General features: G+C 72.0%; 53 protein-coding genes and 1 pseudogene (1 of these 54 cut by a window edge). 28 read left to right on the top strand and 26 right to left on the bottom strand.

Annotation, left to right across the window (positions count from 1 at the left end; all coding sequences use genetic code 11):
• The 3 genes from OGL89_RS05105 to OGL89_RS05095 form a co-directional block, all read left to right on the top strand.
• Positions 1 to 1329: the 3' portion of a ubiquinol-cytochrome c reductase cytochrome b subunit gene (locus OGL89_RS05105; RefSeq protein WP_263118815.1), read on the top strand. 387 nt of this gene lie to the left of the window's left edge; the window shows 1329 of its 1716 coding nt (coding positions 388-1716); its start codon lies off the left edge, out of view; its stop codon occupies positions 1327 to 1329.
• A 194-nt stretch (positions 1330 to 1523) separates the two neighbouring features.
• Complete coding sequence (locus OGL89_RS05100) at positions 1524 to 2153, top strand: superoxide dismutase (protein WP_263118814.1); 630 nt, start codon at positions 1524 to 1526, stop codon at positions 2151 to 2153.
• A 208-nt stretch (positions 2154 to 2361) separates the two neighbouring features.
• Positions 2362 to 3012: a hypothetical protein gene (locus tag OGL89_RS05095; protein WP_263118813.1), complete on the top strand. Its 651-nt coding sequence runs from the start codon at positions 2362 to 2364 to the stop codon at positions 3010 to 3012.
• A 26-nt stretch (positions 3013 to 3038) separates the two neighbouring features.
• Here OGL89_RS05095 and OGL89_RS05090 read toward each other — a convergent pair whose 3' ends face one another.
• The 3 genes from OGL89_RS05090 to coxB all read right to left on the bottom strand — a co-directional run bounded on the left by OGL89_RS05090 (position 3039) and on the right by coxB (position 6195).
• Entirely contained in the window at positions 3039 to 3437 is a 399-nt protein-coding gene (locus OGL89_RS05090) for a cytochrome c oxidase subunit 4 (protein ID WP_263118842.1), read from the bottom strand.
• 65 nt (positions 3438 to 3502) lie between these two features.
• A complete protein-coding gene (ctaD, locus tag OGL89_RS05085) occupies positions 3503 to 5320 on the bottom strand; it encodes a cytochrome c oxidase subunit I (protein WP_263118812.1) in 1818 nt (605 codons plus the stop codon).
• A complete protein-coding gene (coxB, locus tag OGL89_RS05080) occupies positions 5320 to 6195 on the bottom strand; it encodes a cytochrome c oxidase subunit II (RefSeq protein WP_263118810.1) in 876 nt (291 codons plus the stop codon). The genes ctaD and coxB overlap by 1 nt, the downstream gene beginning before the upstream one ends.
• Positions 6196 to 6471: 276 nt before the next feature.
• Here coxB and OGL89_RS05075 point away from each other — a divergent pair, with 276 nt between their 5' ends.
• Positions 6472 to 7596 (top strand): aminotransferase class V-fold PLP-dependent enzyme, encoded by a 1125-nt coding sequence (locus OGL89_RS05075; protein WP_263118809.1) that lies wholly within the window; start codon positions 6472 to 6474, stop codon positions 7594 to 7596.
• A 54-nt stretch (positions 7597 to 7650) separates the two neighbouring features.
• On the opposite strand, the gene erpA is transcribed toward OGL89_RS05075, so the two are convergent.
• Entirely contained in the window at positions 7651 to 8001 is a 351-nt protein-coding gene (gene erpA / locus OGL89_RS05070) for an iron-sulfur cluster insertion protein ErpA (protein ID WP_263118808.1), read from the bottom strand.
• Positions 8002 to 8174: 173 nt separating this feature from the next.
• The gene (locus tag OGL89_RS05065; protein WP_263118807.1) at positions 8175 to 9470 is read right to left on the bottom strand and encodes a glycerate kinase; all 1296 of its coding nucleotides are present in this window, start codon (positions 9468 to 9470) and stop codon (positions 8175 to 8177) included.
• 75 nt (positions 9471 to 9545) lie between these two features.
• On the opposite strand from OGL89_RS05065, the gene nadA reads away from it, so the two are divergent.
• Together nadA and OGL89_RS05055 are read left to right on the top strand one after the other, a co-directional pair.
• On the top strand, positions 9546 to 10748 hold the full coding sequence (gene nadA, locus OGL89_RS05060; RefSeq protein ID WP_263118806.1) for a quinolinate synthase NadA: 1203 nt from the start codon (positions 9546 to 9548) through the stop codon (positions 10746 to 10748).
• 16 nt (positions 10749 to 10764) lie between these two features.
• Positions 10765 to 11364 (top strand): DJ-1/PfpI family protein, encoded by a 600-nt coding sequence (locus OGL89_RS05055; RefSeq protein WP_263118805.1) that lies wholly within the window; start codon positions 10765 to 10767, stop codon positions 11362 to 11364.
• 202 nt (positions 11365 to 11566) lie between these two features.
• Here OGL89_RS05055 and OGL89_RS05050 read toward each other — a convergent pair whose 3' ends face one another.
• Positions 11567 to 12946, bottom strand: a complete 1380-nt coding sequence (locus tag OGL89_RS05050) for a dipeptidase (RefSeq protein WP_263118804.1) — start codon at positions 12944 to 12946, stop codon at positions 11567 to 11569.
• Positions 12947 to 12978: 32 nt separating this feature from the next.
• On the opposite strand from OGL89_RS05050, the gene OGL89_RS05045 reads away from it, so the two are divergent.
• Both OGL89_RS05045 and OGL89_RS05040 read left to right on the top strand, forming a co-directional pair.
• Positions 12979 to 13575 (top strand): DUF3043 domain-containing protein, encoded by a 597-nt coding sequence (locus OGL89_RS05045; protein WP_263118803.1) that lies wholly within the window; start codon positions 12979 to 12981, stop codon positions 13573 to 13575.
• Between the two features lie 39 nt (positions 13576 to 13614).
• A pseudogene (locus OGL89_RS05040) lies at positions 13615 to 13782 on the top strand (aldo/keto reductase); the annotation flags it as partial.
• 126 nt (positions 13783 to 13908) lie between these two features.
• Here OGL89_RS05040 and OGL89_RS05035 read toward each other — a convergent pair.
• Complete coding sequence (locus OGL89_RS05035; RefSeq protein ID WP_263118802.1) at positions 13909 to 14031, bottom strand: hypothetical protein; 123 nt, start codon at positions 14029 to 14031, stop codon at positions 13909 to 13911.
• A gap of 2 nt (positions 14032 to 14033) precedes the next feature.
• Positions 14034 to 14771 carry a hypothetical protein gene (locus tag OGL89_RS05030; protein ID WP_263118801.1) on the bottom strand — a complete coding sequence of 246 codons (738 nt, stop codon included), beginning with the start codon at positions 14769 to 14771 and terminating at the stop codon, positions 14034 to 14036.
• A 263-nt stretch (positions 14772 to 15034) separates the two neighbouring features.
• Between OGL89_RS05030 and OGL89_RS05025 the strand changes: the two genes are divergently transcribed.
• The 4 genes from OGL89_RS05025 to OGL89_RS05010 all read left to right on the top strand — a co-directional run bounded on the left by OGL89_RS05025 (position 15035) and on the right by OGL89_RS05010 (position 20657).
• Positions 15035 to 16042 (top strand): aldo/keto reductase family protein, encoded by a 1008-nt coding sequence (locus OGL89_RS05025; RefSeq protein ID WP_263118799.1) that lies wholly within the window; start codon positions 15035 to 15037, stop codon positions 16040 to 16042.
• Positions 16043 to 16453: 411 nt separating this feature from the next.
• Positions 16454 to 17716, top strand: a complete 1263-nt coding sequence (locus OGL89_RS05020) for a procyclic acidic repetitive family protein (RefSeq protein WP_263118798.1) — start codon at positions 16454 to 16456, stop codon at positions 17714 to 17716.
• Positions 17713 to 18390 (top strand): prepilin-type N-terminal cleavage/methylation domain-containing protein, encoded by a 678-nt coding sequence (locus OGL89_RS05015; protein WP_263118797.1) that lies wholly within the window; start codon positions 17713 to 17715, stop codon positions 18388 to 18390. The genes OGL89_RS05020 and OGL89_RS05015 overlap by 4 nt, the downstream gene beginning before the upstream one ends.
• A gap of 14 nt (positions 18391 to 18404) precedes the next feature.
• Positions 18405 to 20657 carry a pilus assembly PilX N-terminal domain-containing protein gene (locus OGL89_RS05010; protein ID WP_263118795.1) on the top strand — a complete coding sequence of 751 codons (2253 nt, stop codon included), beginning with the start codon at positions 18405 to 18407 and terminating at the stop codon, positions 20655 to 20657.
• Positions 20658 to 20680: 23 nt separating this feature from the next.
• Here OGL89_RS05010 and OGL89_RS05005 read toward each other — a convergent pair whose 3' ends face one another.
• Entirely contained in the window at positions 20681 to 21370 is a 690-nt protein-coding gene (locus OGL89_RS05005) for a hypothetical protein (RefSeq protein WP_263118793.1), read from the bottom strand.
• A gap of 62 nt (positions 21371 to 21432) precedes the next feature.
• On the opposite strand from OGL89_RS05005, the gene OGL89_RS05000 reads away from it, so the two are divergent.
• The gene (locus OGL89_RS05000) at positions 21433 to 22875 is read left to right on the top strand and encodes a PLP-dependent aminotransferase family protein (RefSeq protein WP_263118791.1); all 1443 of its coding nucleotides are present in this window, start codon (positions 21433 to 21435) and stop codon (positions 22873 to 22875) included.
• 74 nt (positions 22876 to 22949) lie between these two features.
• Here the strand turns inward: OGL89_RS05000 and OGL89_RS04995 are convergent, their stop codons facing one another.
• The 4 genes from OGL89_RS04995 to OGL89_RS04980 are packed head-to-tail and all read right to left on the bottom strand — an operon-like array spanning position 22950 to position 24995.
• Positions 22950 to 23192 carry a hypothetical protein gene (locus OGL89_RS04995; RefSeq protein ID WP_263118789.1) on the bottom strand — a complete coding sequence of 81 codons (243 nt, stop codon included), beginning with the start codon at positions 23190 to 23192 and terminating at the stop codon, positions 22950 to 22952.
• Positions 23189 to 24211 (bottom strand): quinone-dependent dihydroorotate dehydrogenase, encoded by a 1023-nt coding sequence (locus OGL89_RS04990; RefSeq protein ID WP_263118787.1) that lies wholly within the window; start codon positions 24209 to 24211, stop codon positions 23189 to 23191. The genes OGL89_RS04995 and OGL89_RS04990 overlap by 4 nt, the downstream gene beginning before the upstream one ends.
• 20 nt (positions 24212 to 24231) lie before the next feature.
• Entirely contained in the window at positions 24232 to 24639 is a 408-nt protein-coding gene (locus OGL89_RS04985; protein ID WP_263118785.1) for a hypothetical protein, read from the bottom strand.
• Entirely contained in the window at positions 24639 to 24995 is a 357-nt protein-coding gene (locus tag OGL89_RS04980; RefSeq protein ID WP_263118784.1) for a hypothetical protein, read from the bottom strand. Before OGL89_RS04980 ends, OGL89_RS04985 begins: the two co-directional genes overlap by 1 nt.
• Before the next feature lie 40 nt (positions 24996 to 25035).
• Between OGL89_RS04980 and OGL89_RS04975 the strand changes: the two genes are divergently transcribed.
• Entirely contained in the window at positions 25036 to 26532 is a 1497-nt protein-coding gene (locus tag OGL89_RS04975) for a leucyl aminopeptidase (RefSeq protein WP_263118783.1), read from the top strand.
• A gap of 108 nt (positions 26533 to 26640) precedes the next feature.
• Here OGL89_RS04975 and OGL89_RS04970 read toward each other — a convergent pair whose 3' ends face one another.
• Positions 26641 to 27024, bottom strand: coding sequence for an oxidoreductase (locus OGL89_RS04970; protein ID WP_263118781.1), 384 nt, complete (start codon positions 27022 to 27024; stop codon positions 26641 to 26643).
• Between the two features lie 188 nt (positions 27025 to 27212).
• On the opposite strand from OGL89_RS04970, the gene lpdA reads away from it, so the two are divergent.
• The 3 genes from lpdA (at position 27213) to OGL89_RS04955 (ending at position 31725) form a co-directional block, all read left to right on the top strand.
• Positions 27213 to 28598, top strand: coding sequence for a dihydrolipoyl dehydrogenase (gene lpdA, locus OGL89_RS04965; RefSeq protein ID WP_263118780.1), 1386 nt, complete (start codon positions 27213 to 27215; stop codon positions 28596 to 28598).
• A 25-nt stretch (positions 28599 to 28623) separates the two neighbouring features.
• On the top strand, positions 28624 to 30381 hold the full coding sequence (sucB, locus tag OGL89_RS04960) for a 2-oxoglutarate dehydrogenase, E2 component, dihydrolipoamide succinyltransferase (RefSeq protein ID WP_263118779.1): 1758 nt from the start codon (positions 28624 to 28626) through the stop codon (positions 30379 to 30381).
• A 456-nt stretch (positions 30382 to 30837) separates the two neighbouring features.
• A complete protein-coding gene (locus OGL89_RS04955; protein ID WP_263118777.1) occupies positions 30838 to 31725 on the top strand; it encodes a TIGR01777 family oxidoreductase in 888 nt (295 codons plus the stop codon).
• Positions 31726 to 31789: 64 nt separating this feature from the next.
• Here OGL89_RS04955 and OGL89_RS04950 read toward each other — a convergent pair whose 3' ends face one another.
• Both OGL89_RS04950 and OGL89_RS04945 read right to left on the bottom strand, forming a co-directional pair.
• Entirely contained in the window at positions 31790 to 32794 is a 1005-nt protein-coding gene (locus tag OGL89_RS04950) for a Gfo/Idh/MocA family oxidoreductase (protein ID WP_263118775.1), read from the bottom strand.
• Between the two features lie 9 nt (positions 32795 to 32803).
• A complete protein-coding gene (locus OGL89_RS04945) occupies positions 32804 to 34975 on the bottom strand; it encodes an MMPL family transporter (protein WP_263118774.1) in 2172 nt (723 codons plus the stop codon).
• Positions 34976 to 35072: 97 nt separating this feature from the next.
• Here OGL89_RS04945 and OGL89_RS04940 point away from each other — a divergent pair, with 97 nt between their 5' ends.
• Positions 35073 to 35540 (top strand): MarR family winged helix-turn-helix transcriptional regulator, encoded by a 468-nt coding sequence (locus OGL89_RS04940; protein ID WP_263118773.1) that lies wholly within the window; start codon positions 35073 to 35075, stop codon positions 35538 to 35540.
• On the opposite strand, the gene OGL89_RS04935 is transcribed toward OGL89_RS04940, so the two are convergent.
• Complete coding sequence (locus OGL89_RS04935) at positions 35500 to 36024, bottom strand: flavodoxin domain-containing protein (RefSeq protein WP_263118772.1); 525 nt, start codon at positions 36022 to 36024, stop codon at positions 35500 to 35502. The two genes, OGL89_RS04940 and OGL89_RS04935, sit on opposite strands and share 41 nt — an antisense overlap.
• Positions 36025 to 36144: 120 nt before the next feature.
• On the opposite strand from OGL89_RS04935, the gene OGL89_RS04930 reads away from it, so the two are divergent.
• From OGL89_RS04930 to OGL89_RS04920, 3 genes are all read left to right on the top strand, one after another.
• A complete protein-coding gene (locus OGL89_RS04930) occupies positions 36145 to 36846 on the top strand; it encodes a DUF4191 domain-containing protein (RefSeq protein WP_263118771.1) in 702 nt (233 codons plus the stop codon).
• A 97-nt stretch (positions 36847 to 36943) separates the two neighbouring features.
• A complete protein-coding gene (locus OGL89_RS04925) occupies positions 36944 to 37279 on the top strand; it encodes a metalloregulator ArsR/SmtB family transcription factor (RefSeq protein ID WP_263118769.1) in 336 nt (111 codons plus the stop codon).
• The gene (locus tag OGL89_RS04920) at positions 37276 to 37929 is read left to right on the top strand and encodes a cation transporter (protein ID WP_263118767.1); all 654 of its coding nucleotides are present in this window, start codon (positions 37276 to 37278) and stop codon (positions 37927 to 37929) included. The genes OGL89_RS04925 and OGL89_RS04920 overlap by 4 nt, the downstream gene beginning before the upstream one ends.
• On the opposite strand, the gene OGL89_RS04915 is transcribed toward OGL89_RS04920, so the two are convergent.
• Positions 37926 to 38414: an RDD family protein gene (locus OGL89_RS04915; protein WP_263118765.1), complete on the bottom strand. Its 489-nt coding sequence runs from the start codon at positions 38412 to 38414 to the stop codon at positions 37926 to 37928. The two genes, OGL89_RS04920 and OGL89_RS04915, sit on opposite strands and share 4 nt — an antisense overlap.
• 218 nt (positions 38415 to 38632) lie before the next feature.
• Here OGL89_RS04915 and glnA point away from each other — a divergent pair, with 218 nt between their 5' ends.
• Both glnA and OGL89_RS04905 read left to right on the top strand, forming a co-directional pair.
• The gene (gene glnA, locus OGL89_RS04910) at positions 38633 to 40057 is read left to right on the top strand and encodes a type I glutamate--ammonia ligase (protein WP_263118764.1); all 1425 of its coding nucleotides are present in this window, start codon (positions 38633 to 38635) and stop codon (positions 40055 to 40057) included.
• A 223-nt stretch (positions 40058 to 40280) separates the two neighbouring features.
• Entirely contained in the window at positions 40281 to 41861 is a 1581-nt protein-coding gene (locus tag OGL89_RS04905; RefSeq protein ID WP_263118763.1) for an exonuclease domain-containing protein, read from the top strand.
• A 219-nt stretch (positions 41862 to 42080) separates the two neighbouring features.
• Here OGL89_RS04905 and OGL89_RS04900 read toward each other — a convergent pair whose 3' ends face one another.
• The 4 genes from OGL89_RS04900 to OGL89_RS04885 form a co-directional block, all read right to left on the bottom strand.
• A complete protein-coding gene (locus OGL89_RS04900) occupies positions 42081 to 43382 on the bottom strand; it encodes an oligosaccharide MFS transporter (protein WP_263118762.1) in 1302 nt (433 codons plus the stop codon).
• Positions 43379 to 44398, bottom strand: a complete 1020-nt coding sequence (locus OGL89_RS04895) for a family 43 glycosylhydrolase (RefSeq protein ID WP_263118761.1) — start codon at positions 44396 to 44398, stop codon at positions 43379 to 43381. Before OGL89_RS04895 ends, OGL89_RS04900 begins: the two co-directional genes overlap by 4 nt.
• 233 nt (positions 44399 to 44631) lie before the next feature.
• Positions 44632 to 45480, bottom strand: a complete 849-nt coding sequence (locus OGL89_RS17120) for a PRD domain-containing protein (protein ID WP_263118760.1) — start codon at positions 45478 to 45480, stop codon at positions 44632 to 44634.
• Between the two features lie 51 nt (positions 45481 to 45531).
• Complete coding sequence (locus OGL89_RS04885; RefSeq protein WP_263118759.1) at positions 45532 to 46410, bottom strand: PHB depolymerase family esterase; 879 nt, start codon at positions 46408 to 46410, stop codon at positions 45532 to 45534.
• Positions 46411 to 46511: 101 nt separating this feature from the next.
• Here OGL89_RS04885 and OGL89_RS04880 point away from each other — a divergent pair, with 101 nt between their 5' ends.
• On the top strand, positions 46512 to 46922 hold the full coding sequence (locus tag OGL89_RS04880) for a MerR family transcriptional regulator (protein ID WP_263118758.1): 411 nt from the start codon (positions 46512 to 46514) through the stop codon (positions 46920 to 46922).
• A gap of 90 nt (positions 46923 to 47012) precedes the next feature.
• On the opposite strand, the gene OGL89_RS04875 is transcribed toward OGL89_RS04880, so the two are convergent.
• The 3 genes from OGL89_RS04875 to OGL89_RS04865 are packed head-to-tail and all read right to left on the bottom strand — an operon-like array spanning position 47013 to position 49574.
• Positions 47013 to 47858, bottom strand: coding sequence for a MetQ/NlpA family ABC transporter substrate-binding protein (locus OGL89_RS04875; protein WP_263118757.1), 846 nt, complete (start codon positions 47856 to 47858; stop codon positions 47013 to 47015).
• A gap of 49 nt (positions 47859 to 47907) precedes the next feature.
• Positions 47908 to 48585 carry a methionine ABC transporter permease gene (locus OGL89_RS04870; RefSeq protein ID WP_263118756.1) on the bottom strand — a complete coding sequence of 226 codons (678 nt, stop codon included), beginning with the start codon at positions 48583 to 48585 and terminating at the stop codon, positions 47908 to 47910.
• Complete coding sequence (locus OGL89_RS04865; protein WP_263118755.1) at positions 48582 to 49574, bottom strand: ATP-binding cassette domain-containing protein; 993 nt, start codon at positions 49572 to 49574, stop codon at positions 48582 to 48584. The genes OGL89_RS04870 and OGL89_RS04865 overlap by 4 nt, the downstream gene beginning before the upstream one ends.
• Before the next feature lie 465 nt (positions 49575 to 50039).
• Between OGL89_RS04865 and OGL89_RS04860 the strand changes: the two genes are divergently transcribed.
• The 4 genes from OGL89_RS04860 to OGL89_RS04845 all read left to right on the top strand — a co-directional run bounded on the left by OGL89_RS04860 (position 50040) and on the right by OGL89_RS04845 (position 53684).
• Positions 50040 to 51407, top strand: a complete 1368-nt coding sequence (locus OGL89_RS04860; protein ID WP_263118754.1) for a GNAT family N-acetyltransferase — start codon at positions 50040 to 50042, stop codon at positions 51405 to 51407.
• A gap of 105 nt (positions 51408 to 51512) precedes the next feature.
• Positions 51513 to 52124 carry a hypothetical protein gene (locus OGL89_RS04855; protein ID WP_263118753.1) on the top strand — a complete coding sequence of 204 codons (612 nt, stop codon included), beginning with the start codon at positions 51513 to 51515 and terminating at the stop codon, positions 52122 to 52124.
• Entirely contained in the window at positions 52124 to 52378 is a 255-nt protein-coding gene (locus OGL89_RS04850; protein WP_263118752.1) for a helix-turn-helix transcriptional regulator, read from the top strand. The genes OGL89_RS04855 and OGL89_RS04850 overlap by 1 nt, the downstream gene beginning before the upstream one ends.
• A 118-nt stretch (positions 52379 to 52496) precedes the next feature.
• Positions 52497 to 53684, top strand: coding sequence for an AI-2E family transporter (locus OGL89_RS04845; RefSeq protein WP_263118751.1), 1188 nt, complete (start codon positions 52497 to 52499; stop codon positions 53682 to 53684).
• Positions 53685 to 53706: 22 nt separating this feature from the next.
• On the opposite strand, the gene OGL89_RS04840 is transcribed toward OGL89_RS04845, so the two are convergent.
• The gene (locus OGL89_RS04840; RefSeq protein ID WP_263118750.1) at positions 53707 to 56748 is read right to left on the bottom strand and encodes a bifunctional [glutamine synthetase] adenylyltransferase/[glutamine synthetase]-adenylyl-L-tyrosine phosphorylase; all 3042 of its coding nucleotides are present in this window, start codon (positions 56746 to 56748) and stop codon (positions 53707 to 53709) included.
• Between the last annotated feature and the right edge of the window lie 55 nt (positions 56749 to 56803).

The following is a 56803-nucleotide window of genomic DNA, read 5'->3' as shown; positions in this document are numbered from 1 at the left end:
CGGGTGTTCTTCACCGGCGCGTTCCGCAAGCCCCGTGAGATCAACTGGGTGGTCGGCTTCACGCTGATGATCCTGGGCCTGCTGGCCGGGTTCTCCGGTTACTCGCTCCCCGACGACGTGCTCTCCGGCAACGGCCTGCGCATCGCGGACGGCGTGGCCCGCTCGATCCCGATCCTGGGCTCGTACATCTCGTTCTTCCTGTTCGGCGGGGAGTTCCCGGGCACCGCCCTGATCCCCCGGCTGTTCACGGTGCACATCCTGCTCATCCCGGGTCTGATCCTGGCGATGATCGGTCTGCACCTGCTGTTCGTGGTGCTGCACAAGCACACCCAGTACCCGGGTTCGGGCCGGTCGGACAAGAACGTGGTCGGCTACCCGCTGTTCCCGGTGTACGTGGCCAAGGCCGGCGGCTTCTTCTTCGTGGTGTTCGCCGTGATCGCGCTGCTGGCCGGCACGATGACGATCAACCCGGTGTGGAACTACGGTCCCTTCGACCCGTCCATCGTGTCCGCGGGCGCCCAACCGGACTGGTACATGCTGTTCCTGGAAGGCGGGCTACGCCTGATGCCAGGACAGACCGAGGTGGTCCTGGGTCAGTACACCCTGTCGCTGAACGTGCTGGTCCCGGCGGTCGTGGTCCCCGGTCTGCTGTTCACCGCACTGGCGCTCTGGCCGTTCATCGAGGCGTTCGCCACCGGCGACACCCGTGAGCACCACGTGCTGGACCGCCCGCGCAACGCGCCGTTCCGGACCGCCTTCGGCGTGGCCCTGCTGACCGCGTTCTTCATCCTGATCCTGGCCGGGTCCAACGACCTGATCGCGACCCACTTCCACCTGTCGATCAACGACATCACCTGGACCTTCCGGGCGCTGATCTTCCTCGGCCCGTGGTTCGCGTTCTGGATCACCAAGCGGATCTGCCTGTCGTTGCAGCGCAAGGACCGCGAGCTGGTCCTGCACGGCCACGAGACCGGCCGGATCGTGCGGTTCGCCTCCGGTGAGTACATCGAGGTGCACAAGCCGCTGGACGAGCACGAGCGCTGGCTGCGGGTCGGCCACGAGCCGCGCCGCCCGATCGAGATCGAGCCCGCCGAGGACTCCCGCGGCGTGCGCCGGCCGGGCTACCGAAAGGACAGGCTCCGCCAGCGGGTGTCCCGGATGTTCTACGAGGACCGGATCGAGCCGGTCACCCCGGCCGAGCTGGCGGCTGCCCAGTCGCACGGTGGGCACGACGCCCTCCCCGCGGCGGACGAGCACGCCCAGCTCACCGGTTCCACGGCCGGCGGCGGCACGCACCTGGTCGACGACGAGGACACCACACGCCCCTGACGTGCGGAATCATTCATCCATGTGGGACGTTGGACCCACTGGATGGCATACGACCCGACGTCCGCGTCGGTCCCGGTCAGCCGCCGGGATCGCCGCGGGCGTCGGTCGTTCCACCCTGGTGCGGGCGACCGCCGACCGTGATACGACAGAGGGACCCCAGTTGGGGCCCACCCCCGATGCACCGAGAGGTACTGATGGCCGAGTACACCCTGCCGGACCTGCCCTACGACTACGCGGCGCTGGAGCCGCACATCTCCGGCCGCATCATGGAGCTCCACCACGACAAGCACCACGCCACCTACGTGGCCGGTGCCAACACCGCGTTGGAGAAGCTCGCCGCCGCCCGCGAGTCCGGTGACTTCGGCGCCGTCGCGGGCCTGGAGAAGAACCTCGCCTTCAACCTGGGTGGTCACGTCAACCACTCGGTGTTCTGGGCCAACCTCTCCCCGGACGGCGGCGACAAGCCGACCGGTGAGCTCGCCGCGGCCGTCGACGAGTTCTTCGGCTCCTTCGACAAGTTCCAGGCGCACTTCACCGCCAACGCCACCGCGATCCAGGGCTCCGGCTGGTCCATCCTGGCCTGGGACTCCATCGGCGAGAAGCTCGTCATCGTGCAGCTCTACGACCAGCAGGGCAACCTCGCCCTCGGCCTGGTGCCGATCGTCGTCCTGGACATGTGGGAGCACGCCTTCTACCTGGACTACGTGAACGTGAAGGCCGACTACGTCAAGGCGTGGTGGAACATCATCAACTGGGCCGACGCCGGTGCGCGCTTCGAGCGTGCCCGCACCCAGACCGCCGGGCTGATCGTCCCGTCGCTCTGACGCGCTGACCCACGGCCGAGGGCCGGGCACTCCCCCACGGGGTGCCCGGCCCTCGGCATGTCCGGGCGACCGCGCCGGGGTCGGCAGTCCGTGCCGGGGTCGGCAGTTCGCGCCCAGGTCGGCAGTTCGCGCCGGGGTCGGCAGTTCGCCGCCCCGGCGGAGGTGTGGACTGCCGATCTCGGCATCAGGGTCATGGCAGGGTGGCGCGATGGGACGACAGTGGCGCAGGTGGTTCTGGGGCCGTCCGAGCGGCGGCGGTGTGGGGGGCGCGTGGGGTGAACTGGCCGAGGCGCTGCAACCGACCAGGGCGGTGACCGTGGCCGAGCAGGAGTCGTGCCGCGCCGGCGTCCACGGCGATCACCGCCAGCTCAGCGGTGCTCCCCCGGAGGGCCGACTGCTGGACGCCACGGACGATCCCGCGTGGCTCCCGCCGGGCTCCCGCGCGGAGGTCTGGTCGGACGCACGCGCCCCGCGACCGGCGGGTCTGGTCCGGCTCCTGCTCCGGCGCCGTGGCGAGGTCTCCTGCGTGCCGTGCGCGGACGGCCGCGTCGACCTGGACCTGCCCACCAGGACGGTGCCGTCCGGCGACCCGGACGGCGCGAGCACGATCCTCGGGCTCGCGCAGGAAGTACTCGGCACCTCACGACCCGACCCGCGCCCGGTCGGCCACGTCCGCAACGTGGTCCCGCATCCCGCGCCGGACCATCCCTGGCCGGCCCCGCTCGCGCACTTCTCGGTGTGGGCGGTGGACGGCGTCCCGGTCATCGACGGTGCGTGGCTGCCCACCGGACCCGGCTCACCGCTGCGCGACCGCCGCTGGTACCCCCTGCGGCACGACCGAGGGGCGCCCCCACCGTAGCGGAGACGCCCCTCAGGAACGCGGGCTCAGTGCGCGTGCTGGCCGCGGGAGAACTCGAACACCCAGCCGACCAGGCCGATGACGCCCAGCGCGACACCGATGTACGCGATCCACCAGCCGATGGCCATCCCGGTGAACACCAGGGCGCCGGCCGCGGCAATCGTGATCGGCCACCAGGACCACGGGCTGAACACGCCCTGATCACCGGCGCCCTCGGCGATCAGTGCCTCGGGGTCGTCCTCGGGACGGGCGTCGATCCGACGGGAGACCAGCAGCAGATAACCGCCGATCATGCCGACCAGACCGCCGACCAGCGGGATGCCCACGGTGCCGACCGGCTCTCCGCCGGACCACCAGGCGTAGACCAGGCCGATCGGGATGAAGAATAGCACGCCGCCCAGGAACAGCCAGGGCTCGACCTTCATCGAGTGCGGCTTCTGGGTGGATGCGCCGTGCTCGGACGGCCGGCCGCCGGGCTCGCGCAGGGAGCTCATCGCTGGCCCTCCTCGTTGTCGGTGCGCGGACGGTCGTCGACGATGGTGGCGCTGGACTGCTCCGGCTCACCGCCGCCGGACTCGACCCGGTCGCGGGCCACGCCCTGCTCGCCGGTGCGCTCGGACTCCCAGTCCAGGATCCCGGGCGACGGCTCGACGTGGTCCATCGCGGCGACCTCGGGGTGGTGCAGGTCGAAGGCCGGACGCTCGGACCGGATCCGCGGCAGGGTGATGAAGTTGTGCCGCGGCGGCGGGCAGGACGTCGCCCACTCGAGCGAGGCGCCGTAGCCCCACGGGTCGTCGACGGTGACCCTGGGGGCGCTGCGCCAGGTCTTGTAGACGTTCCAGAAGAACGGCAGCGTGGAGATCGCCAGGATCATCGATCCCACGGTCGACACCTGGTTCATCCAGGTGAAGCCGTCCTCCGGCGAGTAGTCCGCGTACCGACGGGGCATCCCGATGACGCCGAGCCAGTGCTGGATCAGGAACGTCATGTGGAAGCCGATGAACAGCAGCCAGAAGTGCAGCTTGCCCAGGCGCTCGTCCAGCATCTTGCCGGTGAACTTCGGCCACCAGAAGTACATGCCGCCGAACATCATGAACACCACGGTGCCGAACACCACGTAGTGGAAGTGCGCCACCACGAAGTACGTGTCGGAGACCTGGAAGTCCAGGGCGGGGCTGGACAGGATCACGCCGGTCAGACCACCGAAGAGGAAGGTGGTGAGGAAGCCGATCGTCCAGAGCATCGGCGTCTCGAAGGTGAGTTTCCCTCGCCACATCGTGCCGATCCAGTTGAAGAACTTCACCCCGGTCGGCACCGCGATCAGCATGGTCATGAGTGCGAAGAACGGCAGCAGCACCGCACCGGTGACGTACATGTGGTGCGCCCACACGGTCACGGACAGAGCGGCGATCGCGATGGTCGCGTAGACGATGCCCTTGTAGCCGAAGATCGGCTTGCGGCTGAAGACCGGCAGGATCTCGCTCGCGATGCCGAAGAACGGCAGCGCGATGATGTACACCTCGGGGTGACCGAAGAACCAGAACAGGTGCTGCCAGAGGATGGCACCGCCGTTCTCCGGGTTGAAGACCTGGGCACCCAGTCGCCGATCGGCGCCCAGCGCGAACAGCGCGGCGGCCAGCGGCGGGAACGCCATCAGCACCAGCAGGCTGGTGATCAGGGTGTTCCAGGTGAAGATCGGCATCCGGAACATGGTCATGCCCGGCGCGCGCATCGTCACGATGGTGGTGATGAAGTTGACTGCACCCAGGATCGTGCCGAAGCCGGTCAACGCCAGACCGAACACCCACAGGTCACCGCCGGCGCCCGGTGAGTAGACGCTGTTGGACAGCGGCGCGTAGGCGAACCATCCGAAGGACGCGGCGCCCTGCGGGGTGAGGAATCCTGCCGCGGCGATCAGGCCGCCGAACAGGTACAGCCAGAAGCTGAACGCGTTCAGCCGGGGGAAGGCGACGTCCGGAGCGCCGATCTGCAGCGGCATGATGATGTTCGCGAACGCGCTGAACAGCGGTGTCGCGAACAGCAGCAGCATGATCGTGCCGTGCATCGTGAAGAGCTGGTTGTACTGCTCCTTGCTCTGCACGATCTGGATGCCGGGTTCGAACAGCTCGGCGCGGATCAGCAGCGCCATGATCCCGCCGAGGCAGAACCAGATGAACGCCGTGATCAGGTACATGTACCCGATCGTCTTGTGGTCGGTGGAGGTGATCCACTTGACCACGGTCCGACCCCAGGTCTGCTTGCGCGGGGCGAGACCCGGAATGGTCTCGATGTGCTCGGCGGTGGCCATCAGTTCTCTCCCTCACCGGCGACGCGGGCGTCCTGGAGCCGGCTGTACTCCAGGCCGATCTGCCCGTCCTGACCGGCGTCACGCAGGTCCTCGACGTGCTGCTCGTACTCCTCGACGGAGACGACCTTCACGTTGAACAGCATCGACGAGTGCTCCTCGCCGCAGAGCTCGGCGCACTTGCCGACGTACTCGCCTTCGACCTGCGGCACCACCTGGAACGTGTTGGTGCGGCCCGGGATCATGTCCTGCTTGTACAGGAACGCGGGCACCCAGAACGAGTGGATGACGTCGCGGGAGTCGAGTACGAACTCGACCCGCTGGCCCACCGGCAGGTACAGCGTCGGCTGGTCGGCCAGGACCCCGGTCTCGCCCACGTTCTGGGCGTGCTCGCCGGTGTCGTACACGTCGTCGTCGACGTAGTTGAAGTCCCAGCTCCACTGCTTGCCGATCACCTGGACGGTGAGGTCGGGCTCCGCGGTGGTGTCCTGGATCTCGGTCATGTCGCGGGCGGTGTAGTAGAAGAGCACCCCCACCATGATGATCGGCAGGATCACGTACATGATCTCCAGCGGCACGTGGTACCGGAGCTGCACGGGGAGCTGGTCGTCCTCCTTGCGCTTCCGGTAGACGGCGACGCACCAGATGATCAGGCCCCAGACGAGGACGCCGACGATCAGCGCCGCCACCCAGGAGCCGACCCACAGGTTCATGATCCGGCCGGTCTGGTTGGTGACCTCGTTCTCGGAGTCGCCGGGCAGCCAGCCGCGGCTGACCTCCGGCGAGCATCCGGCGAGGGCGAGCACGACGGCCGCCGCGGCTCCCGCGACGGCCAGTCGGTTCCACCTGCTGCGGCGGCGGGGGGTCTGCGAGCGCACCGGGGGCCTTCCACTCTCGGATCCCCACCCGGCGGTGCGCATCGCCGCGCCAGACGTCGGTCAGGGATCTTCCTAGGACCTTTGTCCTCTCGATCCCGTGCAGCGTAGCGCGGGAAACGGCTCGTCGTGACCCGATGCGAGCGTTTCGAGCCGAGGAACTGACGAAGTGTCATCTGAATCACGCGCGCACTCCCCCGACACGCCATGTGCACGACACGCATACGGCGACCAGCGCCGGGACCCGGTCCGTCCGGGACGGCGACTAGCGTTCGGACCGTGCCCACCACCCCGACCCGCGTCCTGCTCGACACCGCCGGGCACGCCCCGGTGCCACCCGCGGTCCGCGACGCCTATCTGGCCGCCTTGGACGAGGGCTGGGCGGACCCCCGACGGCTGCACACCGAGGGTCGTCGTGCCCGCGCTCTGCTGGACGGCGCGCGGGAGGCGATCGCCGCGCTGGTCGGTGCGCGCACCGAGGAGGTCGCCCTGGCTCCGTCGCACACCGCCGCCCTGCACGCCGCCGTCCGCACCGTCGCCCAGGGCCGACGACGGGTCGGCGCCGGGATCGTCACGTCTGCGGTGGAGCGGATGGCCGTGCTGGAGGCCGCGGACTTCGCCGGGGAACGCCGGACCGCGCCGGTCGACCGGGAGGGCCGACTGGACGTGGACGCCTTCGACACCCTGGTCACCGCCGGGGACGTCGCGCTGGCGGCCGTGCAGCACGCCAACGGCGAGGTCGGCACCCGGCAGCCGGTCGTCGACGCCTGGGCGTCCGCCCGCTCGGCCGGCGTCCCGCTCCTGGTCGACGCCGGCAGTTCCTTCGGGCACGTGCCCGTCGGCCCCGAATGGGACCTGCTGACCCTCGACCCGGCGGACGTCGGCGCGGTGCCCGGCGTGGCGGTGCTGGTCACCCGCACCGGGGTCCGCCGCTCCCCTGTCGGCCCCACCGAGGACACCGAGCGCTGGTTCCCCGGCGGCGTCGCGGTCCCGGCCGCGCTGGCCGCCGCAGTCGCGCTCCAGCTCGCCAGCCGTCGTACCCCCGACCCGGCCCCGGTCGCCCGGCTGCGCGACCGGGTGGCCGCCGAGGTGCCGATGACCATGGTCTCCGGTCCCGGCGAACCGGACGCCCGGTTGCCGCACGTGCTGACGTTCTCCTGCCTCTACGTCGACGGCGAGGCCGTGGTGACCGCACTGGACCGCGCCGGATTCGCCGTCGCCTCCGGGTCGGCCTGCACCTCGGCCACCGAGCAGCCCAGCCACGTGCTGGCGGCGATGGGGTCGCTCACCCAGGGCAACGTCCGGCTCAGCCTGCCGCCGGACGTCGATCCGGCCCAGATCGAGCGGTTCTGCGACGAACTGCCCGGCATCGTCGCGGACCTCCGCCGGGACGCGGGCCTCTAGACGGCACGAAGCCCCGGGCCGCGCAGGGGACGGTCCGGGGCTCCGAGAGGTCGATCAGCTGAACGAGCCGCCGCAGGCGCAGGACGAGCCCGCGTTCGGGTTGTCGATCGTGAAGCCCTGCTTCTCGATCGTGTCGGCGAAGTCGATGGTCGCGCCCTCCAGGTAGGGCACGCTCATCCGGTCCACGACGACCTCGACCCCGTCGAAGTCCCGCAGCGCGTCGCCGTCGAGCACCCGCTCGTCGAAGTACAGCTGGTAGATCAGGCCGGAGCAGCCACCCGGCTGCACCGCGATGCGCAGCCGCAGGTCGTCGCGGCCCTCCTGCTCCAGCAGGCTGCGCACCTTCCCCGCGGCGACATCGGTCAGCTGAACGCCGTGCGTCGCGGTCTCGGTGGTCTCGCTCATCGTCTCTCCCGTGTCTGGTCCGGTCAGCGGTCCCCGGGGCGCAGATCGACCCGGTGCCGTCACGGTCACACCGGGTCAACAGGGCACCCGCGTGATCTGTTCCCCACTGTACGACCGAGTTCGGCCCGGCTCACCGGGACCCGCGGCGAGGACCCGGCCCGGACACCGGACGGTCAGCGCGACCAGGTGCGGGCGATCCGCGGTATCCGGGCCCGCAACGCCGCCGCCGGGCCTGCTTGCCAGTCCGCGAGCTGGCCGGGCTGCTCGATCACCCCGAACGCTCCGGCGACCCCCGCCGCCCCCCAGTCCCGGCGCCCGGTCCGCACCTGCGCCGCCAGGGCGATCAGCGGGACGCCCAGCGGCAGTGCCGCCCCGCTGACCGCCGGGACGACGCCCTCCTCCAGCGCTGCGGCGTCCAGCACCCCGGCGCCGGTGACGACCAGGTCGGCCGACTCGACCCGGTCGGCCAACCGCACCGCGTCCGCGACCCACGCGGCGCCGTCGACCCGCCGGGCGCCGAGCAGGCCGAGCACGAACGCCGCCCCGCCCCCCGCCCCGGAGCCGGGTGCCACCGCGGGCCGGGTGGTGGTCCTCGACGCGGCGGCGGCCGGGCGACCGAGGGCGGCCCCCGCTCCGACCTGCGCGACGCTGTCCGGCCGGTGGGCGTGCCCGTCGTCGCGGCCGTGACCGTGGGCGTGCGTGGTCGCCAACAGGTCGACCCGGCCCGCCCCGGCCGCCGCGGTCAGGGTCGCGACCAGGTCCGCCATCCGGCGCTCCACCGCCTGGGACTCCTCCGCGGTCGCCCGCCCGGCGTCGACCAGGGCGGCGCTCGCACCGTTCAGGCCCAGCAACGCGAGGTCGTGTGTGCCCAGCAGCACCAGGTCCCGGCCGCGCAGTTCCTCCTGCAAGGCCGCGATCCGGTCGGCCATCGACGGCAGCGGCGCACCCAGACCCCGCTCCGGCAGGTCCCCCGCCCCGATCAGCGCGCGCAGCAGACCCCAGCCGCCGTCGTGCGCGGTCACCCGGCGCGGACCGGTCCCGACCACCACCCGCTCCGCCCCGGTGTCCACCGCGGCGCGGACCAGCTCGCCCAGACCGGCAGACGACGAGCGGTCCACCGGCGCGGAACCGCTCAACGCCACCGATCCGTCGACGTACGCCGTGCGTGACCCGGAGTCCTCGGTCAGCACCAGCACGGCGCTCGGCACCGGCACACCGCCCGCGTCCGGCACCGTGACCGCTGCCAGCTCCCCGCCCCGCGCGGCGCGCAGCACGTCGATCAGCCCCGGTCCGCCGTCGTTCAGCGGCAGCAGCTCCACCCGGTCGGCGGGACGGGCGTCGCGCCAGCCGTCGGCGATCGCCCGCGCCACCTCGGGTGCGCCGAGCGCGGCCCAGCCGGAGTCGGCCGACGCACCGGGCGCGGGGGTCGTCGGGCGGTCGAATCGGCCGGGGCTCACCAGGACATGCACCCGCTGATCGTGGCACGTGTCACCCGGGACCCCTGGCCGGATCGCCCGACCCGGGCGCTGTGCGATGATCGGGCGGTGACCCTGCTCACCCAGCCACCGACCTTCACCGAGCCGCGTTCCTCCGCGCTGCTCCTGCTCGGCCAGGGCACCGACCTGGCCTCCGAGCGGGGCGTGGAGTGCTCCGGCGCCCTGCCCGCCGCCAGCGACCCGGACCTGGTCGAACGCGCCCGCGCGGCGCGCGCCGCCCTCGGGGAACGCGCGTTCGTGCTGGGACACCACTACCAGCGCGACGAGGTCATCGACTTCGCTGACGTCACCGGCGACTCCTTCAAGCTCGCCCGCGAGGCCGCCGCCCGGCCGGAGGCCGAGTTCATCCTGTTCTGCGGCGTGCACTTCATGGCCGAGTCCGCGGACATCCTGACCTCCGATGCGCAGCAGGTCGTGCTGCCGGACCTGGCCGCCGGGTGCTCGATGGCCGACATGGCCGCGATCGACCAGGTCGAGGACGCCTGGGACGTGCTGGTCGAGGCCGGGATCGCCGAGGACACCGTCCCGGTCACCTACATGAACTCCACCGCCGCGATCAAGGCCTTCACCGGTCGGCACGGCGGCACCGTCTGCACCTCGTCCAACGCCCAGGTCGCGCTGCGCTGGGCCTTCGACCGGGTGGGCGGCGTCGACGGCACCGGCAAGGTCCTGTTCATGCCGGACCAGCACCTGGGCCGGAACACCGCGGTGCTGCAGCTCGGCATCCCGCTCGACCAGTGCGTCGTCTTCGACCCGCGCAAGCCGCACGGCGGCCTGACCGTCCAGCAGCTGCGCGACGCCCGGATGATCCTGTGGCGCGGGCACTGCTCGGTGCACGGCCGGTTCTCCGCGCAGAACCTGGTCGACGCGCGCGCCGCCGTTCCCGACGTCACGGTCCTCGTGCACCCGGAGTGCAAGCACGAGGTCGTCACCGGCGCGGACATGGTCGGCTCCACCGAGTTCATCATCAAGGCCCTGGACGCCGCCGAGCCGGGCTCCGCGTGGGCGATCGGCACCGAGCTGAACCTGGTCCGCCGGCTGGCCGCCGCCCACCCGGACAAGCGGATCAGCTACCTGGACGACACGGTGTGCTTCTGCTCGACCATGAACCGGATCGACCTGCCGCACCTGGTCTGGGCGATGGAGTCCCTGGCCGACGGCCGCACGGTCAACCGGATCGTGGTCGACGCCGACGACGCGCACTGGGCCCGGGTGGCCCTGGACCAGATGCTGGCACTACCGGGACTCTGATCGACTGGGAGCACACATGGGCACGGGACATCCGTTGCGGATCGGCATCCTCGCCTTCGACGATGTCGAGGAACTGGATCTGGTCGGTCCCTACGACGTGCTCACCGCCTGGGCGGCCCGCTCCCCGCTGCGCCCCGAGGTCTGCATCTTCTCCCCGGACGGCGCTGGGATCCGCGCTGCCAAGGGCCTGCGCCTGCTCCCCGACACCTCCGCGGCCGAGGTCGGTGAACTGCACGTCCTGATCCACCCCGGCGGCCAGGGGACCCGGCGACTCGCGCAGGACCACGACCACCTGGCCTGGCTGCGCGGCCTGCGAGCCACCACCCCGCTGCTGGCCTCGGTCTGCACCGGCGCGCTGGTCTACGCCGCCGCGGGTCTGCTCGCCGGGCGTCCCGCCACCACGCACTGGCAAGCCGTGGACGAGCTCACCGCCCTCGACCCGAGCGTGCTGATCGACACCGAGGCCCGATTCGTCGACGACGGCGACATCCTCACCTCCGCGGGCGTCTCCGCGGGGATCGACATGGCCCTGCACCTGGTCGCCCGGCTCGAGTCCGCCACCGCCGCCCGCGAGGTCCGTCGCGCGATCCAGTACGACCCCGCGCCGCCGGTCTGACCCCCGCGCCCGTCCGACCCGCACCCTGCGCGCCCGCACCCCTGCGCCCCACACCGCCGTGCGCCCGCCGAGTGCGGAGTTCTTGTCGCCCAAACCGCCCTCTGAGCGACAACTTCTTCGCACTCGGCTCCGAGCCGGCGGCGACACTGCACGCGCGGACGGCCCGGCCCCCGCACGGGGGCCGGGCCGTCCGGGGCGGCGGTCAGCGACCGAGGCGAGCCAGCAGCAGCGCCTCGGCGAGCACGACCTTCTCCAGCTCCGCCAGGTGCACCGACTCGTTGGCGCCGTGTGCGCGGGAGTCGGGGTCCTCGACACCGGTGACCAGGATGGCCGCGTCCGGGTAGACCTCGAGCAGGTCGGCGATGAACGGGATGGACCCACCGATGCCGATGTCGACCGGCTCGGTGCCCCAGGCGTCGGCGAACGCCTGGCGGGCGGCACGCATGGCCTCGGAGTCGGCGGGGGCCTGGAACGCCTTGCCCAGCTCGCCGTCGTCGATCGTGACCCGGGCGCCGAACGGGGCATTCGCGAGCAGATGCGACCGCAGGGCCTCCAGGGCGGCGGCGGGGTCCTGGCCGGGGGCGATCCGCAGCGACAGCTTCGCGGTGGCCTTCGGGGTGATCGTGTTCGACGCGGTCGCGACCCGCGGGGCGTCCAGGCCGATCACCGCGATGGTCGGCTTGGTCCACAGCCGGGAGCTGATCGGCCCGGAACCGGCCAGCTGCACGCCGTCCAGCACGCCCGCATCGGCCCGGAACGCGGCCTCGTCGTAGTCGACGGTGGGGTCGTCGGCGTGGTGCAGACCGGCGACGGCGACATCGCCCTGGTCGTCGTGCAGGGTCGCGATCAGGCGGGACATCAGGGTCACCGCGTCGATCACCGGACCGCCGAACATCCCGGAGTGGATGGCGTGGTCCAGGACGGCGACCTCGACGTCCAGGTCGACCAGTCCGCGCAGCGAGGTGGTCAGGCCGGGGACTCCGACCCGCCAGTTCGAGGAGTCCGCGACCACGATCACGTCGGCGGCGAGCAGGTCGCGGTAGGTGTGGAGGAAGGTGGTGAAGGACGGCGAACCGACCTCCTCCTCCCCCTCGACGAACACGGTGACCCCGACGCTCAGGTCGTCGGCCAGGGTGCGGAGCGCACCGAGGTGGGCGACCACGCCGGCCTTGTCGTCCGCCGCGCCGCGACCGAACAGGCGACCGTCCTTCTCGGTCGGCACGAACGGCGGGGTGTCCCAGTCGCTGTCCGCGCCCGGAGGCTGCACGTCGTGGTGCGCGTAGAGCAGCACGGTCGGCGCACCGGCCGGGGCGGGGCGCCGGGCGACGACCGCCGGGGCGCCGGGGGTGCCGTCGGGGCGGTCGACGTGCAGGATCTGGACCTCGGGCATGCCGGCACCGCGCAGCAGGTCGGCGACCGCCTGGGCGCTGGCGGCGACGTGCGCCTGGTCGAAGTCGCTGTTCGAGACGCTGGGGATCCGGACCAGGTCCTCCAGGTCGGAGCGGACACCGGGCCAGATGGCCTGCACGCGGTTCCGCAGCTCGGCGACGTCGGGGACGGGGGTGGAGTCGGAGGCTGTCACGGGTCGCCACGCTACTCGACTACTCTGGCGGGGTGTTCGGACGCAGCAAGGACAACGACGCCAGCCAGCCGCAGGTCGAGACCCCGGCGGTGATCGAGGTGCCGACCGGCAAGGGCCGTCCCACCCCGACCCGCAAGCAGGCCGAGGCCGCCAACCGCCGGCCGCTGGTGCCCGCCGACCGCAAGGCCGCCGCCAAGGACGCGCGCGCCGCCCAGCGGGTCGAGCGGGAGAAGCAGTACCAGGCGATGCAGTCCGGCGACGAGCGCTACCTGCCCGCCAAGGACAAGGGCCCGGTCCGCCGCTACACCCGGCTGTTCGTGGACGCCCGCTGGAACCTCGGGGAGCTGTTCCTGCCGATCGCGATCGTGGTGCTGCTGGCGAACATCGGCCTGTCCGCGATCAGCACGTCCGCGGCGTTCGTCGCCCTGATCGCGCTGTACGTCTTCATCCTGCTGATGGTCGTCGACGCGGTCGTCATGTGGCGGCGCCTGAAGAAGCAGCTGACCGCGAAGTTCGGCGCCGATGCCATCGTGCGCGGCACGATGATGTACGCGATCACCCGGGTGTTCCAGATCCGCCGCGCCCGGCTGCCGAAGCCGCAGAACAAGCACGGCGAGTGGCCCGCCTGACCAGCAGGTGTGGGTGCGGGGACCTCGTCTGACGACATGCTGACCCACGGGTCCCAGGTCGAGAACGACGCGGCGACCGCCTGTGTGCGGGCCGCGCTCGACGCCGGCATCACCTCCTTCGACACCGCGGACGTGTACGCGAACACCGTCGCAGAGTCCGTGCTGGGCGAGGCGCTGAAGGGCGAGCGCCGCCAGTCGCTGGAGATCTCGCCACGGTCTTACGATCGGCCTGCTGCGCCAACAGACTTGGGCTTCCATGCAGAACGCCCCTGATACTCGTCCGTGAGACGGAATCGGGGGCGTTCTGATTCGAGACGACGGCAGGTGCGTCGACTACCGGCGCGCGGCCAGGCGCGCCCTCGCCGACCACAGTCGCCAGAGCCGTCGCCCGACGACGAACAACCCGACCAGCGAGGCGGGATACAGCACCGACCACACGACGTCGTAGGCTCGCATGGTCACAGGTTAGTGCTGGCCGAGTAGCTTGTGCCCTTGACGAAGAAGTCCAGGTTCACGGTCCGAGACCACGCGGAGACGTACGCCGTCGACATCGTGAACGACATGCGGGCCTGCGCCGCAGTCGTCCCCGACTGCGTGGAACGCGGGATGCCGGCCCTCACGTCACTGATCCCATTCCCGATCGCACGATGGACCGTCGGATTGATTGCCTTGGTGATCTTCGCGTTGTAGCCGGACCGGGTCTCGAAGTCGACGTAGAACGAGTACGAGAACGAGATTCCGTCGTAGACCACGCGGCAGTTGGTGTAGACCTTCCAGCTGGCAGAGGTCTTGATCGAGCCGCACGTGTTGATGGTCGTATCGCGCAGCATCGGGTTCGGCACCGGGGTGAACTCCTCGGGCATGGACGCCAGCGACACCGACCCGTCGGCGTAGACGTTGCGGATCACCTGCTCACCGTCCACGAAGTCCGAGCCGGACGACACGGGCTCGGCGCTCGGGTCGTCGGCCAGCAGCAGCTCCCCACGTCGGACCTTCGCCACAAGCGAGTCCCATACGCCCGGCTCGACGCCGTGATGGGCGAAGACAGCTTCGAGCTCCGCTCGCACCTGCGCATCAACCTCGACAGCTTGCTGACCGTCCGGTCCAGCGGTTCCGGCGAACGCCGGAGCACCTCCCAGCCCGAGCGCGGCCACCACCGCAACAGCAACCAGTGACCTACGGAGACTACGGTTCACGTGAACCCCTCCTGTGATCGCTCAGCTAGTCGGCTTTGACTGTCTGACCAGCGAGGTTTGTGCAGCACGGCTCGTGCCTGCAAGGCGATCAGCGAGAGATGAGTACTTCTCCTGGACCGGTTGAGTGGTTGTGCTACTCGATCCGAGCCGCTCGTGACGCGCCCAAGTGGAAACCCCCACCCCCTTGAGAGCGCGAGCCCTCAGTGTCCCGACAGGTGAAGCCGGCTCATGCATGCCCGCGTGTGGGTCCTAGGCTGACCGGCATGGAATTCCGTCACCTCGGCCGCTCCGGCCTCAAGATCTCCGAGATCACCTACGGCAACTGGCTGACCCACGGGTCCCAGGTCGAGAACGACGCGGCGACCGCCTGTGTGCGGGCCGCGCTCGACGCCGGCATCACCTCCTTCGACACCGCGGACGTGTACGCGAACACCGTCGCAGAGTCCGTGCTGGGCGAGGCTCTGAAGGGCGAGCGCCGCCAGTCGCTGGAGATCTTCACCAAGGTCTACTGGCCCACCGGCCCCAAGGGCCCGAACGACACCGGCCTGTCCCGCAAGCACATCATGGAGTCCATCGACGGCTCGCTCTCCCGGCTGCAGACCGACTACGTCGACCTGTACCAGGCGCACCGCTACGACCACGCGACGCCGCTGGAGGAGACCATGCAGGCCTTCGCGGACGTGGTCCGCCAGGGCAAGGCGCTCTACATCGGCGTCAGCGAGTGGACCGCCGACCAGATCCGGGCCGGCGCCGCGCTGGCCAAGGAGCTGGGCTTCCAGTTGGTGTCCAACCAGCCGCAGTACTCCGCGCTGTGGCGGGTCATCGAGGGCGAGGTCGTCCCGGCGTCCGAGGAGCTCGGCCTGTCCCAGATCGTCTGGTCCCCGGTGGCCCAGGGTGTGCTCACCGGCAAGTATCTGCCCGGCCAGCCGCTGCCCGAGGGCTCGCGCGCCACGGACGAGAAGGGCGGCGCCCGCACCATCAAGACGTTCCTGGACCGCCCGAACATCCTGGAGCGGGTGCAGGAGCTCAAGCCGGTCGCAGCCGAGCTCGACCTGTCGCTCGCCCAGCTCGCGGTCGCCTGGGTGCTGCAGAACCCGAACGTCGCCGCGGCGATCATCGGTGCCTCGCGCCCGGAGCAGGTCACCGAGAACGTCAAGGCCGCCGGGGTCACGATCCCGGCCGAGCTGCTGACCCGGATCGACCAGATCCTGGGCGACGCGGTGATCACCGACCCGGCGGAGACGGCGAAGAGCTCGCCCGCCTCGCGCTGAGCCTCAGCGCACCCCTACGGCCCCCACGACCGCCAGCCCCGCTGGACGGCGTGGGGGCCGTGTCGTCGTCGGTCAGGGCAGAGCGGCCCACCTACGAACCGGACACGCAGCGTCGTCCGCTGCCACTCAACCCGGGTGGCCGAGCCGAGGCCGGACGCGCCCGAGGATTCACCGGCGGTCCTGCGTCAGGTGGGATCGGCCAGGGACGGGTGCGGCCCTGCCGGGCGACGCGGGGTCAAGGTCCCATGCGTTCGGCGGACGTCGGGGCCGGATTCCCACGAACGGCTCGGCACCGGAGACGCCGACCCACCTAGAGGTCACGGTGAGTGGTCCCACCCAGTCCCGGACCCGGCTCCGATCGCGGCTAGCGTCCCCAACCGCCCGCCGTCCCCGAGCAGAGCACGGATCCCCATGGTCGCCCCACCGCCCACCGCCCGCGTCCGCGCGACGCGCAGCGACGACGGCTTCACGATCGTCGAGGCGGTGGTCGCCATGGTGCTGCTCATCGTCTTCGCGACGACGGTTCTCGCGGCGGTGGCCACCACGACCCGGCTCGCCGGGCAGTTCCGCTCCCGGACGGTCGCCACCGAACTCGCCACCAGTGAGATCGCCACGACACGCGTCGCGGTCGACGCCGGGGACCTCTCGACGGACACCCTGATCGACGGTGACACCCAGGACACCTCGACGGACCGCGCGGGCACGACCTACTCCGTCACCCGGACGATCGGACTGTCCACGGCCACCGAGGGCCAGTCCCTGTGCACCGGGACCGGAACCTCCTTGAGCGGGGCCGACCGGCTGATGGTGCGGATCGAGGTCTCGGTGACCTGGTCGGACCGCACGACGATGGCCCCGGTGCGCCTGGTCGAGTTCGTCGGACTCCCGGACGGTCTCACGACGGGCAAGAACGCCCTGGTCGTCGTGCACGTCGTCGACCCGACGAACGGCGGCGCCGGGGTGCCGGGCGTCGCGATCGAGCTGCAGTCCAATCTCTGGTACTACTCGGTGAAGTCCGGCAGGACGACCGACTCCGACGGGTGCGTGGTGGTCCAGGTCAGCGGCGACTGGGCGAAGAAGTCGACCAGCTACACCGCGGTCGCGAGCAAGAGCGGTTACGTCGGGCAGGCCTGGACGGACACCGCCGCGACGCTGATCGGCAAACTCGGCCTCGGGGCGAACTCGCTGGTCAACCGCGTGGAGATCTCCTACGCGCCGTCCGCCACCCTCCGGGTGCACCTCACGAACGAGGACGGGACCGCCGCAGCCACGGACGAGCAGGCCGCCGGGCAGAATCTCACGCTGATCTGTGCGTCGTCCGGGACCGCGGCGTCGGATCCCGGGAAGGTCACCACCCTGACGGCGGCGGTCACCGAGTTCTCCGCCGTCTGGCCCTGTCTGTACTCGGCCTACGTCGGCGAGGAACTGCCCGCGACCATGACCCAGGTGGACGTGGCCGGCGGGGCGACCGTCGACCTCTGGGTCAGACCGGGCTACGGGATCGTCCCGGAACCAGGGGGGACGACGCCCGAGCCGACGCCCACCGAGGAACCGACCGTCGAGCCCAGCGTGGAGCCGAGCCCCGAGCCCTCCGTCGGGCCAGAGCCCGATCCGGAGACCACCGACGACCCCCTGCCCGTGCCCGACCCGACCGAGTCCGGGGACGCGGCATGACCCGGCTCCCCGTCCGCACCGGAGCTCTCCGCCCGCAGGGCCGCGACGAGGGACTGACCCTGGCCGAGCTGCTGGTCGCGATGTCCATCCTGACCATGGTCATGGTCGCCACCGTCACGCTGACCATCGGCATCCAGCGGACCGACGCGAAGAGCTGGGGCCGGACCGACGACACCCTGTCGGCCCAGTACGCCATCCGGGTGATCGAGCGAGCGGTGCCCTACGCGCTCCGGGCCGAACCCTTCGCCGAGGCGATGACCTCGCCGGTGCTCGGCGGCAGTGCGTCCAGCCTGGCGGTGCTCATCCGCGACCCCGACGCCGATGCCACGTCCGCCACCGTGGCGGCGGACGAACTGGTGCTGGTCGAGTTCGAGGTCGCCGGCGACCGCCTCGTCGAACGACGCACTCCGGTGGCCGGCGTCGCGGACGCCACCGAGCTGCGCGCCCTGCTCCCGCTGAGCGCCGGGTGCTCCGGACGCACCTGCGAGACCCGGGTCCTCGTCGACGGGGTCCAGTCCGGGACCGGATTCACCTACCTCGACGCGCACGGCACCGAGATCGACGCGTCCGCCGCCGTCGAAGCGGTCGAGGTCACGTTGGTCGTTCGCACCTCGCCGCAGCGGCAGGAGATCGCCAGCACGCACAGCGACCGCATCCACCTGAAGAACAGTTGAGAGCGAGAACCACCGTGGGCACGGCACGTCAACGCATCCGCACCGACGACGGCATGGGGGTGGTGATGGTGGTGATCTCGTTCGCCGTGCTGTTCGCGCTGGTGCTCACGACCTCCCTCTACGTGGTGCGGTCGATGCGGCTCAGCGCGGCCTACACCGACAGCGAGAAGGCCCTGTCCGCGGCGGAATCGGGTCTCGCCGACTTCCTGACCCGTGCCAGCGCCGTCCCCGGCTACTGGCAGGAGATCGATTGCGACAACACGGCGATGCAGGCGCCGGTCACCGACTCCGGCTGCGGCTACGACACGACGACGGAGGTCGGCTGGTCGCCGGTCGAGGCGGGCACATCGGCCGACAGCGCCCCCGCCTACCACTACCAGGTCATGGACTGGGACACGGACAACGGCACCGAGGCCAGCTGGGTCGCGCTGCGGGTGACCGGGCGATCCGCCGACGAGTACCGCACCGTGGAGGTCCGGGCGACCCGTGAGTCCACCGAGCAGTACGCCGGTTACCAGAACCACTGGGCGCGACCGACCTCTGCCGCCTACTGCACCGACTCCGCCGGCGCCCGGGCCTATCAGCGCAGCAGTGGCGCCTACGGTGCGGGCAGCCCCATGCCCTCGATCCTCTGCCTGCGCACGCGCAATAACTGGCACAACACCAACGCCTGGGGCAACCCCGTGAGCCAGACCAACGGCGGGGTGGACTGGAAGCTCAACTCCTGGGTCAACCCGGTCGACGGGGACTTCTTCAGCAACGACGTCGGGTTCATCAATCCGGGACCGACCAGCATGGCGGGCACCGCGGGAGCGACATACCAGGTGGACGGCACGCTCTCCGTCGTCAACCCCTGGTGCAGCGACAGCACCTTCGGGACCGGGTGGGAGAGCGGAGCGTTCTCGACCAGCTGCGGCGTGCTGCCCACCACGCAGTACATCGGCAATCTCCCGGTCTCGGCCGTGACCACGAGCGCCGCGCCGCAGTTGTCCACCCCGCACACGCTGCCCTACGAGACCACCGCACTCGCCTCTGCCCCGGGCTGCCACTACTACGGGCCGACCCGAGTCGTGTTCGAGCCGGACGGCTCGATGCGGGTGTGGTCCAAGCAATCGCAGTACTCCGGCCTCACCCTCGCCGTGGCGTCGTTCTCCGGCACCACGCCCACCTGCGGCAGCCCTGCAGCGTTGGCGTCGGACGAGGGCGCACACGTCGCGGTGCCCGACGGCATGGTCGTCTACGTGGACGACCTGCCCGCCGATGTCGTGGCCGACAACGGTGTGGTGAACGATCGGCTCGACGCGCACGAGATCGGCGGCAACGCGACCTACGGCTACCTCCCGGCCGGCGATGTGGCCGCGGACGCGCTCGCCCAGGCGGAGGCCAACGGCACCGTGGGTCACACCGAGATCGCGCTGGACACCTCGGCCTACGCGTCCTCGCGGTACCGGACCAAGGGGAATCTCTGGGTCGAGGGCGAGTACCAGGGCACGGTCACGCTCGGATCCGTCGGCGCGGTGCTGGTCACCGGGGACCTCGTGGCCGCGGGCAGCACCGATCAGCTCGGCCTCGTCGCCAACGAGGTGAGCGTGGTGGACCAGCGCGTCGCGCTGCGCGGGCGCGCCTCCCGGTACGGGGACGGCAGCACGTGGGTCGGGTCGTACAACCTCACCAAGTACTACCTCTACCGCGACGGGGTGGACGCCGCGTCGGGCACCCAGGGCTCGTGGCCGCACCAGTACGACGACGATCCGGACCAGATCCGGATCGATGCCGCCATCCAGGTGCTCAGCAGCGGCCTCGGCTACCAGGACGACCAGGTCTGTGTCCTCGCGACCGACTTCGACAGCTCGTACGGCTGGTCCACACCCCGCTACGACGCCGCTGCCGGCACGTCATCGGATCCGTACCTGGCCACGTTCCCCGGTGCCTCGCTCACGCGGAAGTCGGACGGCTCCGGTGGCTATCTCGCCGAGGTGGACATGTCGCAGGTGGAGACCACGTCGGTGGTCGTGAACGGCTCCCTCGCCCAGAACTACCTCAGCACCACCGGGGTCCGGAACGAGGCCTCCTGGATCGTCGGGATCCAGGGTGGACTCCGGGTCCAGGTCAACTATCCCGAGGGCAGCTGCGGGATGGACCTGACGGTGGGCTACGACGATCGGCTGCGCAGTTCGGCGCCGCCCTATCTGCTGCGGTTCACCGACGTCGGGTGGGAGCGCGGGGATTCCAGCGAGGTCACGACGCCCGCGAACCTCCGCTCGTAGCGGCTCGCCTCGTCGGCGGCGTCTCACCGACGTCGAACGGGAGCGAGCCGACCCGGACGAGGTGCCGATTCCCGCGGTGCGGCCGTCGTCGGGATCGGTTCGTGGTCCAGCCGCACCAGGAACCGCGGCATCAGCCAGCCCAGGATCGGCCCGACCGACAGCGCGTACAGCACCGTGCCCACGCCGACGGTGCCGCCGAGCGCCCAGCCGATCACGACCACCGTCAACTCGATCCCGATCCGGATCGGCGCCACCCGGCCCCCGGTGCGGGCCACCAGACCGGTCATCAGGCCGTCCCGCGGACCCGGCCCGAGCCGCGCGCCGATGTACAGCGCACCGGCCAGCCCGTTCAGCCCGATCCCGGCCAGCATCAGCGCGATCCGGGCCACCACGGGCAGCTGCTCGGGCAGCAGGTTCAGCAGTGCGACGAACGGGTCCACCATCACGCCGATCACCACGACGTTGGCCACCGTGCCGACGCCGGGTCGCTGTCGCAGCGGGATCCAGCACAGCAGGACCCCGACGCTGCTGACCAGGACCGAGGTGCCCAGCGACCAGCCGAACTGGTGGGACAGTCCCTGGCTCAGCACGTCCCACGGCATCGAGCCGAGCGCCGGGTGCACGACCATGGCGATGGACAGGGCGTAGAGCACCAGGCCGACGAACAGCTGGGGCAGGCGACGGCTGAGCCGACGGGAGGAGTTCTGCGACATGGTCTGATCCTGGGCCAGGAGTGGCCTTCCTTTCGATAGCCAATTGCGCAAGAGTGGCCTGCATGGCAGCACTCCACACCGACCGCCGGGTCTCGGGCGCCCGGACCGCGACCGTGCTCGGCAACTGGCGACGACCCGGACCGGCACACACCGCCCTGTCCGACGCGCTGCGCCGTGCCGTCCTGGCCGGGTCCCTGCCACTGTCCACCCGGCTCCCGGCCGAGCGCGAGCTGGCGACGGCGCTGGCCGTCTCCCGCACCACCGTGACCGCGGCCTACGACACCCTCCGCGCCGAGGGCTTCCTGCTCAGCCGCCAGGGGGCGGGCACGGTGACCGCACTCCCCCACGACCAGCGCTCCCGGACCACGCCGGTGGGCTACGGCGGCGAGGGGATCGTCGACCTGTCGATCGCCGCCTCGACCGCCCCGCCCGAGCTGCACCACGCCGCGCTCGCCGCGCTGGACCGGCTGCCCGCCCACGCCGACCACGGCTACTACCCGATGGGTCTGCCCGAACTGCGCGAGGCCGTCGCCCAGCGCTACACCGATCGCGGCACCCCGACCTCGCCGGACCAGATCCTGATCACCACCGGCGCCCAGCACGCGATCGCCCTGCTGATCCAGGGGCATGCCGGGCCGGGCGACCGCGTCGTGGTCGAGCAGCCGACCTACGTGCACGCGATCGACGCGGTGCGGGCCACCGGCGCGCGACCGGTCCCGGTGCCGACCGGCCCGGAAGGGGTGGACCTCGCGCTGCTGGCCTCCACGCTGCGGCAGGTGGCGCCGCGGCTGGTGTACCTGGTGCCGGACTTCCAGAACCCCACCGGTGGCTGCCTGTCCGCGGACGCCCGGGCCGAGATCCGCGACCTCGCGCTGCGCACCGGCACCGTGATCGTCGGCGACGAGGTCCTGACCGATCTGGTGCTGGACGGGCCGGCGCCCGACAGCTGGGCCGGCGCCGGTCGCGATCCGCGGGTGCTGGCGATCGGATCGGTGTCCAAGTCGCACTGGGGCGGGCTGCGGGTCGGCTGGCTGCGCGGCCCGGCCGAGCTGACCACCCGGTTGGCCCTCGCCCGGCGCAGCGCCGATCTGGGCACCCCGGTGCTGGAGCAGCTGATCGCCGCGGAGCTGATCGGCGCGGGCCCGGGTGCGGTGCCCGGCCGGGTCGACACGCTGCGTGCGGGCCGCGACCTGCTGGTCGCGCTGCTGCGCGACCGGCTGCCGGACTGGCGGTTCGCGGTCCCCCGCGGCGGTCAGTGCCTGTGGGTCGATCTGGGCGCCCCGGTGTCCTCGGCGCTCAGCGCGCTGGCCCTGGCACACGGGGTGCGGGTCGTGCCGGGTCCGGCGTTCGGCGTCGACGGCGGGATGGAGGACCGGCTGCGCCTGCCGTTCACCGCCGCACCGGATCAGCTGGTCCGGGCGGTGGACGGGCTGGCGCTGGCGTGGGCCGCGCTGGGACCGGCTGCCCCCACGGCGGCACCGGCGCGCGGAACGGTCACGGTCTGACGGCTGCTGCCGCGCACCGGCGCGCGGGCGGCCACGCTCGATGCCCTGGACCGCCCCGAGACGCTCCGCCGACGTCAGCCCTCCGTGAAGGTCATCTCCTCCGGCACGGCCCGCAGGTCGTAGCTCGGGCCCACGGTCGCGTCCGCCAGCCGGAGCACCGCCGCGGCCGCGCCCTGGTCGCGCAGCGCACGCCAGTGCAGCCCGAACCACTCCTCGGCGTCGAACCGGCCCACGAAGGTCGGCGAGGTCGGCCGGTCGATCTCCCGGCCCGCGGCATCGGCGAACCGCCAGGACCAGTGCGGAGCGAGGTCGCTCATGCCGCCAGCTCCTTCGCGATCCGGGAGGCCCAGAACGGCCCCTGGTAGATGAAGCCGGTGTAGCCCTGCACCAGGGTGGCGCCCGCCTCCCGGTAGGCCCGCGCGTCCGCACCGGTGCTGATCCCGCCGACGCCGATGATCACCGGGTCGGGGCCGAGCCGGTCGCGCAGTCGACGGACCACGGCGAGCCCGCGCTCCAGCACCGGCGGGCCGGAGACGCCGCCGGGGCCGAGGTCGTGCGCGATGGTGGTGTTGACGGCGACCACGCCGTCCAGACCGAGCTCCAGCGCCAGGTCGGCGACCGCGTCCACGTCGTCGTCGGCCAGGTCGGGGGCGATCTTGACCAGCAGCGGCACCCGCGGGCTACCGGCGGCGGCCGTGGCCCGGTCGGCGGCTGCCCGGGTGGCCTGCAGCACCGGCCGCAACGACTCGACCGACTGCAGGTCCCGCAGACCGGGCGTGTTCGGGGAGGAGACGTTGACCACCAGGTAGTCCGCGTACGGCGCCAGGCGCTCGGCGGAGGTGGCGTAGTCGGCGGCGGCGTCCTCGACCGGCGTGACCTTGGTCTTGCCGATGTTCACGCCGACCACGGCGGCCCGGCCCGCAGGGGTGCCGCGCAGCGCCGCGAGGGTGCGAGCGACCTCGACCGAGCCCCGGTTGTTGAAGCCCATCCGGTTGCGCAGCGCCCGCTGGTCGACCATCCGCCAGAGCCGGGGCTGCTCGTTGCCGGGCTGCGGATGCGCGGTGACGGTGCCGACCTCGACGAAGCCGAAGCCGAGCATGGTCAGTCCGGGCACGCCGACCGCGTCCTTGTCGAAGCCCGCGGCCACCCCGAAGGCGGAGGGGAACGTCCGGCCCAGCACCTGCACCCGCCCGGCGGCGGGAACGGCGAGGACCGCACGGATCACCGAGCGCAGCACCGGGATGCGGGCGGCGAGCCGGATCAGCGCGAAGGCCCGGTGATGGGCCTGTTCGGGATCGAGGCGGACGAAGACCAGGCGGAACAGGAGGCCGTACACGGCCCCCAACCTAGTCGGTCTCACCGCTCCGACGACGGGACCTCTCGTATTCTCGACGTACGCCACAGCCACGCCAGCCCGAGGAACGGCAGGATCAGCGGGACGAATCCGTAGTCCCGGCCGAACCAGGACCACACGGTCTTGTCCGGGAAGTCCGCCGCGTCGACCAGGGTCAGGACTCCCACGGTCAGGACGCCGAGCAGCTCGACGCCGACCGCGGTCCAGGCCACCGGGCGCCAGTCCTTGGCCAGCGCGACCGTCGCCACCAGGTAGATCAGACCCGCGACCGCGGACAGTGTGTAGGCCAGCGGAGCGGCGTCGTACTCCCGGATCAGCTGGCTGACGCCCCGGGCGGTGGCGGCGAGCGCGAACAGGCCGTAGACGGCGACCAGGACTCGGCCCGGGCCGGTGGACGTCGGAGTGGGCATCAGTTCCCCCAGGTCTGGGCGAGGCGGAGCTGCAGGAAGGCCACGGCGGCGGCGGCGATCAGCAGCACCACCGAGGACCAGCGGCTGCGCTCGGCGAAGGCCCAGAGCGCGGCGGCGGGCAGCAGGACGAGTTGGGTGACGACGTAGCTCCAGAACACGGCCGGTTCGGCGGGCACGCTGCCGGTGGCGTGGCGCACTCCGGCGACCGCCGCCTGCACCAGCATCAGCCCCTCCACCACCGCACCGCCCCACAGCTGACGCAGGATCACCGCGCGGTCGCGGACGGCGAACCACAGCGCCCACAGACCGAGGGCGGCGGCGGCCAGGGCGACCAGGAGGGTCAGAGGCGGCGTCACGGGGGTCGACGGTACCCGCACGACGGCTAGAGTCGGGTCCGTGCCCCGAGTGACGTTGACCTCCGCGAACCCCGCCCGCCTGTCCGCCGACGCCCTGGTCGTCGCGGTCGCCCAGACCGGAGAGGGTCGGCCCCCGCGCCTGCTCGCCGCGGACTGGCTGCCCGCCGACCTGGCCGCGAGTCTGACCGACCTCGCCACCCCGCTGGGCGTGACGGGTGCCGCCGACCAGGTGCGCGCGGTGCCCGCCACCGGCCTGAAGGCCAAGCTCGTCGTGCTCACCGGTGTCGGTGCGCTCGACGACGGCGCCACCCCGGAGCCGGAGGCGCTGCGCCGGGCCGCCGGCGCCGCGCTGCGTGAGCTCTCCGGCGTGGAGACCGTCGCGGTGGTGCTGCCCGCCGCCGACGCCGAGCAGGTCGCCGCGGTGACCGAGGGCGCGCTGTTCGGCGCCTACAGCTACACCCGCTACCAGACGGGTGAGGCGAAGGCACCGGTCGCCTCGATCGAGTTCGTCACCCCGCGGGCCACGGACAAGGCCGCCACCGCCGCGCTGGCCCGGGCCGAGGTGCTGGCCGCCGCACTGCACGGCGTGCGCGATCTGGTGAACGCCGCGCCGAACGACCTGTTCCCGGCCGCGTTCGCCGACGCCGCGAAGACCGCGATCAAGGACTCGGGCGCCAAGGGCCTGAAGATCTCCGTGCTGGACGAGAAGCAGCTGGCCGCCGGCGGCTACGGCGGTCTGGTCGGCGTCGGCCAGGGATCGGTCCGCCCGCCGCGCCTGGTGAAGGTGTCCTACACGCCCTCCAAGCCGCAGGCCAAGGTCGCGCTGGTCGGCAAGGGCATCACCTTCGACTCCGGCGGCATCTCGATCAAGCCGGCCGCGGGCATGGACGCGATGAAGTCCGACATGGCCGGTGCCGCCGCGGTCCTGCACACCGTGATCGCCGCCGCCCGGCTCGAGGTCCCGGTGGCCGTGACCGGCTGGCTCTGCCTGGCCGAGAACATGCCCTCGGGTTCCGCCCAGCGCCCGTCGGACGTGCTGACCATCCGCGGCGGCAAGACCGTCGAGGTGCTGAACACCGACGCCGAGGGACGCCTGGTGATGGCGGACGGCCTGGTCGCCGCGGTCGAGGAGAAGCCGGACGTCGTGCTGGACATCGCGACGCTGACCGGCGCGCAGCTGGTGGCACTCGGCCCGCGCGTCTCCGCGGTGATGGGCACCGACGCGGTGCGCGAGGAGGTCGTGGCGTCCGCCGGCGCCTCCGGCGAGCAGTTCTGGCCGATGCCGCTGCCGAAGGACCTGCGCCCCGGTCTGAACTCCAAGGTCGCCGACATCGCCAACATCTCCGACCGGTTCGGCGGGATGCTCACCGCGGGGATCTTCCTGCAGGAGTTCGTCGGCTCGACGCCGTGGGCGCACCTGGACATCGCCGGTCCGGCCTACAACGAGAAGTCCGCCTTCGGCTACACGCCGGTCGGCGGCACCGGGGTCGGCGTGCGGACGCTGCTGGCCCTGATCGAGGGTCGCGCGGGCCGCTGAGCGGTCCCGGCACGAACGCGAGGGCCGTCGTCCCCGATCGGGGGTGGCGGCCCTCCGTCGTGCCACGCGGACGGTCAGGCCACGCGGTCGGTCACACCTCGGGGTCGGTCAGACCTCGCGCCGTGCCGCCCGCTCCTTGGCCGCCCGCTCGCGCTCGATCCGCTGCCGGGTGTTCCAGTCGCGCATCCGCTGCGGGTAGCCGGTGCGCTGCACGTCGTACACCGGGATGCCGAGCTTGCGGGCGACGTCCCCGGCGGCCTTGCCGTCCGGCACCCGGCGCCGGGTCCACTCCCCGTCCGTGGCGATCAGCATCAGCGTGGTCTGGGTGACGTTGGTGGCCGGCTCGACATAGGCCTCGACGCCGACCCGGGTCCGCACGAACTCGGCCAGGTGGTCGACGGTCGCCTGCTGAGCGGCGCGCCCGGTCGGCGCGGGCGCGGCGACGGCGGCACCGTCGTCGGAGCGACGCTTGCGGCGGGAGAACAGACCCATGCGGGAGAGGGTAACGGCGCGAACCTGGGTGCCGGCTGAACTTCGGCAGAGGACTCCCGATCTAATTCATGGGATGTCTGTACCGAGAATCACACCGCCAATCCCATGATCTGGGTCGTCGGGCCCAGGCGGAGATGCCAAGATGGGCTGCGACTCACCACACCGACGTCACTTCAAGGAGCCACCACGTGTCCGACACGACCGGGTCCGCTTTCGACATCGTCGTCCTGGGCGGAGGGAGTGGCGGCTACGCGGCCGCGCTCCGCGGTGCCCAGCTCGGCCTGAGCGTCGCCCTCATCGAGGCCGACAAGGTCGGCGGGACCTGCCTCCACAAGGGCTGCATCCCCACCAAGGCCCTCCTGCACGCGGCCGAGCTGGCCGACAACGCCCGTGAGGGTGCGCACTTCGGCGTGCACACCGAGCTCACCGGCATCGACATGAACGGCGTCAACGAGTACAAGGACTCGGTGATCGGCCGCCTCTACAAGGGTCTGCAGGGCCTGATCAAGTCCCGCAAGATCACCGTGATCGAGGGCTACGGCAAGCTGGTCGGCCCCGACACGGTCGAGGTCAACGGCGAGCGCGTGACCGGCAAGCACATCGTGCTCGGCACCGGCTCCTACGCCCGCTCGCTGCCCGGTCTGGAGATCGGCGGTCGCGTGATCACCTCCGACCAGGCCCTGAAGCTGGACTGGGTACCGAAGTCGGCGATCATCCTCGGTGGTGGCGTCATCGGTTCCGAGTTCGCCTCCGTCTGGAAGTCCTTCGGCGCGGACGTCACGATCATCGAGGCGCTCCCCCACCTGGTCCCGAACGAGGACGAGGCGCTCTCCAAGGCCTTCGAGCGCGCCTTCCGCAAGCGCGGCATCGCGTTCAACCTGGGCGTCCGGTTCTCCGGCGTGACCCAGAACGACGACGGCGTGCACGTCACCCTGGAGGACGGCAAGAGCTTCGACGCCGACCTGCTGCTGGTCGCCGTGGGCCGCGGCCCGTCGACCTCCGGCCTGGGCTACGAGGAGCAGGGCCTGACCCTGGACCGCGGCTTCGTCATCACCGACGAGCGGCTGCACACCGGTGTCGGCAACATCTACGCCGTCGGCGACATCGTCCCGGGTCTGCAGCTCGCGCACCGCGGCTTCGCCCAGGGCATCTTCGTCGCCGAGGAGATCGCCGGCCTGAAGCCGGCCGCGATCGTCGAGTCGGGCATCCCGCGCGTCACCTACTCCGACCCCGAGGTCGCCTCGGTCGGCCTCACCGAGGCCAAGGCCAAGGAGCTGCACGGCGCGGAGAACGTCGAGACCCTCGAGTACAACCTCGGTGGCAACGGCAAGAGCCAGATCCTCGCGACCACCGGCTTCGTCAAGCTGGTGCGCCAGAAGGACGGCCCCGTGATCGGCGTCCACATGATCGGCGCCCGCGTCGGCGAGCTGATCGGCGAAGGCCAGCTCATCGTGAACTGGGAGGCGTACCCCGAGGACGTCGCCGCCCTGGTCCACGCCCACCCCACGCAGAACGAGGCTCTCGGCGAGGCGCACCTGGCGCTGGCCGGCAAGCCGCTGCACGCCCACAACTGACCAGATACGAAGGAGACACGAGGTCATGTCCGACAACGTGCAGCTTCCCGCACTCGGCGAGTCCGTCACCGAGGGCACCGTCACCCGCTGGCTGAAGAACGTCGGTGACACCGTCGCCGTCGACGAGCCGCTGCTGGAGATCTCCACCGACAAGGTGGACACCGAGGTCCCGTCGCCCTTCGCGGGCGTCCTGGAGCAGATCCTGGTGCAGGAGGACGAGACCGCCGAGGTCGGCGCCGTCCTGGCCGTGATCGGCGACGGCAGCGGTGCCGGTTCCGCCGAGGAGTCCTCCGCCCCCGCCGAGGAGCAGGCTCCGGCCGAGCAACCCGCCGCCGAGCAGGCACCGGCCGCCGAGGAGGAGGCTCCGGCCCCCGCCGAGCAGTCCGCCCCCGCGGCCCAGGACGAGGGCTCCGCCGACGGCCAGCAGGTCACCCTGCCCGCGCTCGGCGAGTCCGTCACCGAGGGCACCGTCACCCGCTGGCTGAAGGCGGTCGGCGACAGCGTCGAGGTCGACGAGCCGCTGCTGGAGATCTCCACCGACAAGGTGGACACCGAGGTCCCGTCGCCGTTCGCCGGCACCCTGCAGCAGATCCTGGTGGGCGAGGACGAGACCGCCGAGGTCGGCGCCCCACTGGCCGTGATCGGCTCCGGCGCCGCCGCTCCGGCCGCCTCCGCGCAGACCGAGGCCCCGAAGGCCGAGGCTCCCGCCGCTGAGGCGCCGAAGGCCGAGGCACCGAAGGCCGCCGAGTCCACCCCGGCTCCGGTCCCGGCGCCGAAGGCCGAGGCTCCCGCCGCCCCCGCGCAGTCCGAGGCGCCCAAGGCCCAGGCCGGTGGCTCCTACCTGACCCCGCTGGTCCGCAAGCTGGCGTCCGAGAAGGGCGTGGACGTGTCCACCCTGGTCGGCACCGGTGTCGGCGGCCGGATCCGCAAGGAGGACGTCCTGGAGGCGGCCGCCAAGGTGGAGGCCGCCAAGGCCGAGGCCGCGAAGGCCACCGCCCCGGCGGCTGCCGCTCCCGCTGCGTCCTCCGCACCCGCCGCGTCGTCGAAGGCCGTCGAGGTCTCCCCGCTGCGCGGCACCACGGAGAAGGCCAGCCGCCTGCGTCAGGTGATCGCCGAGCGCATGGTCGAGGCCCTGCACTCGCAGGCCCAGCTGACCACCGTGGTCGAGGTCGACGTCACCAAGGTCGCCCGCCTGCGCGCGGCCGCCAAGGAGTCGTTCAAGTCCCGCGAGGGCGTGAACCTCACCTTCCTGCCGTTCTTCGTCGAGGCGGCGATCGAGGCGCTCAAGGTGCACCCCAAGATCAACGGTGTGCTCGAGGGCAAGGAGATCACCTACCACGGCTCCGAGAACGTCGGCATCGCGGTGGACACCGAGCGCGGCCTGGTCGTGCCGGTGATCCGCGACGCCGGTGATCTGAACCTGGCCGGGATCGCCCGCAAGATCAACGACCTGGCCGGTCGGACCCGCGCGAACAAGGTCACCCCGGACGAGCTGTCCGGCGCCACCTTCACCGTCACCAACACCGGCTCCGGCGGTGCGCTGTTCGACACCCCGATCGTCCCGGGCGGCACCTCCGCCATCCTGGGCACCGGGACCATCGTCAAGCGCCCCGTGGTGATCAAGGACGCCGACGGCGCCGAGGTCATCGCCATCCGGTCCATGTGCTACCTGGCCCTGTCCTACGACCACCGCCTGGTGGACGGCGCGGACGCCTCCCGGTACCTGATGACCGTGAAGCAGCGGATCGAGGAGGGCGCGTTCGAGGCCGAGGTCGGCCTCTGATCGTCGCCTGACCGCTCCACCCGCGGCCCCCGTCAGCCACCGCGCTGCCGGGGGCCGCGGTGCGTCCCGGGTGGGCGTGCGTCCGGCGGCCGGGGTGCGTCCGGCGATCGGGCCGCCGCCAGCGGACGGGCCGCCGCCAGCGGACGGACCGCCTCCAGCGGGCGGACCGCGTCCAGCGGGCGGACCGCGTCCAGCGATCGAGCCGCGTCCGTCGGACGGCGTGCGTCAGGCGGCCGCATCCGACCCGAGGCCGGCTCGCCCCGGCGGGCGGGTTCGGTACATCCGTAGCGAGTTCGGTCCCCGGGACACCGAACTCGGCACCGATGTCACGAACTCGGCAGTCCACGCCGGGGTCGGCAGTCCGCCGGGTCTGGGGCGGCGGGAAGGGCCGAGCTCCACGGGCCGGGGCGGGGCGCGATCGGGCGGTGTCCAGCGGGTCCGCCTAGGGTCGGGGCTATGCGGGTGGTGATCGCGGGATCGAGCGGGCTGATCGGGTCGGCGTTGACGGAGCTGCTGCAGGCGGAGGGCGCGGATGTCGTCCGACTGGTGCGGCGCGCACCCGCGCACCCGGAGGAGCACCGGTGGGACCCGGACCGCGGCGAGCTCGACCCCGACGTGCTGGTGGGGGCGGACGTCGTGGTGAACCTGGCCGGTGCGGGCGTCGGCGACGAGCGGCTGACCGCCGAGCGTAAGCGGGTGGTGCTCTCCTCCCGGACGACCGGCACCGCACTGCTGGCCCGGACGATCGCCGGGACGGACGACCCCCCGCGCGTGCTGTTGCAGGGCTCCGCCAGCGGCGCGTACGGCGATCGCGGCGAGGAGGTGCTGACCGAGGACAGCTCCCGGGGCGACACCTTCCTGGCCGGGGTCGTGCGGGCGTGGGAGGACGCGGCGCGGCCCGCGGTCGAGGACCCGCGGGTGCGGGTGGTGTTCCTGCGCACCGGTATCGTGCTGACGCCCGGCGGGGGTGCCCTCGGACCGCTGCTGCCGCTGATCCGGTTCGGGCTGGGCGGCCCGCTCGGGTCCGGGAAAAACTACTGGGCGTGGATCACCCTGGCGGACGAGGTCCGGGCGATCCGGCACCTGATGGACGCGCCGGTCGACGGCCCGGTGAACCTGGTCGCGGATGCCGCCCGGAGCATCGACGTCATCCGCGCGCTGGCTCAGGCGCTGCACCGCCCGGCGGTGCTGCCGGTGCCGGGCTTCGCCCTCCGCCTGGTGCTCGGCGAGTTCGCCGACGAGATCCTGGCCTCGCAGCGGATCGTGCCGCAGAAGCTGGACAGCAGCGGGTTCGTGCACCGGTACCGGCGGATCGAGGACGCGGCGCGCGCGGTCGTCGGCTGAGGACCACGCCCGTCGGTTCGCTGCGCCCGCACGCCCGGGACCGCAGGGCCCGGGACGGTCGCGCTCAGTCCAGTCGGACCGCCCGCTCATCCGCCGCCGACACCCGTGCCGCGTCCAGCACCCGGGCGGTGAGCACCGCGTCCGCCGGGTCGACCGGCAGCGGACCACCGTCCAGCGCCCAGGCCTGCACCGCGCGGTAGAAGTCCGGGTGCCCGCCGGGCGCACGCCGGACCGGCGTCACCTCCTCGCCCCGGACCAGCCGCCCCTCGAACAGGGACCCGTCCTCGTCCAGCACGCTGAACGGCGACGCCTCGCCCTCGAAGCTGGTCACCAGGAACGCCCCCTTGCTGCCGAGCACCCGGGTGCGGGGTCCGGGGGCACCCACCAGGGACCCGGCCTGCAGGTGGCTGATCGTGCCGCCGGTGTGCCGCAGGGCGAGGAAGACGTCGTCGACCGCGGGTGTGGTGAGGTTCCGCAGCTCGGCGCTGACCGTAGCGACCGGGCCGAACAGCTGGATCGCCGAGTCGACCAGGTGCGCGCCGAGGTCGAGCAGCAGGCCGCCGGACTCCGGGTCGTTCTCCTTCCAGCGATCCTGCGGCACCGGACGCCAGCGCTCCCACCGTCGCTCGAACCGGTGCACGTGGCCGAGCTTCCCGTCGGCGATCAGGCCGAGCAGGGTGAGCTGTTCGGGATCCCAGCGCCGGTTCTGGAACACGGTGAGCCGACCGTCGCCGAACTCCGTGAGCCGGGCGGCGTCCGCCGCGGTGGTGGCCAGCGGCTTGTCGACCACCACGTGCACACCCGCCGCGAGCGCCGCGGTGACGTGCGCGACGTGCTCGCCGGTCGGGCTGGCGATCACCACCACGTCCAGCTGATCCGCGTGGGCGAGCAGCTCCTCGGCGGTGGCGTCGACGGTGACCCCGGGCCAGTCCTTCTGCGCGGCGGTGGCCCGGGCGGGGTTCCGGGTGACCACCCGGACCACCTCGGCCCCGATCTCGCGCAGCAGCCGACCGTGGATCCCCCGGCCCGCCGAGCCGTACCCGATGATTCCCGCACGCAGTTGGGTCATGCGGTCACCCTAGGACCGCCGGGCGATCTTCGACGGCCACCACACCCGGTCGCCCAGGTCGTGCACCAGGGCCGGGACCAGCAGGTTGCGGACCACCAGGGTGTCGACCAGCACGCCGAAAGCCACGATGAACGCCAGCTGCGCCAGGAACAGCAGCGGGATGACACCGAGCGCCGCGAAGGTCATCGCCAGCACCACACCCGCGGAGGTGATCACGCCACCGGTGACCGCGAGCCCGCGCCGGACGCCCTCCCGGGTACCGACCCGCAGGCTCTCCTCGCGGACCCGGGTCATCAGGAAGATCGAGTAGTCGACGCCGAGCGCGATCAGGAAGGTGAAGGCGTACAGCGGCACCGCGGGGTCGGCCCCCGGGTAGTCGAGCACGTGGTTGAACACGATCGCCGACACACCGAGAGCGGCCGCGAAGGACAGCACGTTCGCCAGCATCAGGAGCACGGCGGCCAGCACGGAGCGCAGCAGCAGCATGAGGATCAACAGGATGACTACCAGCACCACCGGCACGATCACGCGCAGGTCCCGTGTGCCGGCGTCCTGGGCGTCCAGGGTCTCGGCCGCCGCACCGCCGACCAGGGCGTCGGGCGCGACCTCGTGTACAGCGGTACGGAGCCGCTCGACCGCCGCGACCCCCGCGGTGGTGTCCGCACCGGCCTCGGTGGTCACGTCGACCCGGACCCGGCCGTCGACCACCACGGCCTCACCGCCGGCCTGACCGCTGAACGAGGACGACCCGGTGTAGACCGCCGCGGACAGCACACCGTCCACGTCCTCGGCCGCGGCGATCACCGCGTCGGACTCGCCCTGGTCCACGAACACGGTCGACGGCTGCACCACCCCGGCCGGGAAGTGCTCGGCCAGCACCTTCTCCCCGTCCACCGAGTCGACCTGGGTGCGGAACACGTCGGACTGGCTGGTGCCCTGCGCCTGGAACGTCGGGAGGAAGGCGGCCGCGACCAGCAGCACCACGGTGGTGCCGATCCAGACCCGGCGGTCGCGGCGGCCGACCCGGCTGGCGAGCTTCTCCCACACTCCGTGGCCGGTGTGCGCCGGGTCGGTGTCCACCACCGGACGTCGTGGCCAGAACAGGCCCCGCGACCGCTTGCCGAGCATCAGCAGCATCAGCGGCAGCAGGCTGAACGACGCCAGGTAGGCAGCGACGATGCCGATCGCGCCGACCGGCCCGAGGCTGCGGTTGGACGCCAGATCGCTGAGCAGCAGGCAGAGCAGACCGGCGATCACCGTCCCGGCCGAGGCGCTGATCGGCTCCAGCGAGGCGCGCAGCGCGGTCCGCATGGCGGCACCCGGCGACTCGACCAGCCGCAGTTCCTCCCGGTAGCGCGCGACGATCAGCAGCGCGTAGTCCACCGAGGCGCCGACCACCAGGATCGACAGGATGCCCTGCGCCTGACCGTTCAGGGTCAGCACGCCGGCGTCGGCCAGGTGGTAGACCACCAGCGCGGCGGCGCACAGCGCGAAGACCGCGTTGAGGATCACCAGGAACGGCAGGAACGGCGAGCGGTAGACCAGCACCAGGATCACCAGCACGGCGCCGAGCGCGACCAGCAGCAGCACCCCGTCGATCCCGCCGAACGCGGTCACCAGGTCCGCGACGAACCCGGCCGGTCCGGTGACCCAGGACTGCAGCGAGGTGCCGTCCAGGTCCTCGGCGAGCGCGTCCCGCAGCGCCTCGACCACCGCGCCGGTCACCCGTTCGTCGTTCGCCAGGATCGCGTCGGCCTGCTCCGCGTCCAGGGACAGCGGCACCAGCAGCGCCTCGCCGTCCTCGCTCGGGACGACCACCGGGTCGGCGGTCAGCACGTCACCCACCGTCGCGGGGTCCCCCGCACCGGCGCCGGGCAGCGCGAGAGCGGGCCATCCCTCGATCGCGGCGGAGGCCGTGGCCATCGCCCCGGCGGGCAGGGCGGCATCGGCGTCGTCCGCGGTGATCACCACCAGGACCGGCAGCGCCTGCCCCTCGGTGAAGGCCTCTGCCTCCTGCGCGGCCCGGGTCGACTCCGCCGACGACGGAAGGAACGCCGCCGAGTCGTTGGTCTGCACCTGGGACAGCCGACCCTGCGACATCCCGCCGAACGCCCCGACCGCGAGCCAGCCCGCGACCAGGACCAGGATCGCCAGACCCCGCACCACACCATTCCTCAGCATGCTGAGCACTATGCGTCAGCCCGCGCGATCCGGCAACATCTACCCGGGGCACCACGACGAGACGTCCCGGCATCGTCCGGGCACAGGAGGCACACCCGTGACGCAGCACCCCGCCGACGAGCCGCGGAGCTGGTCCGAGATGACCTCCGACGATCCCGCCGACTGGCCGCTCGGCCGTCTGCTGTCCGCCGCCGCGCGGCGCGTCGAGCGGGAGTGGAACGGCCACCTCGGCGCGTGGGAGCTCAACCACGCCAGCTTCCCGGTGCTGATGATGCTGCTCGGCGGTCCGCACACCCAGGCCGAGCTGGCCACCGCCTGCGAGGTGACCGAGCAGACGATGAGCCGGATCCTGTCCCGGCTGGAGCGCACCGGTCACATCCGGCGCACCCCGCACCGGCTGGATCGGCGCAAGCACCAGGTCGAGATCACCGACGACGGACGCCGGGCCGCAGGGCTGGCCGCCGACCAGCAGGCCGCCGACCGGATCGCCGCCCGCGGGCTCACTCCGGAGCAGGTCGCCCAGCTCAGGGCGCTGCTGGCCGCGGTGGCGCACCCCGAAGGCTGACCGCGACGCCGCGCGCCCACTCCTCCACCGCGTCGAAGTCCCGGTGGTCGCCGTCCTCGGCGTCGATCATCGCGACCAGCGCCCGCTCGGCCAGGCCCAGCTCCGCGCTGCGCAGCTGCCCGCCGAAGCAGGCCACCTCCCGTGCGTCGATCCGGCGGGCCACCGCATCCACGTCGTCCGGCGGGGTGGCCGCCTCACCGGTGACCCGCCCGCCGTGCCCGACCGGGCCGGACCAGAACAGCCACACCGGCCGCGCCGCGAGCTGACCGCCCTGACGTTCCACCAGATCACGCAGGCTCACCGCCAGCCGTCCGGCGTAGACGGCGGACCCGAGCACCACCGCGTCGTAGCGGTCGACCGCCAGCACGTCCTCCGGCGGGATCCGGTCCACCGCGTGCCCCGCGGCGGCGAGCACGTCGGCCACCGCCTCACCGATCTCCCGCGTGCCACCGTGCCGGGACGCCGTCGTCACCAGGATGCGCATCTCGTCCTCCCCTTCGCGGCCGATCCCCCAGGCTGACCTCCGCCGACCCCCGCGGACCAGGGACCCAGGTCCCGATCGCGATGCGTGGCGCGCCGCCGCGGGTCGGTAGACTCACCGACCATGGCGCGCGAACCGAAGGCCCCCAAGGTCAAGAAGACCCGGTGGTACCACCAGATCTGGCAGGCATACCAGATGACCCGGCAGCAGGATCCTGCTGTCACCTGGATCATCCTGGCGATCTTCTTCGGTGTGATCGCCCTGGGCATCGTCATCGGCGTGCTGATCGGGCACCCGGTCTACCTGCTGCTGATGTCGATCCCGTTCGCACTGTTGGGTGCGATGTTCACCCTGACGCGCCGCGCCGAGCGGGCCGCCTACGGCCGGATCGAGGGCCAGCCCGGTGCCGCGATCTCCGCGCTGGGCACCATCCGTCGCGGCTGGACCTTCACCCAGGAGCCGGTGGCCATGTCCCCGCGCACCCAGGACCTGGTGTTCCGCGGCGTCGGCCGGGCCGGCGTGGTGCTGGTCGGCGAGGGTCCGGCGCACCGGATCGACAAGCTGCTGGAGTCCGAGCGCAAGCGCACCGCCCGCGTGCTGCCGAACGTGCCGATCACCCTGATCGAGGTCGGTCGCGAGGAGGGCCAGGTGCCGCTCCCCCAGCTCGCCCGCAAGGTGCAGCGGCTCAAGCCGACCCTGACCAAGGTCGAGACCGGTGAGGTGGTCAAGCGCCTGACCGCCCTCGGCGCGATGAAGGTCCCGGTGCCGAAGGGCGTCGACCCGATGCGCGCCCGGCCCGACCGCAAGGGCATGCGCGGCCGCTGACCGCGAGCTGTCCGGCACCCCCGTTCCGCACCGTGGGCGCGGGGGTGCCGTCGTTCCAGGGTGTTGTGAATTCACGGTCCGCTGTACTCTCGTCGCCATGAGCGAGACGGTCACCCTCACCCACACCGCCGCCCTGGCGCGGCTCGGGCACGCCCTGTCCGACGACACCCGGACCCGGATCCTGCTCGCGCTGCGCGAGGCACCCGCCTACCCCTCGGACCTGGCCGATGCGCTCGGCGTGTCCCGTCAGGTGATGAGCAATCAGCTCGCCTGCCTGCGCGGCTGCGGACTGGTCGAGTCCATCCCGGACGGTCGGCGGACCTGGTACCGCCTCACCGACGAACGCCTGGCCCCCGCGCTCGACGATCTGCTCCGCCTGGTGCTGGCCGTGGACCCGACCTGCTGCGCCGGCCCCGACTGCACCTGCGCATGAGCGGGCCCACCGGCCACGCCCGGTCGACCGGCGCGGACCGCACGACCGGGGACACCGGACGCCGCCGTGCCGTCCTGGAGCGCCGGATCCGGTGGATCGTCGCGGGCACCATCGGCTACAACGTGGTCGAGGCCGTGGTCGCGATCACCGCCGGCCGCGTCGCCTCCTCCTCCGCGCTGGTCGGCTTCGGCCTGGACTCGACGGTCGAGGTGCTGTCCGCGGCGGCGGTGGCCTGGCAGTTCGCCGCGCCCGACCCGGAACGTCGCGAGCGGATCGCCCTGCGGGTGATCGCGGTGTCCTTCTTCGGGCTCGCCCTCCTGGTCGGGATCGACGCGGCACGCAGCCTGCTGGGCGGCGCCGAGGCCGAGCACTCCACGGTCGGCATCGTGCTGGCCGCCGTCAGCCTGGGCATCATGCCGGCCCTGTCCTGGGCGGAGCGCCGCGCCGGGCGGGAGCTCGGATCGGCTTCCGCGGTGGCCGACTCCCGGCAGACCCTGCTCTGCTCCTGGCTGTCCGCGGTGCTGCTGGCCGGGCTGGTGCTGAACTCGTGGCTCGGCTGGGCCTGGGCCGATCCGCTGGCCGCCCTGGTGATCGCCGGGGTGGCGGTGAAGGAGGGCCGGGAGTCCTGGCGCGGCGACGGGTGCTGCTAGCGGCGGACGATCGCCGTCCCTGCGAGCCGGTCGTGCAGACCACGGCCGTCGCCGTCCCACACCGCGGCCGGGATCACCAGGCACAGCAGCACGGTGCGCACCAGTGCCCGCAGGGGACCGGCAGGCAGATCCGGGCCCGGGTCGTGCGGGGCCCCGTCGTCCCTCAGCGACCGCGGTGCCACCAGGCGACGCACCCGGATGCCGAACAGGGCGTGCCCGAGCGTGGCACCGATCGTGCCGACCAGCAGCAGGTTCTCCAGCGCGAAGACCGCGAGCGGGATCAACGGGTGGGCGTCGAAGAAGGCGTAGGCGATCGCCTGGCAGGCCAGCCAGTCGACGACCAGCGCCCCGACCCGGCGACCCATCCCGGCCGGCGACCCGCGCCCGGACGGCGGCAGACCGAGCCGGCTCCCCCGCGGCGCCCCCGCCCCGCCGCCCACCGGCGGTCCGGACAGCCACGACCCGACGTCCTCGCGTTCGACCATGCCGACCAGGGTAAGCGGTGTGCCGCGTCGTCCCGCCTGACGAGCACCTCACGCCCGCATCTGGACACCCGTGGCGAACGCCCTGGTCACGTCACGCCCCTGACGCACCCGCCCACGATCCGTAACACGCCGGAAACAATGGGTACACCCGAGGGAAACTGCGTCGGCCTAGCCTCGGAACGCCCGATCACGGGCACCGACGACCCGAGGAGCAGCGGATGTTCAGCAAGCCAGAGGAACTCCTGGCCTATATCAAGTCCGAGGACGTGAAGTTCGTCGACATCAGGTTCTGCGACCTGCCCGGCGTCATGCAGCACTTCAACATCCCGGCCGTCTCGGTCGACGAGGACTTCTTCTCCACCGGCCAGATGTTCGACGGGTCGTCGATCCGCGGCTTCCAGGCGATCAACGAGTCCGACATGAAGCTGGTGCCGGACGTCACCACCGCCTTCATCGACCCGTTCCGGATCGAGAAGACCCTCGCGCTGAACTTCCACGTCGTCGACCCGTACACCGACGAGCCCTACTCCCGTGACCCGCGCCAGGTCGCCGCGAAGGCCGAGGCCTACCTGCGCAGCACCGGCATCGCGGACACCGCCTTCTTCGCCCCCGAGGCGGAGTTCTACGTCTTCGACGACGTGCGCTTCGAGACCAAGCAGAACACCTCCTACTACGCGATCGACTCGATCGAGGCCGCGTGGAACACCGGGCGCGAGGAGCCGGGCGGCAACCTCGGCCACAAGACCCCCTACAAGGGCGGCTACTTCCCCGTCTCGCCGGTCGACCACTTCGCCGACCTGCGCGACGCCATCTCGCTGCAGCTGAACGAGCTCGGCTTCGAGGTCGAGCGCGCCCACCACGAGGTCGGCACCGCCGGTCAGGCCGAGATCAACTACCGCTTCGACACGCTCGCCAAGTCCGCGGACAAGGTGCAGCTGTTCAAGTACATCGTGAAGAACGTCGCGCACGAGGCCGGCCACACCGCCACCTTCATGCCCAAGCCGATCTTCGGTGACAACGGTTCCGGCATGCACGTGCACCAGTCCCTGTGGAAGGACGGCGAGCCGCTGTTCTTCGACGAGAAGGGCTACGGCGGCCTGTCCGACATCGCCCGCTGGTACATCGGCGGCCTGCTCAAGCACGCCCCGTCGCTGCTGGCCTTCACCAACCCGACGGTGAACTCCTACCACCGCCTGGTCCCCGGCTTCGAGGCCCCGGTCAACCTGGTCTACTCGGCCCGCAACCGCTCCGCCTGTATCCGCATCCCGGTCACCGGTTCCAACCCGAAGGCCAAGCGGATCGAGTTCCGCGTGCCGGACCCGTCGGGGAACCCGTACCTGGGCTTCGCCGCCATGCTGATGGCCGGCCTGGACGGCATCCAGAACCGGATCGAGCCGCCGGAGCCGGTCGACAAGGACCTGTACGAGCTGCCCCCCGAGGAGCACGCGCAGATCGCGCAGGTCCCGGGCTCGCTGGCCGAGGTGCTGGACGCCCTGGAGGCGGACCACGACTACCTCACCGCCGGCAACGTGTTCACCCCGGACCTGATCCAGACCTGGATCGACTACAAGCGGTCCGCGGAGATCGACCCGATCCGGCTGCGCCCGCACCCGCACGAGTTCGAGCTCTACTACGACGTCTGATCGGCTGCTCCCGGTCAGTGCGCAGGCGAGGGGCGTCTCCCATCGGGAGGCGCCCCTCGTGGCATGTCCGGACGCACGCGCACGGCGACTCGGTCGCGCCACTCATCGATAGCGCCGAACGCCACACCAGGCGCTGACCTGCATGCTTCACTGCCTTCGACACCAGCGGCGACAGGAGTGAGCGGACATGGGTTGGTTGAGTCGGTTGTTCGGATCGAAATCAGTGGCCACCACTGAGACCGGCCTGGAACTGCTAGGGCGCACCGCACCCGAACCCGAGCCGGTCGAGCCGCGGACCACAGCCGCTGCACCCGCTCCGCGAGGCGGTTTCGCCGTGGTCGATGTCGAGACGACCGGATTGTCGCCGCGCCGTGACCGGGTGGTCTCGGTCGCGGTGATCCAGCTCGATCGACAGGGGAACGTCCAAGACGAGTGGAGCACGCTGATCGATCCGCAGGGACCGGTCGGCGCCACCCACATCCACGGCATCACCCAGCAAGACGTGGTGGGCGCGCCGATTTTCGGGGAGGTCGTCCCCCACCTGCTCCCCCTGTTCGAGGGTCGTGTCCTGGCCGGGCACAACATGTCCTTCGACAGCTCGTTCCTGAAGTACGAATTCGGACGCGCCGGGTGGGGCTGGCCGACAGTGCCGATGCTGTGCACCTTGCGCGAGTCACAGCACTTCTTGCCCTATCTCGACCGGCGCAGGCTGACGGACTGCTGCTGGGCATGCGACATCGAACTCGTCGACGCACACTCGGCGCTCGGCGACGCCCGCGCCACCGCCGCACTGTTGTCGCACTACTTGGTCGGCGGAACAGGCATCGCCCCGCTGTCCGCCCACCGCGCTCTCGTGGACCTCGCCTCGCGCACCACCTGGCCGCAGCGTGCCGGGGACGGGCACCTGTTCGATGCTGACGAGCCCCGTCGACCGCTCACGGCCAGGGCACGATCCGTGATCAGAAGAGCGCCGGCCGCCCATCCGACGCTCTTGGAGTCCTTCACCCTGAGCGATGCCATCGAGGCCGGCGCACCGGACGAGGCCCTGCCTTACCTTGAGACGCTCGTCGCCGCGCTCGAGGACGTTCAGATCACGGAGGAAGAGCGCATCGCGCTCGATCACATCGCCGAGGCGAACGGACTCGAGGACACTGAGGTCGCCGCTGCACACCGAGGTCTGCTCCAGGCTCTCGCTCGTGAGGCAGTCGAAGACGGTGTCCTGCGCGCAGCCGAGCGCACTGAACTGCGCTCGACGGCGGAACTGCTCGATGTGACCGAATCCGATCTCAAGCGGTTCCTCGACGTCGAGCAGAGCGCCCGGATCACGGCGCTGTCCCGGGACCTGGCACCGCTTCCCTCCAACTGGGAACTCGGCGATCCGCTGCGGGTCGGAAGCAGAGTTGTCTTCACGGGGTGCGATGAAGACGAACGCAATCGACTCGAACAACAGGCTCTGTCGGCCGGCGTCGCTATCGGCTCCACCGTATCGGGACGCACCGCAATGCTCATCACGGACGGCTCAGTCTCCGGAACGAAGGCAGCGGCGGCCGCGCGGCTCGGCACCAGGGTCGTCAGTCCGACCGAGTTCGGGACATTGCTCCGCCACATCCAGCCTCCGCTGGGCAGCGGGACGCCGACGGGTCATGACATGGTCAGCACACCCGCATCCGCTGCACGGGGCCACGTGGTCGCTCCTGCCATCGTCCGCGCGTGGGCCTTGGCGCAAGGTCTTGAGGTCGGGGTCCGTGGTCGCATCCCGGCCGAGGTGCGGGTGGCCTACGCAGCGCACCATCCTGCCGATTGACCTGGGCGCGCATCCTGGTAGTGCGGCGTCGGCGATCTGCTGTGAGTGATGGACACCGACCACCTGACCTTCGGGGGCCTCGACCCGCTCGCCTCGATGCTGGTCGCGACCCGGCGGGCGAGCAGGTGCGGCTGGTGCTGCAATCGGAGCGGGTGCGGCAGATGGCCGGTTGAACGAGGGGCGCCCCCACCAAGGAGGCGCCCCTCGTCCATGCGCGGGTCAGGCTCGGGCCTCGACCGCGGTCTCCTCGAGCTCGCCGGGGGCGCGGTGCGTGCGGTCGTCGGACATCAGCAGCCGGGCCACCAGCGTCACCGCGAGGATCACCCCGGCCATGATCAGGTACGAGTGCGCGAAGCCGATCGCCTCGTAGGAGGCGCCGAACACGGTCGCGAAGATCGCGATGCCGATCTGCTTGGCGAAGTTGAAGCCGAGCATGTACGCCGTCGCGGAGATCCGGACGTCGAACATCCGGGTGATGTACTTCATCACCGAGACCAGCAGGAACGGCATCTCGATCGCCGCGAGCAGGCGCCAGGCGATCAGCAGCCACTCGTGGGTGAAGAACGCAGAGCCGAGCACCCGGACCAGCAGGATCGCAGCGAAGACCATCAGGCCCTTGCGGGCGCCGATCCTGTTGACGATGAACGGCGCGGCGACCATGAACGCCGCCTCGGCGAAGATCTGGACCGCGACCACCCGGGAGAACAGCACCTCGGGGTCGCCGCTCGCGACGAAGGTGGCGAAGTAGTTCGGGAACTGCTGGTCGAAGACGTCGTAGAGCGCGGCGGTGCCGAACATCAGGATGACGAAGCCGAGGAAGTTCCGGTCCTTGATCAGGCCCAGGATGGTGGCCTTGGTGATCCGGGTGCCGCCGCTGGTCTCAGCGCCGTCTGCGCTCGTCGTGGCGTCGACCGGGGTGCTCGGCACGCGGGCGATGAACAGCAGGGTGCCGAGCACGATGGCGGAGACCGACCCGGCCCACCAGATGCTGTTCGGGTTGGCGGCCCAGATGAAGCCGCCGACCAGGGCGGCGGTGCCACCGGCGAGGGAGCCGAACAGCCGGGCGTGGCCGTACTCGTAGCCGTTGGCGCGGCTGGCCCGCTCGGAGAACGCCTCGACCACGCCGACGCCCGAGTTCAGGCACAGGCTGAGGAAGAGTCCGCCGACCACCGCGGCCAGGTACTCGTTGACGCCGATCAGCGGCTGGAACACGAAGACGAAGAACGGGCCCATGAACGCGGCGCACAGCACGACGAACGCGAACAGGTATTTCTTGAAGCCGAGCCGGTCCTGGAGGTAGCCGTAGATCGGCTGCAGGACCAGGGCGGTGATCGCGGAGACCGTGCTGACCACACCGATCGCACCGGGGCGCATCCCCTCGCGGGCGAGCCACAGCGGCAGGAAGGTGAAGGCCAGCTGCCAGATCGCGAAGTAGAAGAAGAACAGTCCGCCGTAGTTCCAGAACACGCCGCGCTTGAGCGACTCCCAGGGACGGACGGCGGTGGAGGGGGTGGCGCTCATTGGGGGTCTCCGCTCGGGCTCAGGATGGCGGTGCTGGTGGGGACGGGACGGGTGTCCGGGACGGGCGTGCCCCAGACCGGGCGGTCCTCGGCGTCGAACCGGAGGACCTGGGCACGGGCGTGCCGGTTGGGGTCGCGCAACGGGTCGCCGGCGATCTCGGTGTAGGTGCGGGCGTGGTAGACGAGCACCGGGGTGCCGTCCGGCAGCTCGGTGAACGAGTTGTGGCCCGGGCCGTACTGACCCGCCGACGGGTCGGAGACGAACACCGGATCCGGGCTCTTGGTCCACGACGCCGGGTCCAGCAGGTCCGACCCCAGCTCCGCGGTGAGCAGACCCATCGCGTAGTCGATCCCGGTCGCCGCGCCCGAGTAGGTCAGGTACACCCGGTCCCCGTGGACCAGCACCGAGGGACCCTCGTTCACCCAGAAGCCCCGCACCTCCCAGTCGAACTCCGGGCGGCTCAGCTCGACCGCCGGGCCGGCCAGGGTCCACGGGTCCGCCATCGGGGCGATGTAGAGGTTGGAGTGACCGCGCACGTCGAAGGCCTGCTGCGCCCAGATCAGATACTGGCGGCCCGCGATCACCGTGCTGGTGGCGTCCAGCGCGAAGGACTCCCACCCGGTGTCGACCTGACCCCGCTCGACCCAGCGCGCCGTCAGCGGGTCCTCGTCCGTGCTGGTCAACGCGAAGATCCGGTGGTTGAACGTCTCCGCGGTTCCCGGCACGTCGGCGGTGCCGTGGTCGTCCGGGGCGGCGGCGTAGTAGATCACCCAGGTGTCGCCCACCCGGTGGATCTCCGGCGCCCAGATCAGGTGCGACTGCGCACCCGCGTCGTGCCGGGTCCAGATCGTCACCTCGTCCGCGGCCTGCAGGTCCTCCAGGCGCTCCGCGCGGCGCAGCACGATCCGGTCGTAGGCCGGGTACGAGCCCGTGAAGTAGTACTGCCCGTCGTGGCGCAGGACGCACGGATCGGCCCGCTGCACCACGATCGGATTGACGCCGACCTCGTTCGTCACATCGTCTCCTCGTCGAGACCCCCGGGGCGTCGTCGGCCACGGAGGAGTGTTTCTACATCGTTGTAATGTTAACGCTCACACACGATACGTCGCCGTGTCCAATCGAGGATCGGGACCTGGGTCCCGGCGCGGGCGGCGCCCGATCTCCCCGTCGGCGGATCAGCCCGTGCCGCCTCGAGCGCTCGGCTCGTCATGCCGTCCGCTCCCGCGACGCAGGGCCGCAGCGGAGCCGGTCAGGAAGGCGTCTCGGCGGCGAGGCGGTCCACGTGCAGGGCGAGCAAGGGGACCTCCGCCGGGTCGACCGTCCGGCCGAATCTCTCCCCCACCAGGGCCGCCACCCGCTCCGCACAGGCCCACTCCCGGGGCCGCGCGTCCCGCAGCGCCGCACCCATCTGGTCGTCCGCCGCCGCCCGCGGGGCCCGGGCCGCCCGGAGGTCGACGACCAGGTAGCGCAGGTGCGTGACGAACCGGGCGGTCACCGCGGAGTCCGGGTCCACCGGGGCGCCGAGCTCCCGGCCGATCAGCTCCAGCACCTCGGTGAGCACCCGGGTGAGCTGGACGGTCTGCGACATGTCCGCCGTGCCGAGCTGGGCGTTCACGAAGTGCAGCGCCACCGGCACCGCCTCCGCGTCCGGCAGTCGGACCCCGCGCTCACGCTCGATCACGCGCAGCGCCCGCCGGGCCAACGCGACCTCGGCCGGGTAGAGGGTGGGCACCTCCCACTGCAACGGGTACTCGATCGCCGGAGCCCCCTCGCGGGCTCGGCGCAGCGCGAAGCTCACGTGGTCGGCGAGCGGGAGCAGGACGTGCTCGGCGGCCTCCGGACCGAGCACGTCCTGCACGTCGTCCAGCACCGCGGCGGTCAGATCGAGGTCCTCGGCGGGGATGTCCGCGAGCAGCCGGACCAGCCGCTCGGGCGGGGTGCCATGGGTGGGCGCGAAGGTCTTGCCGATCAGCGCGGGGTCGACCGGATCACCGGGGCGCACCCCGAAGCCGATGCCGGTGCCGAGCAGGACCCGCTCGCCACCGACCGGGTCGAGCCCGAGGACGGCGTTGTTGTTGAAGACCTTGGTGACGCGCACGGGTCACGGTCGCATCCGGACCGGCACCGGGTCCAGTGCACCGTCGATCGGTCAGCGCGGCGCTCGCCCGATCCCGAACGTCTCGCGGATCAGCTCCGCCGTGGACACGTCCGTGGCGGTCCGGCCGAGCACCCGGGGCGCGCGCGTCGGACCCGGGACGGTGTGGCCGCCGCCGCGCACCGTGTAGAGCACCACCGGCGGCAGTCCGGGCTGGCGGTAGTCGGTGCGCTCCACCCGGGTGCGAGCCGTTCCGGTGGCACCCACGGCGGTGGTCGTGGGGGCGGCGGTGACACCGTTGCGCACGGCGAAGTGGCGCGCGGTGTCCGGCATGGACAGGGCGGTGCCGCCCACCTTGAACAGCGCTCGCGCCCACCAGGACATGGTCCCGCCCCCGTAGGGGACGATCGGGTCGCTGGTGCCGTGGACCAGCAGGACCGGGATCGGCGCGGGATCGGGGTCCGGCGCGGTCAGCACGAGGGTGTCCGGGTCGGGCAGGGTGGCGGCCACGACGGCGGCACCGGCCAGCACGGCGGGCGCCTCGTGGACGAGCCGCAGCACCATCTGACCACCGTTGGAGTACCCCACCGCGAACACCCGACGGCGGTCCACCTGGCGGGTGCCGACCAGCAGGTCGACCACCGCCCGGACGAACCCGACGTCGTCGACACCCTCGACCCGCGCCGGGAACCGGCTCTCCCGCCGCGCGTCGTTCCAGTTGCCGCGGTACCCGTCGAGGTACGCGACCAACGCACCGTCCCGGACGGCGAGCGCGTCGAACGCCCCGCCGGTGAAGCGGCGGTGACCGGCTCCGTCCTGCTTCGACCCGTGCAGGACCAGGATCAGGTCGCGGGGCTCGTCCGGGCGGCCGTCCTCCGGTTCGACCAGGGTGAAGCTGCGCGACCGTCCGTCGACGTCGATGGTGTGCTGCATGCGATGTCCTCGTGATCAGGCACGCCGCGGCTGATGGGCGTGCGATCCCGGACGCTAGGGTGTGACATCGTGTCAAGGTCAACCAGGTCGGAGGAACACCGGTGATCATCGGTGAGCTGAGCGGGCGCACCGGGGTCAGCACCCGGTCGATCCGCTACTACGAGAAGCTCGGCCTGATCGGGTCGGACCGGTCGGCGAACGGGTACCGGCACTACGACGAGCAGGCGGTCGAGGTCGTGCGCACCGTCCGCGCGATGTTCGACCTCGGGTTCTCCCGGGAAGACGTGCGCGCGGTGCTGCCGTGCGCCACCGGCGACCACAGCACCGTCGATCGCGAGCAGGTCCAGGAGACGGTCGCCGGAGTGCGGGACGAGATCAGCCGCCGGATCGAGGAGCTCACCCGCACCCGCGGTGCGCTGGACCGGTTCCTGGCCGACCCCGGCTCGGTCACCAGCACCGACCCCGACCTGCTGCGGATCCGGGACCTGCGTCCCGCCGGACGGCACGGCTAGACCGGCTCCCGCCCACCCGATCCGGCTCCGGACAGCACACCGCCCCGGCCGCTTCCCCCTCGCGGCCGGGGCGGTGCTGGACTCCGCCGATCAGAACGCCGGCAGCACCTCGCCGTCCGGCCACCGCTCCTCGATGAAGGCCTTGACCTCGTCGGAGTGCAGCAGCTCGTCCAGCTTCACCAGGGCCGGGTTGTCCTTGTCCTCGGCGCGGACCGCCAGGAAGTTAGCGTAGGGGTTGTCCTCACCGGACTCGATCAGCAGCGAGTCCTCGACCGGGTTGAGACCGGCCTCCAGGGCGTAGTTGCCGTTGATGATCGCCAGGTCGACGTCGTCCAGCGCCCGGACCAGGGACTCCGGGGCGGTCTCGATGAACTCGAAGTTCTTCGGGTTGTCCTCGATGTCCAGCAGGGTCGGGTCGGCGTCGCCGGTGTCGGCCAGGGTGATCAGGTCGTTCTCGGCCAGCAGGTCCAGCGCGCGGGCCTGGTTGCCCGGGTCGTTGGTGATCCCGAACGTCGCGCCGTCGGGCACCGAGTCGATGTCGTCGTAGGTGTTCGAGTAGACCGCGTAGGGCTCGATGTGGATGCCCTCGAAGTGGTCGAAGTCGTAGCCCTGCTCCTCCACCTGCGCGGTGTAGTACGGCAGGTGCTGGAAGTAGTTCGCGTCGATGTCGCCCTCGGACAGCGCGGTGTTCGGCAGGACGTAGTCGTCGTAGGTCGTGATGTCCAGGTCCAGCCCGGCGTCGGCGGCCAGGTTGTCCTGCACGAACTCCAGGATCTCCGCGTGCGGGGTCGGGCTGGCGCCGATGGTCAGCGTGGTGACCCCGCCCTCCGTCGTCCCTGCGGTGGTGTCCGCGTCGGCGGAGTCGCCGCTGGAGCAGGCCGTCAGGGCGAGCGTGGTGGCGGCAGCGAGAGCGATGGCTCCCCAGGTCTTCCTCATCATGTCCTCCCGGACGGTTGGGTAGAGCACGGACGTCGAAAGCGCAGCCTCAGCGATGGTCGAGTCGCCGGGCCAGGTGATCGCCCACGGCTTGGACGACCACGACCAGGACGACCAGGACGACGACGCAGGCGAACATCACGCCGTTGTCGAACCGCTGGTAGCCGTAGGAGATGGCGAGGGCGCCGAGGCCACCCGCGCCGATCACGCCTGCCATGGCCGAATAGCCGAGCAGGGCGATGACGGTGACGGTGTAGCTGGACACCAGGGCGGGCAGGGCCTCCCGGAGCAGCACGTGCCGCACGATGTTGAGCCGGGTCGCTCCCATCACGCGGGCGGCCTCGACCTTGCCGGGGTTCACGTCCCGCACGGCGGTCTCCACCAGCCGGGCGTAGAACGGGACCGCGCCGATCGTCAACGGCACCACGGCCGCCTGCCACTGCAGCGTGGTGCCGACCACCAGCCGGGTGAACGGGATCAGCGCGATCATCAGGATCAGGAACGGCATCGACCGGATGATGTTCGCGACGAACCCGACCACCGCGTTGACCGGGCGGTTCGGGGTGAGACCGCCGGTGGAGCTGGCGTGCAGCAGCAGACCGAGCGGCACGCCGAGCAGGCCGGTGAGGATGCCCGAGATGCCCACCATGTAGACGGTCTCGAGCGTCGCCTCGGGGAACTTCTGCTGGATCACCGGGTTGGAGATCAGCTCCTGCCACCAGCTCATCGGGTCGCCTCCGTGGTCGTCAGGCCCGCGGCGCGCAGGGCGGTGGTCACCTGGTCGCGTTCGGCGGCCGGCACGTCGAGCTGGAACCGGCCGACCCCGCGACCGGCGATCTGCTCGACCGCCCCGGCGGCGACCTGCACGCCCGCACCCAGGCCGGCCAGCACGGCGAGCACCTCCCGCACCGGGGTGCGGGCGTCGTCGAAGGACACCTCCAGCAGCGACCGCTCGGCACCGACCGGCAGCTCGGGCACCGGGATCAGCTCCCGGGCCAGGCGGCTGCCGTGGTCGGCGACCACGTCCCGCACCGCGCCGTGCTGTGCCACCCGGCCGCCGTCCAGCAGTGTGACGGTGTCGCACACCTGCCGGACCACGGCCATCTCGTGTGTGATCACGATGACCGAGATGCCCAGGCGGTCCCGGAGCTCGCGGACCAGCGCCAGGATCTGGCGGGTGGTCTCGCCGTCCAGCGCGGAGGTCGGCTCGTCGCAGAGCAGCACCGCGGGCTCGGCGGCCAGCGCCCGGGCGATGCCCACCCGCTGCCGCTGCCCGCCGGAGAGCTGGGCCGGATAGGCGTCGGCGCGGTCGCCGAGCCCGACCAGGTCCAGGAGCTCGGCGGCGCGGCGACGACGCTCCGAACGCCCGACACCCGCGATCTCCAGCGGGTAGGCCACATTCGCCGCGATGGTCCGGGAGTCCAGCAGGTTCACGTGCTGGAACACCAGGCCGATCGCGCGCCGGGCGGTGCGCAGCCGCTGCTCGGACAGCGTGGACAGGTCCACCCCGTCGACGACCACGCTGCCCGACGTCGGTCGTTCCAGCAGGGTCAGGCAGCGGATCAGGGTGGACTTGCCCGCCCCGGACCGGCCGACCACGCCGTGGATCTCGCCCGGTGCCACCGCGAGGTCGACGCCGTCCAGCGCGACGACGGCGCGGTCGCCGGAGCCGTAGACCTTGCGCAGACCGGAGATCTGGATGCGCGGTGCAGACATGGGAGCCCTTCCAGGCAGCGAGGGGTGCGTGCGGGGACGTCACGAGGGGCGCCGGTGCGGCGCGCAGGGCCGTGGTTCACGGCCAGGGTCGGATCAGAACCGACAACAGCGGCCACGGACGACGGCGTCCGTGGGCAGGCAGCAGCGACCCCCAGGGGTGCGTCGGCTGCGGCTCATGGCGCGACGGTAGCAACCGCCGGACGCCTGATGAGACCGCGGTCCGCATGATGGACGGCAGGCGGACTGACGGTCAGGGGCCACTCGGGATCGACGCGCCTTCGCGCAGGTCACCGGCCCGTCGCTCTTTCCGAGGCCCATTCCGTTCGTCCGCCTGGCGAGATCGGGCCCATTCGGGTGATGTCCGTTTTCACCCGATTTGTTCACTCGTTTGCCCTCCCGCTCCCGCTGTTCCGGCTCTAGTTTTCACTCGCCCGCACCAGGCGGGCATCGACTCGGGGGGCAGCCGTGCGGACACGGATCATCGACCTGGACGCCCTGGCGCCCGCGGACCTGGCGTCCTGGCAGCGGCTCGCCGACCGCGCCGTCAGCCCGAACGCGTTCCTCGACCCACGATTCCTGGCCACCGTGCGCGCCGCCTTCCCCGAGTCCGCCGACCTGCGACTCCTGGTGGCCGACGACGGCGGCGAGTGGCAGGGCGCCCTGGCCGTCACCACCAAACCGGTGCACGCACGCCTGCGATGGCGCACCACCACCACCGGCGGCGACTTCATGACGAGTCACGCCGACCGGCACCATCCGCTGCTCGACCGCGACCGGCCGGCGGCCGCCCTGCGTTCCCTGCTCACCGGCCTGCGCGCCGCCGGACTGCCCGGGCTGCTCCAGCTCCAGCACGTCCCCGCCGACGGTCCCGTCGCGGACGCCCTCGCCGCGGTCTGCGCCGGCACCCGGATGGGCCTGGTCGAACGGCGTCGCACCGTCGCCCCGATCGCCCTGCGGCACACCGTGCTCGGCCGCTCGCCGGTCGCCGAGGACGGCCCGCTGCCCCTGTTGCTCGGCCATCTGGCGCCGGACGACGCCAAGAACACCCGTCGACGACTGCGCGGCATCGCCCGGGACCTCGGCGCCCCCGCGGTCGCGGATCTGGTCGACGACGACGTCCTGGACGACGAGTTCGTCGAGCTCCAGCACGCAGGATGGAAGGGCCGCGCCGAGACGGGCGGCGCCTCGCTCCGTCTGCACCCCCGGCGCGAGCGGTGGTTCCGCGAGGTGACGTCGGGCTTCCGCGGGACCGGCGACCTGGTCGGACTCCGGCTGCGCGCCGGCGACCGCACGCTGTGGATCGGCTACCTGCTCCGTTCGGGCGGCTCGTACTTCGGTTTCCTGGACGCCTACGCGGAGGAGCACCACCGGTACAGCCCCGGCTCGATCGGCCGGCTGGCGGCCCTCACCCACGTGTTCACCCGGACCGACGCTCCCCTGTTCGACCCCGGCTTCGACGCGCGCTACACCGTCGGAGCAAGACTGTTCCCCGACCGTCGCACGCAGGTCGACCTGCTGGTGGCGACCGGCGGCCTGCTGCCCCGGACCGTGGTCGCGGGCTGGCCGGCCGGCGTGCGCGCCGCCGCGTGGTCCACCCGGACCCGGGCGCGGGCCCGGGAGGTGGTCGCACTGGCCGAGCAGACCGTGCGCGGATCAGCCGGGGACGAGCCACGGGACGGCCTGGTCGCGCTGGGCGCGCGCACCCCCGAGGTGGAGGTGTCCGGGCGACCGACCCACGCACCCGTCCTGCGCGACGAGGGCGCGGCCTCCTCGCAGCCCCAGCCCGTCGCACCGCCCGCCGGGGCCTCGCGCACCCTGCCTCCCGCCGCCTGACGACGCGCACATCCCCCGCTCGACCGGAGCCCGCTGGACAGCACCGGAGCCGGGGCATATCGTTTCTCGATGTTATCGACCAACGATATGGACGGAGCGTCCGAGATGTCGCAGCAGCAGTCACCCTGGTTCGCCCGGCCCGCCGACCTGTGGAGCGTGGTGATCGTCGGGGCGGTCGCGGTGGTGTGGAACCTGATCGTGCTGACACGCGGGGTCGCCCGGCTGCTGCCGAACCGCGAGGTCGACGTCACCGTGCTGCTCTCCGGGGTCGAGCTGGACCTGCCGATCGGCCCCGGCGGGACGGCGGTCGCGGCGCAGGTCGCCTCGGCGGACGTCCCGGTGTCCGACCTCCCGGTGTTCGTGCACGCTCTGGCACTCGGCGCGGTCGTCGTGGTCCCGATCGCGACCATCGCGATCACGCTGCTGGTGCTGGCACTGTGCCGGAACCTGATCGCGGGCCGGTTCTTCTCCTCGACCGCGACGCACATCATCACCGCGATCTCCCTGGTGATCGCGGGGGCCTGGCTGCTGCAGCTGGGCTGTGCGGTGATGACGTCGAACTGGGCCCTCGCACAGATGGCCGACCCGGCCGTCGCCGACGCCGCGGGCCGGCCGTTCTCCTCCACGCCGATCCTGGTGTCGATGGCGGTCGGCGCCCTGGCCGCGGTGTTCAAGGCCGGCGAGCGGATGCAGCGCGACACTGAGGGCCTGGTCTGATGCCGCCGCAGGACGATGCCGGGCGCGTGCACTGCCGGCTGGACGAGCTGCTCGCCGCACGGGGGATGACGCTGGCCCGCCTGGCGGAGCTGGTCGGTGTGACGGTGGTGAACCTGTCCGTGCTGAAGAACGACCGCGCCAAGGCGATCCGGTTCTCCACCCTGACCGCGATCTGCGACGTGCTCGGCTGCCAGGTGGGCGACCTCCTGGTGGTCGCCCCGCCGCACGCCGGCCCGCCCCACCTCGCGCGCTAGCCGACGAGCCGGGCCGCCCGTTCCCGCCGGGCGGCGACGAGCCGGGCCGCCGGTCCTCCCCCGGGCGTTACTCTCACCCAGCAGCCCGCACCCGCCCGACGAGCACCGGAGCAGACCGATGCCCACGCAGCCGACCACTCCCGCCGCGTCCGACGACGCCCCGCGCCCGACCCCGGCCGAGCGGCGTCTGATGCGCGAGCTCCCGCCGCACTGGCACTCCCCCGTCCCGCCCCGGTGGCTGCCGCGCGCCCTGCTGATGATCGGCTTCGCGGTCTTCCTCGGCCTCATGGTGTGGCGCGCGGCCGGACTGCTCGGCAACGTCATCACCATCGTCGTGATCAGCTGGTTCCTCTCGCTGGCGATGGAGCCGCTGATCCTCTGGCTCGGTCGGCACGGCATCCGGCGCACCTGGGCCACCGGCATCACGATGATCGGCGGGCTGCTGGTCGCGGCCGGGATGATCGCGCTGATGGGCGGGCTGTTCATCAGCCAGCTGGTCAGCCTGGTCGAGTCGGTGCCCCGGTACTACGGTCAGGTGACGGCCTGGCTGAACACCGAGTTCGGCGTCGAGGTGCCGCGGACCAGTGACCTGATCAGCACCATCGGTGGGTACGCGGACGACATCGGCGGCCAGGTCGTCGGCATCACCGCAGCGGTCGCCGGGACCCTGTTCACCTTCACCGCTGTGCTGCTGGTGGTCTACTACATGGCCAGCCAGGGACCGAAGTTCCGCGCCGCGGTCTGCCGCTACCTCGCCCCGAACCGGCAGCGCGAGGTGCTGCGGATCTGGGAGCTGTCCCAGGACAAGGTCGCCGGGTTCATCAACTCGCGCGTGGTCCTGGCCGCGATCTCCACTGTGGCGACCTTCCTCTGCCTGACCGTGCTCGGGGTGCCGTACTCGCTGCCGTTGGCGGTCTTCACCGGTCTGGTCAGCCAGTTCGTGCCGACGGTGGGCACCTACATCGGCGGCGCGGCCCCGGTGCTGGTCGCACTGGCGGTCGACCCGGTCAAGGCCGTGATCGTGCTGGTCTTCATCGTGGCGTACCAGCAGGTGGAGAACCTGATCCTCACGCCCAAGGTCTCGCAGAAGTCCCTGCAGCTGAACCCCGCGGTGGCCTTCCTGTCCGTCCTGGCGTTCGGCGCGCTGTTCGGTGCGCTGGGCGCGATCCTGGCCCTGCCGGTGGTGGCGACCATCCAGGCGGTGTCCTCGACCTACCTGCGCCGGCACGAGCTGATCGAGTCCGAGCTGCTGGCCGACGAGCCCCCGGCCCGGAAGAAGGACGAGCCCGAGCCCGCCGAGTCGTAGCGCGGCTCGGTGGTCGCGCGGCTCAGTCGTAGAACACCCGCTCCACCACCGCCCGGGACCGGCGGGCGGTGCGCAGCCAGGTGTCCTCCAGCTCCGCCGCCGACCCCGGGGCGCCCAGCACCGCGGCGATCCCGGCGACGGAGGGCCGGTCGTGCGGCAGGACGTCCGCCTGTGCGCCGCCGACCCGGCCGGTCCACAGCACCAGGGCGTCCCGCAGCCGGGAGGCCAGCTCCCAGGACTCGGTCAGCACCGCGGCGTCCTCGGCGTCGAGCAACCCGGCCTCGCTCGCGGCGGCCAGGGCGTCCAGGGTGCCGGTGGTGCGCAGGCCGGGCAGCTCCGCCGCGTGCTGGAGCTGGAGCAGCTGCGCGGTCCACTCGACGTCCGCGATCGCGCCGCGACCGAGCTTCAGGTGCCGGGCCGGGTCCGCCCCGCGCGGCAGCCGCTCGGACTCCACCCGGGCCTTGATCCGCCGGATCTCCCGCACCGCGGCCGGGTCCAGCCCGCCCTCGGGGTAGCGCAGCGGGTCGATCAGCGCGACGAACCGGGCCGCGAGCTCGTCGTCGCCCGCCGCCGGTCGGGCACGCAGCAGGGCCTGGCTCTCCCAGACCAGCGACCAGCGCGCGTAGTACTCGGCGTAGGAGTCGAAGGACCGCACCAGCGGACCGTTGCGGCCCTCCGGCCGCAGATCGGCGTCGACCTCCAGCGTCGGCTCCGGACCCACCGCGCCGAGCAGCGACCGCAGCCGGGTCGCCACCCCGATCGCGAAAGTCTGGGCCAGCGTCGGGTCCGCCCCGGGCACCGGGTCGTGCACGAACATCACGTCGGCGTCCGAGGCGTAGCCCATCTCCTGCCCGCCGAACCGGCCCATCGCCACCACCAGCAGGGCGGTCGGGTCGACGTCGAGTCGCCGGGCGGCGCGCTCCTCGGCCCGCGCGACCCGCAGCGCGCCGGCGATCAGCACGTCCGCACTGGCCGACAGACTGCGGGACGCCCGGGTGCCGGTCACCACGCCGAGCACGTCCGCCACCGCGGTCCGGGCCAGCTCCCGGCGGCGGAGCGCGCGCAGCGCGGTCAGCGCCGGCACCGGCTCGTGCGCCCGGGTGAGGATCGCATCCGCCTCCCCGGCCAGCCGCTCCGGGCCCCGCGGGTGCAGCTCGGCGTCGTCGTCCAGCCACACCACGGACTCCGGCGACCGGCGCAGCGCGTCCGCGACGTAGCGCGAGGTGGACAGCGCGGTCGCGAGCCGTTGCGCCGCCGTGCCGGAGTCACGCAGCAGCTTGAGGTACCAGTGCGTGCCGCCCAGGTCGTCGGACAGCCGCCGGAACGCCAGCAGCCCGCCGTCCGGATCCGGGCCGTCCGCGAACCAGCCCAGCATCACCGGCAGCAGCTGACGCTGGATCGACGCCCGCCGGGAGACGCCCTCGGTCAGCGCCGCGATGTGCCGCACCGCCCCCGCCGGGTCCCGGTAGCCGATCGCCGCCAGCCGGGCGCGCGCCGCCTCGGGTGCCAGCGACGCCTCCTCCGCGGACAACTGGGCGACCGCGGGCAGCAGCGGACGGTAGAACAGCTCCTCGTGCAGGTGCCGCACGTCCCGGCGCACCTGCCGCCAGCGGTCGGTCAGCGCCTGCGCGGCATCGGTGCGCATCCCCACCGTCCGGCCCAGCCGCCGCAGATCGGCCTCGGCGGTCGGCATCAGGTGGGTGCGTCGCAGCCGGTGCAGCTGGTTGTGGTGTTCGACCGCCCGCAGGAACCGGTAGCAGACCCCGAGCTGCGCGGCGTGGTCCCGCCCGACGTACCCGCCCTCCGCGAGCGCCGTCAGGGCGGTCAACGTGTTGCCGGACCGGATCGAGTCGTCGTTGCGCCCGTGGACCAGCTGCAGCAGCTGCACGGTGAACTCCACGTCCCGCAGGCCGCCCTTGCCGAGCTTGATCTGCCGGTCCGCCTCCGCGGCGGGCACGTTGCTCTCCACCCGGCGCCGCATCGCCTGGGAGTCGGAGACGAAGTTCTCTCGCTGCACCGCCTGCCAGACCATCGGGTTCATCGACTCGACGTACGCGCGGCCGAGGTCGGCGTCCCCGGCCAGCGGTCGCGCCTTGAGCAGCGCCTGGAACTCCCAGGTCTTCGCCCACCGCTGGTAGTACTGCCGGTGCGAGTCCAGGGTGCGGACCAGGGGCCCGTCCTTGCCCTCCGGGCGCAGTGCGGCGTCCACCGGCCACAGCTCCGGCTCCCCCGACGGCCCGCCGCAGGCACGCGCCAGTCCCGCCGCCAGTCGGGTGGCCGCCGCCAGCGCCTCCGCCTCGTCCGCGCCCTCGACCGGTTCCGCCACGTACACCACGTCCACATCGGAGACGTAGTTCAGTTCCCGGCCGCCGGTCTTGCCCATCCCGATCACCGCCAGCCGTGCGGTCGCCCCGTGGTCGGGCAGCTCGGCCCGGGCCACCGCGAGCGCCGCCTCCAGGGCGGCCGCCGCCAGATCGGCGATCGCCGCCGCCACCGCGGGCAACTGGGTCAGCGGCTCGGCACCGGTCAGGTCGGTCGCCGCGATCCGCAGCAGCCGCCGCCGGTACGCCCGCCGCATCCGGTCCGTGCCGCCGGTTCCGGTCGCCACCGGCACCGGCGCCCCGGGGTCGGCGCCCACCGCGGTCAGCAGCTCGGCTCGCACCGCCCGGGCGTCCACCCCGGTGCCCGGCACGTCCTCCGCCAGCAGCGCCAGATCCTCCGGATGCGCGGCCAGCTGGTCGCCCAGCGCCACCGACGCCCCGGTCACCGCGATCAGCCGGTGCCGTGCGGGCGAGTCCCCGACCAGGAACGGCGTCAGCGTCTCCCCCGCCGACCCGGCGATCTTGGCCAGCGCCAACAACGCCAGATCGGGCTCCGCGGCCTCCGCGAGCGCCGGCAGCAGCACCTCCGCCACCGACTCGGCACCGGACACGCCCAGCACCGCGGCCAGTGCGCCGTCGGCGAGCAGGCGCTCGGCCCTCGCCGCGTCGTCGAACCCGGCCCGGGTCAGCCGTCCGGCCAGCGATCCCCCGCGCCGGGGCGTCGAAGCAGTCACGCCCGCCACCGTACCCCGATCACCGCCAGCCGTGCGGTCGCCCCGTGGTCGGGCAGCTCGGCCC

It is taken from the genome of Cellulomonas sp. RIT-PI-Y, from assembly GCF_025642745.1.
Lineage (GTDB): Bacteria > Actinomycetota > Actinomycetes > Actinomycetales > Cellulomonadaceae > Cellulomonas.
The sequence above is the reverse complement of the archived record's forward strand: the minus strand, read 5'-3'. Positions and strand labels throughout refer to the sequence as shown.

Coding starts and splice junctions, on each gene's coding strand:
- OGL89_RS04995 (WP_263118789.1), bottom strand. CDS start 23,192: ATGAGCGACCTCGCTCCGCACTGGTCCTGGCGGTTCGCCGATGCCGCG.
- OGL89_RS05000 (WP_263118791.1), top strand. CDS start 21,433: ATGGCAGCACTCCACACCGACCGCCGGGTCTCGGGCGCCCGGACCGCG.
- OGL89_RS04850 (WP_263118752.1), top strand. CDS start 52,124: ATGCCGCCGCAGGACGATGCCGGGCGCGTGCACTGCCGGCTGGACGAG.
- OGL89_RS04855 (WP_263118753.1), top strand. CDS start 51,513: ATGTCGCAGCAGCAGTCACCCTGGTTCGCCCGGCCCGCCGACCTGTGG.
- OGL89_RS04955 (WP_263118777.1), top strand. CDS start 30,838: ATGCGGGTGGTGATCGCGGGATCGAGCGGGCTGATCGGGTCGGCGTTG.
- OGL89_RS05015 (WP_263118797.1), top strand. CDS start 17,713: ATGACCCGGCTCCCCGTCCGCACCGGAGCTCTCCGCCCGCAGGGCCGC.
- OGL89_RS05025 (WP_263118799.1), top strand. CDS start 15,035: ATGGAATTCCGTCACCTCGGCCGCTCCGGCCTCAAGATCTCCGAGATC.
- OGL89_RS04885 (WP_263118759.1), bottom strand. CDS start 46,410: ATGCAGCACACCATCGACGTCGACGGACGGTCGCGCAGCTTCACCCTG.
- erpA (WP_263118808.1), bottom strand. CDS start 8,001: ATGAGCGAGACCACCGAGACCGCGACGCACGGCGTTCAGCTGACCGAT.
- OGL89_RS04935 (WP_263118772.1), bottom strand. CDS start 36,024: ATGCGCATCCTGGTGACGACGGCGTCCCGGCACGGTGGCACGCGGGAG.
- OGL89_RS05095 (WP_263118813.1), top strand. CDS start 2,362: ATGGGACGACAGTGGCGCAGGTGGTTCTGGGGCCGTCCGAGCGGCGGC.
- OGL89_RS04985 (WP_263118785.1), bottom strand. CDS start 24,639: ATGCCCACTCCGACGTCCACCGGCCCGGGCCGAGTCCTGGTCGCCGTC.
- glnA (WP_263118764.1), top strand. CDS start 38,633: ATGTTCAGCAAGCCAGAGGAACTCCTGGCCTATATCAAGTCCGAGGAC.
- OGL89_RS04875 (WP_263118757.1), bottom strand. CDS start 47,858: ATGAGGAAGACCTGGGGAGCCATCGCTCTCGCTGCCGCCACCACGCTC.
- OGL89_RS04870 (WP_263118756.1), bottom strand. CDS start 48,585: ATGAGCTGGTGGCAGGAGCTGATCTCCAACCCGGTGATCCAGCAGAAG.
- OGL89_RS05035 (WP_263118802.1), bottom strand. CDS start 14,031: ATGCGAGCCTACGACGTCGTGTGGTCGGTGCTGTATCCCGCCTCGCTG.
- ctaD (WP_263118812.1), bottom strand. CDS start 5,320: ATGGCCACCGCCGAGCACATCGAGACCATTCCGGGTCTCGCCCCGCGC.
- OGL89_RS05005 (WP_263118793.1), bottom strand. CDS start 21,370: ATGTCGCAGAACTCCTCCCGTCGGCTCAGCCGTCGCCTGCCCCAGCTG.
- OGL89_RS05100 (WP_263118814.1), top strand. CDS start 1,524: ATGGCCGAGTACACCCTGCCGGACCTGCCCTACGACTACGCGGCGCTG.
- OGL89_RS04945 (WP_263118774.1), bottom strand. CDS start 34,975: ATGCTGAGGAATGGTGTGGTGCGGGGTCTGGCGATCCTGGTCCTGGTC.
- OGL89_RS04915 (WP_263118765.1), bottom strand. CDS start 38,414: ATGGTCGAACGCGAGGACGTCGGGTCGTGGCTGTCCGGACCGCCGGTG.
- sucB (WP_263118779.1), top strand. CDS start 28,624: ATGTCCGACAACGTGCAGCTTCCCGCACTCGGCGAGTCCGTCACCGAG.
- OGL89_RS04920 (WP_263118767.1), top strand. CDS start 37,276: ATGAGCGGGCCCACCGGCCACGCCCGGTCGACCGGCGCGGACCGCACG.
- OGL89_RS04930 (WP_263118771.1), top strand. CDS start 36,145: ATGGCGCGCGAACCGAAGGCCCCCAAGGTCAAGAAGACCCGGTGGTAC.
- OGL89_RS04970 (WP_263118781.1), bottom strand. CDS start 27,024: ATGGGTCTGTTCTCCCGCCGCAAGCGTCGCTCCGACGACGGTGCCGCC.
- OGL89_RS04845 (WP_263118751.1), top strand. CDS start 52,497: ATGCCCACGCAGCCGACCACTCCCGCCGCGTCCGACGACGCCCCGCGC.
- OGL89_RS04900 (WP_263118762.1), bottom strand. CDS start 43,382: ATGAGCGCCACCCCCTCCACCGCCGTCCGTCCCTGGGAGTCGCTCAAG.
- OGL89_RS05020 (WP_263118798.1), top strand. CDS start 16,454: ATGGTCGCCCCACCGCCCACCGCCCGCGTCCGCGCGACGCGCAGCGAC.
- OGL89_RS05055 (WP_263118805.1), top strand. CDS start 10,765: ATGGGCACGGGACATCCGTTGCGGATCGGCATCCTCGCCTTCGACGAT.
- OGL89_RS05090 (WP_263118842.1), bottom strand. CDS start 3,437: ATGAAGGTCGAGCCCTGGCTGTTCCTGGGCGGCGTGCTATTCTTCATC.
- OGL89_RS04865 (WP_263118755.1), bottom strand. CDS start 49,574: ATGTCTGCACCGCGCATCCAGATCTCCGGTCTGCGCAAGGTCTACGGC.
- OGL89_RS04950 (WP_263118775.1), bottom strand. CDS start 32,794: ATGACCCAACTGCGTGCGGGAATCATCGGGTACGGCTCGGCGGGCCGG.
- OGL89_RS04925 (WP_263118769.1), top strand. CDS start 36,944: ATGAGCGAGACGGTCACCCTCACCCACACCGCCGCCCTGGCGCGGCTC.